The sequence below is a fragment of the Marivivens donghaensis genome, assembly GCF_011806565.1.
GTDB classification, from domain to species: domain Bacteria; phylum Pseudomonadota; class Alphaproteobacteria; order Rhodobacterales; family Rhodobacteraceae; genus Marivivens; species Marivivens donghaensis_A.
Genome location: NZ_JAATOP010000016.1, coordinates 1 through 50,622, shown reverse-complemented (window position 1 = coordinate 50,622; position 50,622 = coordinate 1). Strand labels below are relative to the sequence as shown.

Below are 50,622 nucleotides of genomic sequence, written 5' to 3'. Positions count from 1 at the left end.
TCGTATCCCTTCTCCAAAAGGAACTCGGCCAGATAAGAGCCGTCCTGCCCGGTAACGCCCGTGATAAGTGCTTTTTTGGTCAATTTATTTGTTCCTTCGTAAGGTCGTTCGAAGTCTTATTTGCAATAAGTTTGTCAAATTCATTCTTCAGGCGGCCAAGGATGGCTTCACCATCCCAAGCGATGAGTGCGCGCTGTCTCGCATTTTCGCCAAGTTCGGATCGCAAAGGAGCGTCATCGAGGAGGTTTTCAATGGCTGATGCCGTTGAAGTTGCATCACCAGGCGGTACCACTATTCCGCAACCCTCGACTTCTTCGCCAAGTGCGGTGCCTGGGAAAGTGGTTGCCACCGTCGGCCTGCCGGAAGCCAGCATATTCGTAAGCTTGGATGGCAATACGAGGTCGGCTGCATCTGCAATCTGCGGCAACAAATGTACGTCTGCCATCCCCAGAAGGTCGCTCAAGCGCTCCAAGGGTTGGAGAGGGAAGAACCTGATGGTATCGAGGCCAGCCGACATTTCCTGAAGTTTGGCTTTCATTGGCCCCTCGCCGCAGACCGCAATGGTAACGTCACTGCGGTGGGCTAAAAGCCTTGCCACTTCAGGAATGATTTCAAGACCTTGCTTATTAGCCAAGTTGCCAGAGTAAAGGATGACGTAATCAGTTTCGATGCCAAGTTCGGCCTTCAGCGGTGAGACGCCCTCAATAGGTTGAACTCTCGATAAATTCGCCCAGTTCCGCAGTTCATAGATCCGCCCGTGCGGCACGTTTTTCTCGTGCAACTTCTGGATCATCGGTTTGGAAATGGTGCTGATGCGATCAAATCGCTTAAGTGTCCAGCTTTCAAAAGCTTTTGCGATTTTTCCTAATCGACTGGTCTCTCTAATCAATCCGGTAGCGAAGGCAGCTTCGACCTCGAAATCTTGGATATGCAACCAACTCTGGGCACGACCAGCTTTCGCCGCAAGAAATCCGACCGGCCCCGAAAGAAGGGAAGGTGCTACAACGAAAACTACATCAGGCTGAAACCGAACCGCTTTCCAGAGAGCGACCGGCAGCGCGGTAAACGCAAAGCTGAGATGGTGGATGATACGTTTCTTGCCTGTTGGCTCTGCTGGTACGTACAGCGGGCAGTGTAGCACTGAAACACCTGATGCAGACGTCTCGGATCTGTAGCTGTACTTCGGCCAGCCATCTTTCACTTTCCATTCTGGGTAATAAGGCTGAGCGGTAATGACCTCCACCTTATGGCCGAACGACGCAAATTGTTCGGCTAGACCAGTGGAATAGACGGCAGTAGATATAATCTCCGGTGAGTAATTAATCCCAATGAGCTGGATCTTCATATTCTGGAGCCGTAAAATTGGAGGTACCATTGAACGAACTTGGCGACCCCGTCTTGAATTGAGGTCTTCGGTGCATATCCGGTTAACTCCTGCAAGAGGCCAGCATCTGCCCAAGTGGCAGGAACATCTCCAGCCTGCATCGGAATCAAGTTCTGATCGGCCTTTTTGCCGAGTGCCTTCTCTATCGCTTCGATAAACTCAGTGAGTTGGACTGCGTCATTGTTGCCTATATTAACTACTCTAAAAGGCGCAACGGGTGATAAACTGTCTATTTCTTCCAAGTGGTCGGATTTGTTTATTCCCGGCACAATGTCAATTAATAACCGAATAGCGTGGACAAGGTCTTCCACATATGTAAAGTCTCGCTTCATATCTCCATAATTGTAAACATCAATTGGCTTATCTTCTAAAATAGCTTTTGTAAATTTAAACAGGGCCATATCCGGCCTGCCCCACGGGCCGTAGACAGTGAAAAACCGGAACATAGTAATTGGAAGGCTGTAAAGGTGCGAATAGGAATGCGCCATGCTTTCAGTCGATTTTTTTGTTGCCGCGTAGAAAGACATTTGATGGTCTGCTTTGACCGTCTCTTTGTATGGCATTTCTTTATTCGCACCATATGCTGACGACGTTGAAGCTAATAGCATATGACTTGGCGGATGTGCTCGTGCGGCTTCCAATAATTCAAAAGTGCCAATGATATTGCTTTCAAGGTAAGCGCGAGGATTGTCGATTGAGTACCTTACACCAGCCTGTGCTGCCAAATGGATTACAGTATCAAAATTCTCCTCTTCGAAGAGGGACATAAGCAAACCTGGCTGCTCAACTTTACCGTGAATTGAACGATACTGCGGATTAACTCTCAGGCCTTCTTCACGGCGCAATTTGAGGTCGACATCATAGTAGTCTGACATACAATCTAGACCAACTACTTTCCAGCCGTCATCTAATAGTGTTTGACAGACAAATGAGCCAATAAATCCGGCAGCGCCGGTTACAAGTGCTGTGGGCATTCTCAATCAGCTCCAAATAAGTCGCGCGTAAAGACTTTATCAGCCACATCGCGGATGTCGTCCGTTAATCTGTTTGCCAATATGATATCGCAGTCGCATTTGAAGGACGCGAAATCTTTGATCACTTTAGAACCGTAAAACTCGTCTGCATCGAGTACCGGTTCATACACTACTACCTCAATTCCTTTGGCTTTTATTCTTTTCATAATGCCCTGAATGGATGACTGACGGAAGTTGTCAGACCCAGCCTTCATGACCAGTCGATATACGCCAACTTTTTTAGGCATCATCGAAATAATTTCGTCGGCAAGGTAGTCTTTGCGGGTCCGGTTTGCATCGACAATTGCCGCAATAAGATTTTGAGGCACTTCCGAGTAATTTGCGAGAAGTTGCTTCGTGTCTTTGGGTAAACAGTAACCGCCGTATCCAAACGAAGGATTGTTGTAATGTGAGCCAATTCGCGGATCGAGGCTCACGCCTTCTATTACCTGACGAGCATCCATTCCACGTGAAAGCGCATAGCTATCCAATTCGTTAAAATAGGCGACGCGCATGGCGAGATACGTGTTCGCGAATAACTTAATTGCTTCGGCCTCCGAAGGATCGGTAAACAAAACATCGATCTCTTCTTTGATTGCCCCTTGGACAAGAAGATCGGCAAACCGCTTCGCTCGGGCCGAGCGTTCTCCGACGATGATGCGGCTCGGATGCAGGTTGTCGTACAACGCCCGCCCTTCGCGGAGGAATTCGGGCGAAAAGATGATATCTTTCGATTTGTACTTGAGCCGCATGCTTTCAACAAAGCCTACAGGAATGGTAGACTTGATTATGATCGTCGCGCGCGGGTTGTAAGAAAGCACAAACCCGATGACATGCTCTACAGTGCTTGTGTCGAAATAGTTTGTGTCGGGGTCGTAATTTGTTGGCGTTGCAACGATAACGAATTCGACTTCGCGATACGCTTCTTCCGGATCGGTTGTGGCTGTTAAGTCAAGTTCTTTAGTTGAAAGAAACTCTTCAAGCTCTTTGTCAACAATCGGGCATTTGCGTTCGTTGACAAGATCGACGCGCTCTTTCGTCACGTCAATCGCTTTAACGGTGTTATGCTGCGCCAATAGGACAGCGTTTGAAAGGCCTACATAGCCTAGGCCAGCAACAGCAATCTTCATCCTTTAGCTCCTTGGCCCCGCGAGTAGATGTCCTCGTAGCGAATGATGTCATCTTCGCCGAGGTACGAGCCGGTCTGAACTTCGATGAGGACCATCGGCACTTTGCCGGGGTTCTTCATGCGGTGGACAGCACCCAGTGGGATGAAGACCGACTGGTTTTCCGTCACCAGTTGCACCTTGTCGTCAATCGTCACCTCAGCCGTGCCTTCGACAACAATCCAGTGCTCAGCGCGGTGGTGGTGCGATTGCAGCGAGAGTGCCGCACCGGGGTGGACGTGGATGCGCTTTACTTGGAATCGGTTCGCTATCACGAGGCTTTCGAACCAGCCCCACGGACGGTGATCCTTTGGGAAATGGGTCGCCTGATCGGCGTTTTTGGCTTTCAGTGCCTCGACCGCCTTTTTGACATCCTGAGCGCGCGACATATCTGCGACGAGGACCGCATCGTTCATTGCGACGGCCATGATGTTCTTCAGGCCAATGCCGACGACTTCGAGGCGGTCGCTGTCAGAGCGGAGGAGGGTGTCTTCGCAATCGATTGCCGTTGCTTCACCGCTCGTGATGACGCCGTGCGCGTTTTTCGGGGTCTCGCGCCAGACGGCGTCCCACCCACCAAGGTCCGACCAGCCGCCGTTGAACGGAACGACCGCGAGATTATCGGCCTTCTCCATGACTGCATAGTCGATGGAGATGTTCTCTGCGTTCGACCAGGCGTCGGCGCCAAGACGACAGAAACCGAGATCCGTTTGACCTGTTCTGATCGCGTCTTCAACTGGCTTCACCATATCGGCAGCGTATTTTTTGAACGCTTCGATGATGTCGGCTGCTTTGAAAAGGAAGATGCCGGCGTTCCAAAGGAACGAGCCTGCGGCGACCATCTCTTCGGCGCGCTGCTCGTTCGGCTTCTCGACAAACTGCTTGAGAGCAACAGCTTTGCCTTCCGAAGCTTCGGAGAGTTCGAGGTAGCCGTAGGCGGTTTCGGCGTGAGTGGGGGTGATGCCAAAGGTTACCAGCTTGCCATCTTCAACCGCTTCCAAACCTTTGAGTACCGCTGCCTGAAATGCGGCAGTGTCCGGCACAACGTGATCGGATGGCGCGACGAGCATCACCGCTTCGGGATCTTTCTTGGCCAGATAAAGTGCTGCTGCAAGCACCGCAGGGGCCGTGTTGCGGCCTTCGGGCTCGATCAGGATAGCGCCAGGATCAATGCCGACTTCCTGGAGTTGTTCGGTCACGATGAAGCGAAAATCGCTGTTTGTGATGACAACAGGCTTGGCGAACGCGTCGCTGGCCATCCGCAATGCAGACCCTTGGAAAAGCGTTTTGTCTCCGACCAAGGGGACGAACTGCTTAGGATAGGATTTGCGAGAAAGGGGCCAGAGGCGAGTCCCGGAGCCGCCGCACAGGATGACGGGTGTAATCATGGGATATCCAAACGTAACTAAAATATAACCTTCGGATAGTCTCAGAGCATGTCGAATACAAGACAATCAACTTTCGGTGTGCCTAGAAATTCCCCACTTGCGCTGTTTTGCGCGTTTACTGCGCATGATTGCCAACAAGAGTTGCTGCATGTGCATCATTGCAACGTGGGCGTGGGTTGTTGGTTATACGTCTGAAAGGCGGTTTTTGTTGCACATGTCTGATGAGAATCGCTGCGCATGACCGCCGGGACTTCGCTGCCTTTGCCGACCGCACCTTGATCGGCGCGCCTCCTACTTTTGTCGTAGGTCTTCCCTCCTAGCTTTCCTTTCTAACTGGTATAACCTCTCCGCAACGGAGGAGTTTTTTCATGCGTAAGAGTCTTGATCGGAAGTTGGGTGCCATTCGTTCGGGAAAGTATACCCCGACGGACTTTATCATTGCGGATGCCAAGGACGGCGACATGGCGTTTGGCTGTGCCACGCCGGGCAAGGGGCCGGACGGCAGGATGAAGCCGCTGCGCGCTTATCGCAACGATATGATGAAGGTGACGAAGTCCGGTCTGGTCGACATCATGCTAATGTCGCTGTCTTCGGCCGAAGTGATGCAGTCCGAGGGGCTGTTCCACAAGTCGGACGTCACGCCGGCGGTTCGTCTCAATGATACGACTGACATTTGGCACGTGCGCGGCGGCTCTTATCCCAAGCACCAGATGAAGAACTTCCGCTCCGCGCGGCTAGACCGTGTGAAGCCTGTCGCGCCGCTCGGCCTCTATTCGGTGACGTTCTACAATGATCTGGAGCGTGATCATCAGACGCTCGAAGAGTTCGTGAAGTTCCGCAACGAGGCGTCGGCGGAGGGCGTGAATTACTTCCTCGAAGTCTTCAACCCGCAGATCCCCGTCGAGACCACCGGCGATTTCGCGACCTATAACAACGATATGATCGTCCGTTGCCTTGCAGGTGTGTCGCGCCATGAGCGCCCCGCGTTCCTCAAGGCGGTCTACAACGGCCCTGCCGCGACCGAAGAGATCGCGGGCTACGATCCTGAAAACCTGATCTTCGGCATCCTCGGCGGCGGAGCGGGGACGACCCGCGATTGCCTCGAACTGATCCGTCAGGCCGAGAAATACGGCGCCCGCGTCGCGCTCTTCGGGCGCAAGATCTACTACTCCGAGGACTCCGTGCTGATGGTCAAAGCGATGCGCCGCGTGCTCGAGGAGGGCCTGACAAGCGAAGAGGGCGTGAAGGCGTTCCACGGCGACCTTCAAGCGGCAGGCATCACCCCGATGCGTTCGCTGGAGGATGACCTCGTGATTTCGGAAAGCATCCTCAAGCCGAACGTGTAACCCATGCGCAGAGGCTTTGTGACTGCCGGAACTTGGTGCGTCGACCGCAACATCACTGTCGATAGCTGGCCGAAAGAAGACATGGCCGCCGTCGTGCGGAACGTCGAACTTGCGGGCGGTGGCTGCGGCTGTAATTTCGCCGTCGATATCCGCAAGCTGGACCCCTCGATGCCCGTTTCGACCCAAGGTCTGATCGGGGCGGGGGAGATGGGCGATTTCCTGATCGGGATCGCGGATGAATACGGGATTGATCGGGCGGGGCTGCACCGGACGTCTGAAGCGCAAACGCAGATGACCGATGCCTATGTCTCGACCCAGACGGGGAGGCGGACGCATATCCTGTTCTTCGCCGCAGCCGATCTGCTGACGCCTGATGATTTCGATTTCAGTGACTGTAACGCGAAGGTCTTGCACCTCGGCTTGCCAGGTATCCACAAACTGATGGACGCGCCGTGGGGCGATGATGCCAACGGCTGGACGACCGTGCTGCGCAAGGCCAAGGCGGCGGGGCTCAAAACCAACTTCGAATTCGTCGCCAGCCCCGAGGAGAAAATCCGCGAGGTCGGTCTGCCGTGTTTGCAGTACCTCGATACGCTCGTGGTCAACGATTTCGAAATCGGAGCGCTTGCAAGCCGCTCTACCGTCGAAGATGGCGTGACCGATGTGGCCGCAGTGTTCGACGCAGCCCGCGATGTGCTGACCAAGGGCGCTATGGACCTCGTCGCCGTCCACTTCACCAGCGGAGCCGTTCTCGTCACCCGTGATGGCATCGAGGTTTTCCAGCCATCGGTCAAAGTCAGCGACGAAAACCGCAAAGGTGCGAACGGAGCAGGCGACGCCTTTGCCGCCGGTTTCCAATACGGTATCCACGAAGGTTGGTCTGGGCAGGACGCGCTAAAGCTCGGCCACGCCACAGCCGCAGCATGTCTGCGCTCGGTCGGGACATACACAACGGTCGGGACCGTGGAAGAGTGCCTCGATCTTGCGCAGCAATGGGGCTGGCGGGACGCTTAGGAATGCTCCGCTGACGCTCCATAATATGGCTTCAGAGCCTCGGCGACGCGGTAGGACACGACATCGCCGCAGGTCATCGGCAGATCGCCGGACGCAAGCGCGCTCGCGCAATCGGGCAGATACTGGCTCACGAGTGGGAGCGGCCAGTTGCCCGAGTTGAGGTTTGCTTCGAGGCGCGCGACGGCGGCTTTTGCCTCGGGTGCTGTCCAGTAATAGCGGATGCGGTCGGACCAGCTGAAATGGCGGAGCCAGTGTTTTGTCGCCTCGTCGCCGTGGTAGTGGCCGTCCCAGTTTTTCGGGTTGGTGACCATGAGGTCTTCCATGACGTCGCGCAGGTTCGACGGTTCCTCGAAGCAAGCTCGGCCTCGATCGCTTCGAGAGCATAGAGCGCCTCGCGCAGGGCAAACGTTACTGCGGGGCCGACCTTGAGGATGGCAAAGTGCCGCTCGACCAGTTGCTGATAGGCAAGGGGGCGCTGGTAGTCGGTGGAGTGCGCCTCGTACACCAGACCGCCAAGGTTCGCAGCCATATCAACAAGTTCCTGCGCGGCGGCAGTGTCGAAATGCACAACGGTATCATTGCCGAAATCGAGGCCAGGCTGCACGACGATGCCGACAACGCGGCTGAACGCATCGGTCAGCCCGAGTTTCGCAAACTCGCTACGGTGCGCTTCGATCGTGCCGAGCACGCGGCCGGCGTCGGTTGGGTCGATCTCGTGCCCTTCACCCATGCCGCCCGGCGGTGGAACCTCGGAGCCGACAATATAGAATGGCTTGTCGTCACCCGCAGCGGCCTCGGCCGCTTTGGCAAGGCGCGCGGCGCGCTGGGCCATAACGGGTTCCTCAAGGATTTCAGGATCGTCACCACAGCGCATCGAACAATCGAGGTGGATTTTCTTGAAACCCGCACGCACGTAGGCGTCAACCATTGCCTCTGCCTTGGTCATCGCAGTCTCGGCGTCGATGTTCCGCCAAGGCTGCGGGCCAAGGTGATCACCGCCGAGCAGCAGTTGTTCTTCGGGCAGGCCTGCCTCGTTGGCCGCATCGCGCACCAGCGCAACGAAGTCGGTGGGCTGCATTCCCGTATATCCACCCTCATGATTGACCTGATTACAGGTCGCTTCAATGAGCGCGATCTGGGCGGCGTCTGTCGCGGCTTTGCAGGCAGCCAGAATGGCTTGCGGATGCGCAGTGCAAACGCTCGTGAGCGCGAGCTGTTCGCCATTCAGATTGCGGGCAAGAAGTTCGCGGGCCGCGATATCGGCGGGAGCGTTGGAGAAATAGGTCATGTGTTTACAAAGCGTTCTATGAAATGTGTGAACTACGCGACGATCAAATGGGTGCCGCATAGGGTGAGGGCGGACTCATCTTTTAACGGTTGATCCGTGACCAGAGTGTCAATTTCCTCCAGCCCGCACAACCTATGCAGCGCGCGACCGTTCAGTTTGCTTTGGCCCATCATTAGGATGCTTTTGCTGGCGGCCTTCAACAGCCCCTGCTTCGCAGCGACGACCCGTTCGTCGGGGTGGAAGACATCCGGCAATGTCGCAGCGGCGGAGGACAGGATGCAAAGGTCGAGTGACAGTGTTTTGTAGGCGTCCTCGGCTGCCGGTCCGAAGAGGCCGGCGAAGCGTCTGATCAGCGTGCCGCCAACGACGACGAGGTTGATCTGCGGGATCTGTGCGACGGCCTCGATGATCGGAAGCGAACCAGTGACTACGGTCACTCCGCTGCACTGCGCGAGGTGCGGGACGACCGTCGCGACCGTGGAACCGTAGCCGAGGCCGACTGTCATGCCGTCTTTCACCAGCGCCGCTGCGGCCTCTGCCATGCGGGCTTTTTCCGGCAGGGCTTGCAGCGCGCGGAAGCGGTAGTCGCTTTCGAACGAGGGATCGCCCGAGACCGTGATGCCGCCGCGCACCCTTGCTGCCCAGCCTTCGGCCACGAGCGCGTCGAGGTCGCGGTGAACCGTCATGCGGCTCACCTTGTGACGGCGCTCAATGTCTGCCGACTGGACAGTGCCGTGCGCCAGCAGTTGTTCGAGGATGTCACGGCGGCGGTCATCGGAGCTCATGCGAACTCCGGCTGGCCGTTGTCTGCGAACACGATGCGGTGGTGGCGGCGGTAGCGTTCGACCAGCGCCGCTTCCTCCTTGGCGATGCGCGCTTCGTCCCAGCCGCAGATGGCGGCGAGGGTTTGCACCAGTTCGGTCAATACGCCACGCGGTTGAGGGCCTTCGAGGAACAGGGCGCTACGCCCGAACAGGACGTCCTCGGCTGTGGCCGCAACCTCGTGGTTGACGATGAATGCCAGCTCTTCTCGCGACACTTGGGGCAGGGTGGCGAGGAAAGTTTCCGGCCCCTCAAACGTGGCAGCGATGTCCTTTGCGCGCGAGCCGTAGCACGCCACCAGACGCGCGGCGCGGGCGTGGGTCGTGCCCATCGCGGCGACTTCGCTAATCAGTTCTTCGGTCGGGGCGGCCTTGCGCGACAGGCCGCGCCCGCCGCCGATGGGTAGGTAGTCGGTGTGGGTCTTGCGCGATTTGCCGAGTTTGCCGAGCACCGCGTCAGTCGCCTCTGCCGCGAAGGCGCGGAAAGTCGTCCATTTGCCGCCGACAAGCGCGATGACGGGGAACGGGCGGTCGGCAGTCGGTGCGACTTCGGGCATGGAGTGGTCTCGGCTGACCTTGCCCGGATCGATCGCGTCGCTGGCGGGCAGGGGGCGCACACCGGCGTAGCTGAAGAAGATGTCGTCGCGCGTGGCCTTCACCTCGGGGAAAACTTTGCGCAGCGCGCTGAGAAGGTAATCGGTTTCCTCGTCATCGCAAACCACGGAGTCAGGGTCGGTCACTGGAATATCCGTGGAGCCGAGCAGGACGTGCCCCATGAAGTTCGAGATCAGGCAGAGGCGACCCTCGGCAACCTCGAAGTAGACCATGCGGCCATGCAGGCGCTCGGCCAGTACAGGCAGATCGAGCAGCAAGTGACTGCCTTTGTTGCCGCCGATCATCTTTTTCGCGCCGCCCGCAGCGTCGTTCACGCCGTCGATCCACGCACCTGCGGCATTCACCATAATATCGCAGCTGATGCGGAAAACCTCGCCACTGAGGGCATCGCGCAGCACCGCTTTACCATCCTCTACACCGTCGAACGACAGGTGGTTCAGGGCCACACTACCGTCGCAGGCGTCCATGCCGTCCAGCGCCAGTTCGACCGTCAGGCGCTCGGGCGAAGTGATCCATGCGTCATAATAAGACGCGGCGGCTACGATTTTCGGGTCGAGGTCGGGGATTTCGTGCAGGGCATCCCCGCGCGAGATCATCCGGTGGCGCGGCATCACGCGATCATTCGCACCGTAGATATCGTAGACCGTCAGGCCCGCCTTGATCACAGCCGCGCCGCGCTGGGTGGTCTTCGCGGGCATTTTGAAGAAGCGCTTGATCGCGGGAATGATGCCAGCGGTCCACGAATGGATCGGCAGGACCATTTCCAGCGGATGAACGTAATGCGCCGCATTCGAGAGCAGGCGGTTCCTTTCGTGGGCGCTTTCCTTCACGAGGCGGAATTCGCCGTTCTCCAGATACTTGATGCCGCCGTGGATCATGCGGGACGGGGCGCGGCTGGCGCCCGAACAGAAATCGCCGCGCTCGACCAGTAGGCTCGGAACGCCTTGCAGGGCGAGGTCGCGGAAGGTGCCCATGCCGTTGATGCCGCCGCCGACGATCAGAACTGGCATGTGGGTCATGGTGCGGAGCTTCGCGAGCAAATCATCGCGTGTGCGGGTCATTTCAAATCCTTTCGTGGAGCGCCGCGATGGTCCGCGCGGCCTCCTGATATCGGTCCCATTGCGCAGAGAGGTGCTGGGCATCTGGTTCGTAAGTGAGGGTTGTGCTGGCCGTGCGCACTGCCGCGTCCGCCCAGTCGGAATAGATGCCGATCGCAAGCCCCGCGCAGATCGCAGCGCCTAGGGCTCCGGTCTCCAGCGTCTCGGGGACTTCGATCTTGCGGTTCATCGCGTCCGCGAAAATCTGCGCGAAATAAGGGTTGCGGCTGCTTCCGCCCGTCAGGCGCAGGTGTTCCGTGGTGCGCTCGGGGTCGAGGATGTCGACGTGGTGGCGGTGGTTGAAGGCGATCCCTTCACCAACCGCGCGGAGCAGATGCCCGCGATTGTGCCAGCCGCGCATCCCGATAAACGCTCCCGGCACGTCGTTGCGATGGGGCGAGCCGTAGAGGTAGGGCAGGTAGATCACCTCGGACGGATCATTGGCGACAGCATCGAGCTCCGCTTGCAACAGGCCGAACGGATCGTCGGTCGCCAGCGCGTCCTTGGCGGTCTGGCTCAGGAACCAGTCGAGCGTCGCGCTGGAAGCGGGCGATATCGACATGTTGTACCACTGACCGGGGTAGAGCCCGTTACGGCAGAGCCAATCGGGGTGCGTTTCGGGCTGGTCGCGGAACTGTTCGTTGATCGAATAGGTGCCCGCGATGACCGCGAGAGTGCCCGAGCCGGTAACGCCAGCGCCGACCGCGCAGGCGATGACGTCATGAAGGCCAGTGGCGACCGGAATGCCTTCGTCGAGGCCGGTGAGTGCTGCGGCTTCAGCAGTCACATGACCTGCGATCTCGTCGGGCAGCAGCACTTCGGGGAGGGCGTTTCGCATTTCGGTCAGGTCGTAGAGCGCCAGCGCCTCGTCCGAATATTTCTGCGTCTTCACATCGACAAAGCTTACGCTGCTTTCGGTGAAGTCCGTCGCGGCCTTGCCTGTCAGTGCGAAGCGCATCCAATCCTTGCATGACAAGATCGACCCGATGGCCGCATAGCGTTCCGGCTCGTTGCGTTTCCAGTAGGCCAGCAGGGCAGAGGGCGCGGCGGGGAAGGGCCGCTGTCCCGTCAGCGCGAGTGCCTTTTCAGAGGTGCCGTCGGCGTCCCAGCCCTCGACAATCTTCTGCGCACGGCTGTCGAGCGAGGTCGCCGCATAGCCGAGCGGCTGGCCCGCCTTGTCGATCAGATAGACACCGTCGCCGTGGCCCGACACCGACACGGCGGATGGCATGATGCGCTGTCCTTCGGCTTCGGCCGCTGCGGCGAGCGCTTCGCGGATGGCTTGGGCGACGGCGTGCCAATGGGCCTGCATGTCGCGCTCGACGAAATGCGGGCGGTCCTTGATCTGCGGGACGCCGCACTTGCCCGTGGCCACGACCGACCCGTCCTCTCGAAAGATGACGGCTTTGGTGACTGTCAGCCCGCTGTCGAGCCCCATCAGATACGTGGTCATGGCCTGTCCTCCTCAGCCTTTCAGGGTGAAAGATGGAGCATTTGGCTAAATGTAACAAGAAAAATGTTACAAATTTATGTTGCAAAAATTACATGTTGGATACCGTCAGGCGCTCTGTTTCGGCCAACGCGCTGTTTCGTTGGATACAATTCAGTTCCAAATAAAAAGGCCGCCAGCGATTTCTCGCGGCAGCCCGTGCACTTCCGGTCGTTAACCGCTCAGCGGAACGCCGGACCGTGCACCCAAGTGGTCAGCGAGTATCGAATCCCCTCGGTGACTTTGGTCACGCGGTGGGGGATGAAGCTGGGGAATAGGGTCGCGCCGCCACGCTCGGTCGCGGCTGTTTCAACTTGGCCTGTACCGTTGAGCTCGAGCAGGCCGCCCTGATAGTCGGCCGCATCACTAAGCTGCGCGACGAGCGTCAGTTTGCGCTTTTCCGCGAAGGTGCCAGCGCCGATGTCCGAATGCCAGTCGAAGTGGCTGTCGTTGTTCGCCTCGTAAATTGCGACCTGCGACCGCTCCGCAAACTCGGTCAGGTCAAAGCCGAAGTGCTCGCGGTTGGCGCTGGCAACGGTCGCCATGACGCGGTCGAAAACCCAAGCGGCATCTCCTGTTTCGTCCAGCCACGAAATACGCGCGGTACGGATGCTTTCGTTCTGGCGACCACGTACGAGGCCGGCTTCGCGCGGGCCTTCGGCCATCGCGAGGCGGATGATCTCGTCGCATTCGCTGGTAGAAAACATGGCGCTGATGTTGAGCGGGGTAAGCATGGCGTTACTCGGCAAAAGAGGAATCGTAGACGCGCTTGCTACTCACTCTCGCGTTGCAAATCTTCGTGGATTGCGACCAATTGTGTGGTCGCAATCGGAGCGCCTGTTTTCGACATGTCCGGACGCAATCAGGCGTTCGATGTGCTTTCAAGCGCGAGTTTGAGGCCGAGTGCAGCAAACGATGCGGCAAAGGCGCGGCGCAGCCAGTTCATCGCGCGCTCGCTTTGCAAAAGGCGCTGGCGGCCTGTCGCGGCGAGCACTGCATATCCCATGAAAACAACGAAGGTCATAGCGGTGAAGCCGAAGCCAAGTTCGACTAGCAACCCGAACGAGCTGCCTGCCGGAACGAACTGCGGAATGAACGCAACGAAGAACAGCGGGATCTTGGGGTTCAGGATATTCAGCAGAATGCCGCGCCAGACGAGGCGGGCGGCGGGTTCGGGCTTTGATGGCTTAACCGACAAGCCGCCGCGATCGTTGATGACGGCCCACGCCATCCAGAGCAGGTAGGCAACGCCCGCGAACTTGATCGTCTGGAACAGTACCGCGCTGGTGTGAAGGATCGCCGCAAGGCCCGCGAGGGCAATGGCCAAGTGGAAAACCGTGGCCAGCGTACAGCCGACCGACGCCCAGAACCCTGCGCGCAAACCGCCGCCGAGGGTGGACGACAGGGTGTAGATCACGCCAATGCCAGGTGCGAGGCACATGATGAAAGCGGTCACGAGGTATTCGATGGTCATAAAAAATGCTCCCGCAAACTGGTTACGGGAGCACGCTAGGCGACGGTGGGCTTTTGGTAAACGCATAAGTCGAGGGGAGGGCTTCGCGCGTTACCAGCAAGTGTAGCCGCCGTCGGCCTGTACGATGGAGCCGGTCATGAGGCTCGCCGCTTCGGACGCGAGGAAGAGAACGACCGATGCGACCTCCTCGGGCTTGCCCATGCGGGCCATCGGAGTGCCGCCGATCCAGTGGCGGTACATTTCTTCGTCCTCGTAGACGTATTTGTTCATCTCGGTTTCGATGTAGGTCGGCGCGACAGCGTTGACGCGGACACCGCGCGACGCCCACTCGGCTGCGAGCGAGCGGGTGAGGTGGTGAACTGCGGCCTTGGACGAATTGTAGTTCGCCTGTTCCTGCGGGCGGTTCACGATGTCGGCGGACATGGAGCCGATGTTGACGATCGAGCCGCTACCGCGACTTCTGGCGACTATCGCCATTGGCTGACCGTCGGCACGCAGCGACTTTCCCACACAATGAACCCGCGCTTGCAAGCGCCGCTGGTGAATTCGCCGGCCTCCGTCACAGTGCTGGCACCCGCCTGCATGACAGCCGATGCCTGGGCCACCGCGCTAATGGTGCTGGGCCGCGATGCAGGCACGGCGGTGGCAAAGCGCTACGGCATTCAGGCGATGTTCCTCGAACGCGAGGTCACGGCCTAGCGGTAGATGCGCAGGTTCCGCCCGCCCCAGTCGGTGTAAAGCTCGGCCATGATCGTGCCGAACTGCGCTTCTGACTGGGCGGTCGTGATCGCCGTTTCTCGGCCACCGAAGAGGTAGACCTCCTGACCGACCCGCACATCCAGCCCCGTGACATCCACCGTGATCGTGTTCATCGAGATTTTGCCGACGATGGGCGCGCGCTGCCCGCCGATCAGCACTTCGCCGCGCCCTTGGGATACGCGGGTGATCCCGTTGGCGTAACCGATAGAAATCGAGGCAATGCTGCGCGGCGCATCAAGGACATGCGCACGGTCGTAGCCGACGGTCTGTCCGGCCTCGTAGTGCTGTAGGCTGACCACGCGCGATTTCAGGTCCATCGTCGGCGCAAAGCCCGCGTCCTGCCGCAGAATGCCGTAGAAAATTGCCCCGCAGCGGAACATGTCACCAACAACAGGCACATCGCTGATCAGGGTCAAAGAACTGCCTGCGTGAACCGTGACGCGGGTACGGTCGAGGTCGCTGTGACTAAACACCCATCGCACCTGTTCCTGAAACAGCCTATCGCTTGCGCGGAGGTCTTCGGGTGCGTTGGACGGGAAATGGGTCGTGATGCCGACAATCTGCGCGCCCAGCAGGCGGATGATCTCGAAACACTCGGCGCGGCCCTCGGGCGATCCGATTTCTAGACCGTCCCGCGACATGCCTGACGCGTTCAGCGCGAGGTGAGCGGGGGTGTCCGGCTGCTCTGCCGCGAGATACGCGGCGATTTCGACGGACGAGACCTGTTCTTCGACGCGGTGCTGCTGCGCTTCGGCAATCTCGGACACTGTCGCGGCCCTGATCCTGATCAGCGTGCCGTCAAATCCCGCCTCGCGGACGGCGCGGGCTTCCTCGTTCGAGGTGATGCCGATGCAGTCGATGCCATGCGCCATGACCAGCGGCACCACCTGCGAAATGCCATGCCCGTACGCATCCGCCTTCATCACCGCGCACATCCGCTTGCCCTCCGGCAGCAGACTAAGCGCAAGGCTGATGTTGGTCAAAATGCGGTCGCGGTGGATGTCGCACCAAGAACTGGGGCAGGGCGGCAGGGTCATTTTTCCGGCGAGCCGAGTATTTTCTGTACGATCCCGCAGAACTGGTCGATCACGATCGGCAGCAGGGTGTCGGGGAAATCGTAGTCGGGATTGTGGAGTTGCGGGCAGTCCTCGCCTGAGCCGACGTAGAGCATCGCGGCCTTCGCGCCGTCATCGCCGAAACGCCCGAAGTCCTCGGACCAGCGCATCGGAAGGGCCATATCGCTCAGAGCATGACCTTGTTCGCGGGCGACTTCGGCGGCGATGGCGGTGGCCTCTTCATCGTTGGTAACAGCGCGGAAAATGTCGTGCCAATGGACCTCGGTCCGCAGGCCGCCGCAATGCTGATCCACCAGCGTTAGCGCGTCGGCAATCAGCGTTTCCATCCGTTCGTTGGCCATGCAGCGCAGCGTGACACGCAGCTCGCCGTCGGCGGGGGAGATCCCGAATGTCGGCTCTCCGAGGTTGGCGTGGGTCAGGGTGGCAAGGGCGAAAGCGTCGTCACCAATCACGCCGTGGCTCAGCGTGGGCAGTGCAGTCATCAGCGCAGCCATTGCGGCGGCGGGGGAAAGGCCGTCTTCGGGCGCGGCAGCGTGGGAGCTCTTGCCCTCCAGCAAGATCTGCATCCCGCGGGACGCGCAATTTCCGGCCCCTGCACGCACACCGATTTCGCCCATGGGGCGGGCGGGGACGTTGTGGTAGGCGAAGGCATAGTCGGGCTTGATCTCGAGCCAGCGCGGATCGTCGATCACGGCTTGCGCGCCCGCGCCGGTTTCCTCGGCGGGTTGAAACAGCAGAACGACGCGGCCCGTTGTGGGGCGCTGGCCAAGACGCATCACCACGCCCAGCATCGACACCATATGACCGTCGTGGCCGCAGAGGTGGCCTTTGCCTTCGACCTCGGACTTGTAGGGCAGCGCGGAAATTTCGCGGATTGGCAGACCGTCGAGTTCGCAGCGCAGCAGAACGGTCGGGCCATCCGCCGTGCCTGTGAACTCCGCCGCGACGCCGTGGCCACCAAGGCCCGTCCAGATGCGGTCAGCGCAAAGGCTTTGCAGCTCGGCCACGATGCGCGCGGCGGTTTGTTCTTCCTCGCCCGAAATCTCGGGGCGGCGGTGCAGCTCGTGGCGCAGGGCGACGAGATAAGACAGGCGGTCGTTGGAAAGGGACATGAGGGACTTCCGATTGATTGTCGCCAACAAACCCGTTTGTGGGCTAGAAGACAAACAATGAAGCGCATCCAAGACATCGACCTCAAACTGCTCCGCACGTTCAAAGCGATTGTGGAGGCGGGCGGAGTGTCGGCGGCTCAGGTGGCGCTGAATACCTCCCAGTCGACGCTCTCGACGCAGCTTGTCGAACTGGAGGCGCGGCTGGGGTTCACTCTGTGTCGTCGCGGGCGGGGCGGGTTCGCGCTGACGCCCGAGGGAGAGAAACTGCTGGATGCGCTTGACGATCTGATTGCGGCGACCGAGCGGTTCCAGAACGCTGTTGCCGATATTTCGGGCGAGATGCGAGGTATTCTGCGGATCGGCGTGATGGACGCGATGCTCAGTAACACCGCTTGGCCGCTGCATGAAGTGATCGAGAAATTCTCCAATGCTGCGCGCGAAACCGTCGTCGATCTGACGCTTGTCGCGCCTGCCACGATGGAGGCCGCGCTTGTCGAAGGCCGCCGCGACGTGGTGATCGGGCCGTTCAGCCAGAAGAACGCCAGCCTTGGGTATATCCCGCTCTATCAGGAGCGCCATTCGCTCTACGCCAGCCAGCATCACCCGCTGGCGCAGTTGGCCGAGGTTACGTTCGACGACCTGCGCAAACACGGCCTCGTCGCAACGCCGAGCGAGCTTCAGCGGTTGCCCTACATTCGCAAGCAGTCTGGGCGTGGCGGTCGGCAGTTGGCCGTCGCGGCAACGGTCGACCAGATGGAGAGCCACGCGATTCTGATCAAATCAGGGCGCTATGTCGGTTTCATGCCGGAGCATGTGGTGCAGACCTCGGATGGTTTTGTGAAACTGCGGACAGGGACCGAGCTGCAATATTACTCGCCCATTTACCTTGCTCACCGCAAAGATGCCGAGCTGAACCTGATGCTGCGATCCTTCCTTAATCGGGTGAGAGAGCAAAAGCTGGTCGCGGGGCCGCTGACGCAGGCGGGAGCGGTGACTGAACTCACCGAGTAGGTTGCATCGAAAAGCCCGATGTAACTGACCTAAACCTCCAATGTTTCGGCGGGAAAATCTGCGGCAGGCTTGTTGAATGCTTTCCTCCCACGCCCAGATTATCCCTATGACCGATACACAGTTCGCCCCCGCTCCGTCCTCGCTGGCCTATGTGCCGTTCCTGTCCGTCGAGAACATGATGAAGATGGTCCACGCTATCGGTGTGGAGACCTTTCTGACCGAACTCGCAGGCTACATCGAAGACGATTTCAAACGCTGGCCCGAATTCGACAAGACGCCCCGCGTTGCTTCGCATTCGCGCGAAGGCGTGATCGAGCTGATGCCGACCGCCGATAGCGACAACTACGGCTTCAAGTACGTGAACGGGCATCCTAAGAACACGAACGAGGGTTACCAGACCGTCACTGCGTTTGGCGTGTTGTCGTCCGTGGCGAATGGTTATCCGATCCTGCTGACCGAGATGACCGTGCTGACGGCGCTGCGCACGGCGGCAACCTCGGCACTGGTGGCGAAGTACCTCGCGCCCGAAGGGTCGCAGACGATGGCGATGATCGGCAACGGTGCGCAGTGTGAATTTCAAGCGATGGCGTTCCGCGCGCTGCTGGGTATCGAAACGTTGCGTCTCTATGACATCGACGCCAGCGCGACCGAAAAGGCAGTGCGCAACCTCACCGCGCAGGGCTTCAAAGTGACCGCCTGCAAGAGCGCCGAAGAGGCCGTCGAGGGTGCGGAGATCATCACGACCTGCACAGCCGACAAGCAATACGCTACGATCCTGACCGATAACATGGTCGGGCCGGGTGTGCACATCAACGCCATCGGCGGCGACTGCCCCGGTAAGACGGAGTTGCACAAGGACATCCTGCTGCGCTCCTCGATCTTTGTCGAATACCCCGAGCAGACCCGTATCGAAGGCGAAATCCAGCAGCTGGACGAAGACTACCCCGTGACCGAGCTTTGGCAGGTGATGCTGGGGCAGGCACAGGGGCGCACCGATGCGCAGCAGATCACGCTGTTCGATAGCGTCGGTTTCGCGATCGAGGATTTCTCGGCACTGCGCTACGTTCACGCCAAGGCAACAGACGGCGGCTTTGCCGAAAAACTGGACCTGCTCGCCGATCCTGATGATCCGCGTGACCTGTTCGGGATGCTCCAGCGGGCGAACGCTTAACCGAACGACACCAGCATTTCGCAGATGGCCTTGGGGTCGTAGCGGTCGGGTTTGGTGCCCGCCGCGTCGAGGGTAATGCACTGGATACCGAAACGGCTGCGGAGGGTTTCGCAGTCGTTTTCATTTGCGTCCGGCTCGCAGAGGACGTGCGTGATGAACGCGCTGGGCTTGGCCTTTGGTGCATCGGCCATCAAGGGGGCGAGGATCGCCTCGAACTGTTCGACCAGCGAATATCCCTGCGCTTCGGGGTCGTGGCCCATGCTGGGAATGTAGATCTTCGGCACATGGCGGGCAGCGACGGCTTGCCCTACGCCAGCGGGCAGGAGGTTCGCGATGACGCTGCTGTAGAGGCTCCCGGGCGGGTAGCAGATGACATCTGCCTCTTCGATCAGGTTGCTGTTGCGCTTGGGCAGCGGGAAGTCGGCCGGCGCCAGCTCGCGGTCTCCCTCGCACACGAACAGACGGCTGATTTTCTGCGTGAGAGGCGGAGCCTCTTTGCCGCTGATGTTGCGCTGGCTGAACACTTTCGTCCCATCCGCCAGTTCAACGCCAAGGTCCAGATTTCGGTCGACAATTGCGCGGACGGTGCCCTGCACGTCAACCATCTTGGACATCAGAAACAGGACGGGCTCCAGCTCGCGGTTGTTACTGAGGTAGCCGCCCGCGATGATCAGGTTGCCGATGCTGGCGTTGCGGTAGTCGAAATCGTCGCTGACGTGGGCCGAGAAAGCGGCCAGCGAATTGCGGATCAGGCTGCGCATCGGTTGCGAAACCGCCTTCACCAGCGGATGCGAGCCGTCGACCATCTGCGCGACCTCTGCGGCCAGCGCGTCGTTTTCACCATGCTTCGGCAGGCGTTTGGAAAACAGCGCATAGACGTCAGGCTGACCGAGCACCGTTTCGTCCGCCAGCGCCATCAAGCGGCTGCGCAGGTCTCCGATCGCGGGCATGTCGAACGCTTCGCGCAGCACCTGTGAACTGCCGCCGCTATCGAAGGGCGTGATCAGGTGGACCGAGTTGAAGGTGTACTTCTTCAGCGTGCGCGAAATGTCGTTGAGTGCACTGCCGCCGCTGAAAAACAGGATGCGCGGGCCAAGGTGCGGAACGCTGAGCGCACGAGAGACACGCAAGGTGTCGGGCAGCGCCAACTGTTTTTCGACGGTAACCTTGACCATACGGGCCCTTCATTGCGCTTGCGCGGTTCGTTCTGCTTACTTTGGCAAACGTAGCGCGGCCCGTGAAGGTTCAAATTTCTTCGGGTGATTGGTGCCGACAGGGCCGGCACCAATCGTTTACTTGCGGATCATAGTGAGAGGCATGTCCGAAAAGATCTCTGCTCCGTCTTCGCGCAGTATGACGATCTCTTCGAGGCGGATGCCGAATTCTCCCGCTAGATAGACGCCGGGTTCAATGGAGAACACGTTGCCCTTAGCCAGTTCGACGTCCGAGGTTGCGGTGATGTAGGGCGGCTCGTGGATGTCGATGCCGAGGCCGTGGCCAGTGCGGTGCAGGAACTTGTCGCCGTAGCCAGCTTCGGTGATCACATCGCGCGCAGCCTTGTCGACGTCACGCGACAGCGCGCCAGGTTTGGCGGCGGCGAGGGCGGCCTGAACAGCGCGGTCAACGACGTCGAAGACCTTGGCGTATTCCTCGCTCGGCTCGCCGAAGAAACCGCAGCGGGTCATGTCGGACGGATAACCGCCCAGACGGCAGCCGGTGTCGATAAGAACGGCGGTGTCTTTTTCCAGTTTCTTGTCGCTGGAATAGTGGTGCGGGAATGCGCCGTTTTCGCCAAAGCAGATCGAGCAGAACTCCAGCGTCGCGCCGTTGGCTTTGTAGTGGTCGTTGATGATCGCTTGGATTTCGCGCTCGGTGATGCCTTCGCGCAGGCTGTCGAAAGCATTGGTGACGGCTTCATCGTTCAGCTTGTGCGCGGCTTTGATCAGCGCGAATTCGGCCTCGTCCTTCATCGCGCGGAGTGCACCGACGGTGTCATCGGTGAAGCGACGGACAGGTTGGTCGAGGGCGTCGATCACGCGCAGTGCAAAGTCGGCGCGCATGGTCTCGTCAAGTACAACGGAAACGCCCGAACGGGTCGCGCCGGTTTTCTCCAGAAGCTCGCTCAGTGCGGCTTCGGGGCCAGCGTCGTCGGTCCATTTATGCAGCGGAAGGTCGGTATCCTTCGACGCCGCGTTGGCGTTGAGCTTGGGCATCAGGAAACCCGCGTAGTCCTGACTGACGACCAGCAGCACGGGGCGTTCGTCGCCATGCGGGTGAACGCCCGACAGCCAAGCCATATGGCTCGACGGGCCGAGGACGACCAGATCGGTGTTGGTGGCGGCCATGCAGTCGCGCAGGGCGGAAAGGCGGGCGGCGGTTTGCGGGAACGCGGTCATGATGGCTCCGGAATGGGGTGGGGGCCGCCGCGAAGCGGCCCCGTGTCTGTTATTGCTTGTCTACGAGGCGGTAGTAAACGAAGTCCGACGTCGCACCGTTCACATAGCCTTCGACGTTATCGGCCATGGCGACCTGATACGCGGCCTGGAACATGATGACGATGGGCGAGTTTTCCTGAACCTTCTTCTGGAGGTCCTGATACATCTCGAGACGGGTCTCGGCATCAGCCTCGGCCAGAGCGGCCATCGTCTCTTCGTTCATGTCTTCCGGCACGGCCCAAGCGTTGCGCCATGTGGTCGTCGCTGCATATGAGTCGTCCGAGTTGTCGGAGTTGTATGCAAACGCCTTTGCATTCGAATGCGGGTCCATGAAGTCGGGGCCCCAATACAGCAGCATGGCTTGGTGGGTACGCTCGCGGTACTTCGTGATGACCTGAGCCCCGGTGCCGGGCAGGATCTCGAAGTTGATGCCCGCATCGGCAAAGCTGGCCTGAAGCGACTGCGCCATATCGGTGAACGGCGCCGCGTTGATCACGTCGAGCGAAACGGTGATCGGGGTTTCGATACCGGCTTCATCGAGGATTTCCTTGGCCTTTTCAGGATCGTAGCTGAACGGTGTCTCGTCGTACGAACCGGGGAAGCCTTTGGGCCAGAACGCTTGGTGCACTTCCATCTGACCGTTGATGATGGTGTCGGTCATGCCGGTGTAGTCGACCAGATAGCGCGCGGCTTCCCAGACAGCCGGATCGGTCAGGCTCTCGGTTTTCTGGTTGAACGACAGGAAGTGGACGGCGGCCTGCGGGAAGGTTTCGACCTTGATTTCTTCGCTATCGAGCGATGCGATCTGGTCGGGCGTCAGGTTGCGGGCAAGGTCGATGTCGCCCTGTTCGAGCAGAAGCTGCTGGGTCGCGGCTTCGGCAACGTGGCGGATGATGACGGAGTCGATTTCCGGCGCGCCGTTGAAGTAGCTCTCGTTGGCGCTCATGCGGACCATCTGGGCGGGCGAATAGCTGTCGAGCTTGAACGGGCCGGAGCCTGCTGCGTTCTCGTTCAGCCACGCGTTGCCCATGTCGCCGTCAACTTCGTGCTCCATGACGAGTTTGCTGTCGACGATGGACGCGGGGCGCGATGCGAGGACGTTCAGAACGAAGTTCGACGAGAAATCGCCTTCGTATTTGACGGTCACGGTATTGCCGTCGGCGGTCACCATGTCGTCCACGTTCTCTGCGGTCCAACCAAGCTGGGCGAGGATGAAGGCGGGCGTCAGGTTCAGTTTGATGACGCGGCCGAACGAATAAACCACGTCCTCTGCGGTGACTTCGTTGCCCGACGCAAAGGTCGCGCCGTCGCGCAGGGTGAAGGTGATGGTCTTCGCTTCATCATCGGCAGTCCAGTCGGATGCAAGGCCGGCGGCGAGGGTTGTGGTGTCCTCGGCATCGTACTGAACCAGACGGTCGTAGAGGTTGGTGACCAGCTCGCCCGAGGTGAATTCGTACGCCTGAGCGGGGTCGATGGCGACGATGTCGTCGATGTTCTGGGCAACGACCAAAACGTCGTCAGGGGTTTCGGCAAACGCTGCCGGTGCCGCGATGGGCAGGATCAGCGTGGATGCCAGTAGAATGGAACGGAATTGCTTCACGTCAGTCTCCTTGTTGGAACGGTTTAACGAATGCGGGCGGTTTTGCGCCTCTTGGTTTTGTAATCTCAGGTCAGCTCGATGCCCTTGGGGTGCAGCACGCTGAGCGTGCCGGTCCACAGGACGCGGGCAGGGGAGTCGGTGGGGTTCTTCCAGCGGTGCGGGGTGCTGCCGTTGAAGTGCAGGCTGTCGCCGCACTCCATCGCGATGACCTCACCGTCGAGCGTCTGCTCGATCCGGCCTTCGAGGATGAACAGCACCTCTTCGCCCTCATGGCTGACGGTTTCGGAGGTGTAATGCGGCGGAATGTTGAGGATGTAGCTCGACATCGCAGCACCCGGATATTCGGCGGCGATGGTCTCATACGTGACGGGCGATCCGGCAACCGAGAACCGATCACGGCGGTTGGCGCGGCTTAAACCATCAGACGGTTTGGACGAAGTGATGAAATATTCGAGGCCGGTGTCCAGCGCGGTCGCGATCTGCGCCAAGGTCCCCAGGGAGGGAGTCGCATTATCGCGCTCGACCTGACTGAGATAGCCCACGGAAACGCCCGCTTTTTCACCAAGCGCCTGCAAAGTAAGGCCAAGCTGCTTGCGTCGCGACCGGATCGCGAAGCCGAGTTGCGGTTCGTTTTTGCGCGGCTTTGACATCGGACCTCATACTCGAATTGGCCGTTTTCGGGTGAAACGAGTCACCTTGCGAACAGCGGGAACAACCCAAGGGTTACAAAAAAAAATTGATCTGGCAAAATTTTTTTACTGATACAAAAAATTTTTTGTGCATCATGAGGGCGAGCGCTGATTTGTCAGCACCCCGAAAACCGAAGGATGATCCGTGCCAGCAGACGCCCCAGTTTCCAAAAGGCTTCAACGAAGCGCAGGCTCCATCGGCGGATTCGTCGTTGTGACTTTGCTGACCTTCATCGGCCTCTTGGCGATCACGTTCTTCATCGGACGTGTGGTCCCGATCGACCCCGTGCTGTCAGTCGTGGGCGACCGCGCCACGCAGGAACAGTACGATGCGGCCAAGATCGCGCTGGGGCTCGACCGTCCGCTGGTCATGCAGTTCTTCAGCTATGTAGGCGACGTGTTCCAAGGCGATCTGGGGCGGTCGATCTCGACCAACCGCGATGTTGCTGCCGATCTGACGCGGGTGTTTCCCGCCACGCTGGAGATGGCGACGCTCGGCATCATCATCGGCGTCGGCCTTGGCGTGCCGCTCGGCGTTTATGCGGCTGCGCGTCAGGGATCGTGGGTCGACCAGATCATCCGCGTCTTTGCGCTGCTTGGGTATTCGGTGCCTGCCTTCTGGCTTGGCCTCGTCGGACTGGCGGTGTTCTATGCCGGTCTTGGCTGGGTTTCCGGACCGGGGCGGGTGGACATTTTCTACGAGGGCCTCGTTCCCGCTCGCACAGGTTTGATGCTGGTCGATGCAGCACTTGCCGGCGATTGGGACGTGTTCTGGAACGCCCTCGACCATCTTGGTCTGCCCGCCGCGATCCTTGGGTTCTTTTCGCTCGCATACATCGCGCGGATGACCCGTAGCTTCATGCTCGATCAATTGGGGCAGGAGTATGTGACCACCGCGCGCGTCAAAGGCGTGCCGGAATGGCGTGTCATTTGGGGGCACGCCTTCCGCCCGATCCGCGTGCCGCTAATCACCGTGATCGGCCTGTCCTACGCGGCGCTGCTTGAAGGCTCGGTGATGATCGAGACCGTTTTCAGCTGGCCCGGCATCGGCAACTACCTGACGGTCGCGCTTTTGAATGCAGACATGAACGCGGTCCTCGGCGCGACGCTGGTGATCGGCGCTGTGTTTATCCTCATCAACAAGCTGTCGGACGTGCTCTACCGCGTTCTCGACCCGCGTAGCCGGTAAGGGGAGGCGATTATGACGACCAGACAATGGCTCCTCGCCGACTCGCCAAGTTCCAAACTGCAAGCCAACCTCGGCCGCGGTTACCGGATGATGCACGCGCTGCTGCGCAATCCGCTGGCGGTCGTGGGCATGGTGATCCTGCTGGTGCTGATCTTTGCGGCTGCGTTCGCGCCGTGGATCGCGCCCTATAGTCCCATCGGCCAGAACCTTGGTGAGCGTCTGCTGCCGCCGTCGTTCGAACACTGGATGGGAACCGACGAACTGGGCCGCGATATCTTTTCCCGCGTGGTTTACGGCGCGCGGATCACGCTGATGATCGTGGCGCTGGTCGCTGTGATCTCCGCTCCGATGGGCCTGCTGATCGGAGCTATCGCGGGCTACTTCGGCGGCTGGACCGACCGCATCCTGATGGGCGTGACGGACGTGTTCCTGTCGATGCCAAAGCTGATCCTCGCGCTGGCTTTCGTTGCCGCACTCGGGCCGGGGATCGAAAACGCCATCATCGCCATCGCGATCACCGCGTGGCCTGCTTACGCCCGTATCGCGCGGGCAGAGACGATGACCTTCCGCAATTCCGAGTTCATTTCCGCCATGCGCCTCCTTGGTGCGTCCCATGCGCGGATCATCACGGGGCATGTGCTGCCGCTGTGTACCTCTTCAATGATCGTCCGAGTGACGCTCGATATGGCGGGGATCATCCTGACCGCTGCGGGCCTCGGTTTCCTTGGCCTCGGTGCGCAGCCGCCGCTGCCCGAATGGGGCGCGATGATTTCGCGAGGGCGCACGTTTATTCTCGACCAATGGTGGGTCGCGACGATGCCGGGCTTTGCGATTATCCTTGTATCGCTGGGCTTCTGCTTCCTTGGTGACGGTCTGCGCGATGTGCTGGACCCCAAACAGGGAGGCAAATCATGACCCTTCTGAGCGTTGAAAACCTCCGCGTAAGTTTCCCCACGCCCTCCGGCCCTGTCGAGGTCGTCAAAGGGCTGTCGTTCGACCTCGGCCGTGAACGGCTGGGGATCGTCGGCGAAAGCGGCTCCGGAAAATCCATGACGGGGCGCGCTATTCTGCGCCTGATCCGTTCGCCCGGACATCAGATCGCCGACAAGATGGAGTTCGACGGCATCGACCTGCAAAACCGCAGCGAACGGCAGATGCGGCAGCTTCGCGGTGCGCGGATTTCGATGGTGATGCAGGACCCCAAGTTTTCGCTGAACCCCGTGATGACCATCGGCGCACAGATCGCCGAGGCGCTGCGGGTCCACGAAAAGCTTCCCCGCCGTGCTGTGCGTGCCCGCGTGCTGGAAATGCTGGAGGCCGTGCGGATTAACGATCCCGAACGCGTCATGAAGCTTTACCCGCACGAGGTTTCGGGCGGCATGGGCCAGCGCGTGATGATCGCGATGATGCTGATCCCGCAGCCCGATCTGCTGATCGCGGACGAGCCGACATCTGCGCTTGATGTATCGGTGCAGGCGCAGGTGCTCGACCTGATTGATGAGCTGGTGCGGGAAAAGGGCATGGGGCTGATCCTGATCTCTCACGACCTCAACCTTGTGGCGCGGTATTGCGACCGGATCATGGTGATGAACGCGGGCCGTGTGGTCGAAACCTGCGCAGCCGATGATCTGCACAAGGCGCAACATCCATATACCCAAGGCTTGCTCGCCGCCGTGCCGCGCATGGAAGAAACCCGCGACGAACTGCCGGTTCTGGATCGCAGCCAATGGAGCGGCACATGACGGCCATATCACTCCGCAATGTCGATATTTCCTACGGCGACACGAAGATCGTGCACGGCGCGACATTCGACGTGGCCGAGGGCGAGAGTTTCGCGCTGGTGGGCGAAAGCGGGTCCGGCAAGTCCACGATCCTCAAGGCAATCGCGGGCCTTGCCCCCGAGTGGACGGGCGACATCGACGTGCTCGGCCAGTCGCGCGGGCATGGCGTGGACTACCGTTTTGCCAGCCGCTGCCAGATGGTGTTCCAAGATCCCTACGGCTCGCTCCATCCGCGCAAAACCGTGGACAGTGTGCTGACCGAGCCGCTGAAAATCCACGGCATCGGCAACCGCGATACCCGCGTGAAGGACATTCTAAACGCCGTCGGCCTCGACCAACGGTTCCGTTTCCGCTTCCCGCACCAGCTGTCGGGCGGGCAGCGTCAGCGCGTCGCGATTGCCCGCGCGTTGATCCTCGAGCCGCGCGTCATGCTGCTGGACGAGCCGACTTCGGCGCTCGACGTGTCGGTGCAGGCGGAGATCCTGAACCTGCTCAAACGGCTGAGGGCAGAGCAAGGGCTGACCTACCTGATGGTCACGCACAACCTGCCCGTCGTCGGGTTCATGTGCGAACGCATGGCGATCATGAACAAAGGCCGGATCGTGGAAATCGCGCCGTCGACGGCGCTGCACGATGGAAGCTTCGGCGATCCCTACAGCCAATCACTTTACGCCGCGTCTGGCGGCAATCCCGATTTGAAGGAAATAGTATGACGCCGACCGAGACTTTCACGCAGGCGCTGTCACAGGCAAAGACCGAAGCCGCCGTTTACGAGGCGCTTTGCACGCTGGGCAAGGAACTGGTCGGGGCCAAGCTGTTCACCGTGATGACTGCCGATATGGACGCCATGCTCGCGCGCCGCGTTTTTACCGATGACGCGGAGAACTACCCGACCTCGGGAACGAAGCCTGTCGAGCTGAACAGCTGGTTCGATGTCGTGCACGGTCGCCACGAAAGTTTCGTCGCCAATACGCTCGACGATATCTCTCAGGTCTTCGGTGATTGGGAACTGATCGGTCAGCTTGGCTGCGGATCGGTCGTCAATCTGCCGGTCGTCATCGGCGGCAAGATGGTCGCGACCGTGAATATGCTCCACGAGGCCGGCTACTACACTCCAGATCGTGTCGCAGTGATTGAGGGTCAACTGACCCTCCCTGCGACTGCGGCGGTCTCGATCGCTTCCAACTTTTGACATCCCACTCTTCCCGGGATCTCTCCCTGGCCCCGCTTCGGCGGGGCTTTTTTTATGCAAAAAGCCGCGGCACCAAGGGCCGCGGCTATCCGTCTCGGGAATGCAATACGAGAGCGTCAAGGCCGAGGGAGGAGGTTAGCGTTCCGAGAAACGGCGCATCCTGCATAGGCGCAAAACTATGCAGCAGCGAAGCTCGTCATTCTCGTTCGGCTATCGGCCTTATGCGTTCGGTATACTGACGCGCACGTCAGCGAGCTAGGCCCGCCACTTCAACACTGTCATGCCGCCAGCGCGGGGTTTGCTGCCAGACGGCGAGCGGACAGCCAGCTTAGCAACGCAAGGGTTCCCGCAGTGGCGAGGCAGAGGGGCAAACCGCCCGCCTGATAGCTCAGGCCCGACAGCAAAGTGCCAAGCAAACGGCCCGCCGCGTTGGCCATGTAGTAGAAACCGACGTCCAGCGTGACCCGTTCGGCACCCGCGAAAGCGAGGATCAGGTAGGAGTGGACGGACGAGTTGATCGCGAAGATGAATCCGAACAGCAGGAGGCCGATGACCAGTGTCGGCGTCAGGATTTCGGGCGGTAAGATCATCGCGGCGATGGCCAGCACGAACGGCAGCGGGGTCAAGTAACCGACCCAGTGCATCGCCTTCTGCGTGATCTCGCGCTGCGGGCGGCCTTTGGCCTTGAGTATCTGCGGCGCGAGGCCCTGAACGAACCCGTAGCCGATGATCCACGCCGCCATGAACCCGCCGACGAGGAAGAACGCGAGGCGGTTTCCGTCCGGTGTGCCGTCCGACAGGATGGTTTTGAAGTAGATCGGAACGCCGACCACGAACCACACATCGCGCGCTCCGAACAGGAACACGCGGGCGAGGGACAACTGGTTCACGCGGCTGTCCTTGGACATGACGGCAGAGAACTTCGTGCCCTTTTTGCCCTGCGGCAGACCCGGCGGCAGGAAGGCGATGATGGCGATCAGGATGATACCCAGCACGACTGCCATCGTGATGACCGACGCGGTGAAGCCCCAGATGCCGAGGATCGCAGCGCCGAGGAAGAAGCCCAGACCTTTGATCGCGTTCTTCGATCCGGTAAGCCATGCGACCCACTTGAACAGGCCGTCGTCGCCGGAAGGGGCGAGCAGCTTCACGGCGGACTTGGACGACATCTTGGACAGGTCTTTCGCAACCCCGCTCGCGCCTTGCACGACCATGACATAGACGACCGATAGTGCGATGCTCCACGACGGATCGAGGCCCGCCAACGCGATGAGAGCCGCGATCTGGATCGCAAGACCCGCATAAAGCGTCGAGGCCAGCCCGAACCGCGCGGCGATCCAGCCCGCAGCAAGGTTGGTCACGATGCCCGCGATTTCATACAGCACGAACAGGTATGCGAGCTGGATCGGTGTAAAGCCCAGCTCGTTGAACCGGAGCAGCACCAGCATCCGCAGCGCGCCGTCGGACAGCATGAACGCCCAGTAGGCAGCCGTGACGGCGGCGTAGGCCCGCAAACCGTTCTGCATCAGATGCTACCGCCGACCATGCGGGCGATATCTGCGAGGCGGCAGGCATAGCCCCACTCGTTATCGTACCACGCGTAGACCTTGAGCTGGGTGCCGTTGATGACCATCGTCGACGGCGCGTCGATGATCGACGAGCGCTTGTCGTTGACGTAGTCGCAGGACACGAGCGGACGGGTTTCATAACCGAGGATGCCGTTCAGCTCGCCCTCTGCGGCGGCTTTGAACATCGCGTTGACCTCTTCGGCGGTGGTTTCGCGCTCCAGTTCGAACACGCAGTCAGTGATCGAAGCATTGAGCAGCGGAACGCGCACGGCATGACCGTTCAGGCGGCCTTTGAGTTCGGGGTAGATCAGCGTAATGGCGGTGGCCGAACCCGTGGTGGTCGGGATCAGGTTCATCAGGGCAGACCGCGCACGGCGCATGTCCTTGGCAGGGCGGTCGACGATGGTCTGCGTGTTGGTCACGTCGTGGATCGTGGTGATCGAGCCGTGTTTGATGCCGAAGTTTTCGTGCACGACCTTCACCACGGGTGCGAGGCAATTGGTGGTGCAGCTGGCTGCGGTCACGAGGTTATGCTCTGCCGCGTCGTAGTCGCCGTGGTTGATGCCATAGACGATGTTCAGCGCGCCGCCGTCCTTGACCGGAGCGGAAACGACGACCTTTTTGATGCCTGCCGCGAAATAGGGGGCGATTTTCGCCTCGGTTTTGAAGACGCCGGTGCAATCAATCACCATGTCGATGCCCATTTCGGCGAGCGGCAGGTCTTCGATCTTTTTCTCGGCGGTGACGCGGACTTTTTGTCCGTTCATCGTCAGGCTGTCGTCATCGAATGACACCTCGGCATTCCAGCGACCATGGACACTGTCGAACTCCATCAGCAAGGCGTGCTGTTCGGGCGTGCCGACGGAATCATTGATCAGGACAAGCTCGCCGCCGCAGCCGTTGTCGATCAGATCGCGAAGCGCGAGTTTGCCGATGCGTCCAAGACCGTTGAGGGCGATGCGAGTCATATCCGTCTCCTTTGCTGGGTTACGCGCGGGATTAAACGGTTCATAACCCTGTTCAAATGAAACTTTTGTAACAGCCCTCAGGGTTTTGCGCGAAGAAGCCGCATCGCATTGATCGTGACGAGAACAGTCGCGCCCGTATCGGCAAGGATGGCGATCCAAAGACCGGTGATCCCTAGGATCGAGGTCACCAGAAAGACGGCCTTTAGTCCCAGCGCGATGCCGATATTCTGGCGGATATTGCCCATCGTCATGCGAGCAAGGCGGATCATGCGAGGTACATCGACAACGCGGCTCCGCAGGATGGCAGCGTCCGCCGTTTCGAGCGCGACATCAGTGCCCGAGCCCATCGCAACGCCGACGTCAGCCTGTTTGAGGGCAGGGGCATCGTTGATCCCATCGCCGATCATCATGACGGGGCCAGCCATGCCGCGAATGGCGGAGAGTTTGTCTTCGGGCATGAGTTTCGCTTTGAAGTCGACGTCAAGCTCGCCCGCGATGGCAGCGGCGGTGCGTTCGTTGTCGCCCGTCAGGATCGTCGCGCCGATCCCCATTTCGCGAAGCTCGGCGAGCGCGGATTTCGCATCGTCACGCGGCTCGTCGCGCAGGGCGATGTAGCCGATGGGACGATTATCACGGCTGACTACCACGACGGTCTGGCCTTCGGCCTCTAGCATCGCGACCTGATCGTCGTCGATATTCGCAGCCGAGGGGCTGAGCACGCTGATCGTTTGCCCGTCCAGAGTGGCCGTCACCCCTTTGCCCGCGATGGCCTTCGCGTTTTCGACCTTGAAAGGCGTGTCCGCGAACCTGTCCAGAATTGCGACTGCGAGCGGATGGCTCGAGCCATTTTCGACGGCAGCGGCGGTGCGCAGGACGTCGGCTTCGTCGCCTTGCAGAGCGATGATCTTGGTCACTTGCGGGGTGCCGCGCGTCAGCGTGCCGGTTTTGTCAAAGGCGATCTGTTTGATCGCGGCAGTGGTTTCTATCACCGCGCCGCCCTTCATCAGCAGACCTTGGCGAGCGCCAGTCGACAGGGCAGAGGCGATGGCCGCAGGGACCGAAATCACCAGTGCACAAGGGCAACCGATCAGCAGCAGCGCGAGGCCGCGATAGATCCAGGTCTCCCACGGCTGAGCCAGCAGGAGGGGCGGGATCAACACCGTCAGCAGCGCGATCCCCACGACGGTCGGCATGTACCAGCGGCTAAAGCGGTCGATAAAACGCTCGGTCGGGGCGCGGGCGCTTTCGGCTTCTTCCACCAGTTCGACGATGCGAGCGATGGTATTGTCGTGGGCTTCCTTCGTGACGCGGACGCGCAGGACGGCTTCGGTGTTGATGGCGCCAGCGTAGACTGGATCGCCTTCGGATTTGGTCAGAGGGACGCTTTCACCAGTGATCGGGCTTTCGTCGATGCCGGAGGTGCCTTCGGTAATCACGCCGTCGGCAGGAATGCGGTCTCCGGGGCGAACGACGACGATCTGGTCAATCTTGAGGTCGGAGGCGGGCACTTCGCGTGTCGCTCCGTTCTCCTCGAGCCAAGCGGATTTGGGGATCAGTTCCGACAGGCCGCGAATGCTCGCGCGGGCTTTGGTTGCGGCGACGCCTTCGAGGACCTCACCGACTGCGAAGAGGAATACAACCAGCGCAGCTTCCTGCGCTTCGCCAATAATCAGCGCGCCGATAGCGGCGATCGTCATCAGGCTTTCGATGGTGAACGGCTGGCCGGTTATAAGCAGGGCAAAGGCTTTGCGAGCGACGGGCAGCAGGCCGATGACCGTGGCTGCGACGAAGGCCCAAACACTGAGGGTCGGTGCAATCAGCGCTAGCACCCATGCGACGGCGAGGACAGCACCGGCAAGCAGCACATGGCGGCTCTTTGTCGTCTCGTACCAATGTTTGTCGGGGTCGATTTCATGGACGTGAGTGTGATCGCTATGATCGTCGATCTCGTAGCCGACTTTGCTCACCGCTTTCTTGATCGCCGCGCGGTCGGTTTTGGACCCATCGAGTTTCAGCGTGAGTTTTTCAGCGATGTGCGAGACCTCGACGTCCTCAACGCCGTCAATCCGCTCGACGGCTCCACGGACCTTGCCCGCGCAGGAGCCGCAGTCCATGCCCTTAACGGTAAATTCGCATACTTCACTTGTCATCGCACGCCTCACTCTTTGCTTGCGATGACAGAGATAGGACCTCCAGCGACTGTAGGTTCAAGTGAAATGTTGAAGAGATCCGAAATAAATCTACAGTGATTGGAGGTTTAGGAGGGTAACATGCTGACGATTGGCGCACTGGCAAAGCGGACGGGGACCAAGGTCAACACCATCCGATATTATGAAGAGATCGGCATGATGCCCGAGGCGGAGAGGACTGAGGGCGGTCAGCGGCGGTACAGCCACGACGACCTCGACAGGCTGGCGTTCATCCGTCATGCGCGGCAGTTGGGTTTCCCGCTCGACGATATTCGCGGGTTGCTTGATCTGTCCGAACATCCCGAAAAGCCCTGCGCCGAGGCTGATGTCATTGCGACCCGCCAGCTCAAATTGATAGAGCAGCGCATCGCGCGCCTTGAGGCGCTGCGGGCCGAACTGTCGCGGATGGTCGCGCAATGTCATGGTGGTCCGGCAGGGGAGTGCCGTGTGATCGAGGTGCTCCGCGATCACAGCGAATGCCTGACCGACCATGACATGCCGGATGTTTAAGCCGACTTGAACAGGTTCGCCGTTTGGTACCCGATGGTGATAGTGCCTTCGCATTCCTGCGCGACCCTCACCGGATCAGCGCCGCTATCGAGGATGCGGACCCACTTGCCTTCGGGCAGGGTAAAGTCTGTATCGTCGCCCGCGTTATAAATCGTCAGCAATGCCGGAGCCGCCGGATCGCCGCCTTTGGTGAGCTTCAGCGCGACGATTTCGGACTGGTTGTCGTTCCAGTCCTCGTCCGTCATCACGCGGCCCTCGGCGTGTCGCCATTCGGTGCCGACGCTCAGTGCGTCTGCATATTCCGGCGCGCGGCTGAACTTCACCGGAGCCAGCCAGTCGGCATATTCGCGGCGGATTTCGCTGAATGCGGCAAACGCCTGCGCAATCTCGTGGTCGGGGTTCGACCAGTCGATCCAGCTTAGCTCGCTATCCTGACAGTAGGCGTTGTTGTTGCCGTCCTGCGAATTGCCGAATTCATCGCCCGCGAGCACCATCGGCACACCGTGCGACATCATCAGCGAGCCGAGCATCGCCTTCACGCGGCGGACGCGGTGATCTTCGATCGCTTCGTTGGTCGTGTCGCCCTCGGCACCCATGTTGTCAGAGATGTTATGATCGTGGCCGTCCTGATTGCCCTCACCGTTCTCTTCGTTGTGCTTCTTATTGTAGGACACAGTGTCCCAGAGCGTGAAACCGTCATGCGCGGCGAGGAAGTTGATCGAACTGGTGGCAGGGCGTGATGAGTGGTCGAACTGCACCGGCGAGCCGAGAACACGTTGCGAGAGCTTCGGGCTTTGCGACGTGTCGCGGCGCCAGAAGGCACGCGTGTCATCGCGGAATTTGTCGTTCCATTCGCGGAACGGCCACGGGAAGCCGCCAACCTGATAGCCGCCTTCGCCAACGTCCCAAGGCTCTGCGATCAGTTTGACGCGCGACAGCACGGGGTCCTGACGCATCGCGCTAAAGAAAGCACCCTCGCGTTCGAAGCCATCGGGCTCGCGGCCCAGCGTCGAGGCCAGATCAAATCGGAAACCGTCGACGTGCATCGCTTCGACCCAGTAACGCAGCGAGTCCATGATCATGCGCAGCACCATGGGGTGCGCGACGTTCAGCGTGTTGCCTGTGCCGGTAACGTCATAGCCATAGCGTGGGTTTTCGGGGCTCAGCGCGTAATAGCTGGCGTTGTCGATGCCGCGGAAGCTGAAGGTCGGACCCATGTGGTTGCCCTCGGCGGTGTGGTTGTAAACCACGTCGAGGATTACTTCGATGCCTGCCTTGTGCAGCTTCTTGATGGTCTCTTTGACTTCGCTGACCTTCTCGCCGGACAGGTACATGCGGTTGGGAGCGAAGAAACCGATGGTGTTGTAACCCCAATAGTTCGACAGGCCCTTTTCGATCAGATGGCGGTCCTGAACCATTGCGTGGAGCGGCAGCAGCTCCAGCGTGGTGATACCCATTTTCAGCAGGTGTTCGATCACAGGATCGGTGCCAAGGCCAGCAAAGGTGCCGCGAAGGTTTTCGGGCACGCCTGGATGCTGTTGCGTCAGACCCTTTACGTGGGCCTCATAGATCACCGTGTCGGGCCAGTCGTGCTGGAGGATGCGGTCTGCGTCCCAGTCGAAATTCGGGTCGGCCACCACAGCGCGCGGCATATACGGCGCGCTGTCGCGAGTGTCTATTTCGAGGTCCGAGCCGCCAATGGGGTAGGAAAACAGCGCGTCGTCCCAGTTCAGATAGCCCCGCATCTCCATCGCATAGGGATCGAGCAGCAGTTTATGCGGGTTGAAGCGATGGCCTTCTTCGGGCTTCCACGGGCCGTGGACACGGTAGCCATAAGCCTGTCCGGGTTTCACGCCGGGCAGGTAGCCGAACCAGATGCCGCCTTCCATGCGTGGAAGTTCGAGCTGTTTGACCTCGTTGCCTTCGTCGTCAAACAGGCAAAGGTCGACCCGTTCGGCGTTGTCGGAGAACAGCGCAAAGTTGGTGCCTTCGCCGTCAAAACGCGCCCCGAGTACGTTGGGGCGCGAATTGGAAAGATCAAATGTTGTCGAAAAAGACGTGTCTCTGGGCATCTAGGTTTACCGGTTATTGCGAAACAATATGACTATGGGGGCGCTGGCTACTCATGGGGTGCATGAGCGTGCGCTGGTCGGCGCGGCGGGCCAGCATTTCGGATGTAACGAGCGTTGTGCCGCCGTCGGTGCAGCGGAACCAGCGGGCGTCCTCGTCATGGTCTTCACCGACGACAAGGCCCGATGGGATTTCAGTCCCAGCGCCAACGATGGTCTTGGACAGGCGACAATTGCTGCCGACCGACGCGCCGGGAAGGACGACGCTTTCTTCGATGGTCGACGAAGCGGACGTCATATCGGCAGGTTTGGAATAGGCTTGGTCCGGTGCTTTGGGCAGACGGATCGGCGAGCCGTTCTCGAAGTCGAGCAGGGCAAGGCGGTAGGCATCGAGAGTGCCCACATCGCGCCAGTAACCGGGGGTGCCGTCTTCGCTATCGGGCAAAGCGTAGACGTTCAGGGTATCCTGTGCCAGCGCCATCGGCATGATGTCGTGACCGAAGTCGTGGCTGGTGCCTTCGCGCTTGAAGGCTTCCATTATGGCATCGCGTAGCCATTCCCAGTCGAAGACGTAGATGCCCATCGAAGCGAGCGCCATATCGGAACGGCCCGGCATTGCGGCGGGATCTTTGGGCTTTTCGGCAAATTCGACGCAGCGGTTCGCGCCGTTGATGGCGAGCACGCCGAAACCGGTCGCTTCCATGCGCGGGACGGGAGTTGCGGCGAGCGTCGCCATGGCGCCCGATGCGCGGTGCGCCTCAAGCATGGCGGTGAAATCCATATCGTAAACGTGGTCTGCGGCGAGGATCAGGACTTCCTTCGGGTTGATGCGGTCAACCTCGGCAAGGTTCGCCATGACTGCGTCCGCAGTGCCGCGATAGCCTTGCTGGTTCGCGATCTTGGCGCCATCACGCAGGTGCAGCCCCTTCGCGAAACCACCAGCCCAAGCGGTCTCCATGTGGCGGGTGAGGGTGTTCGGCTTGTACTGGGTCGCCACGAACATTTCGTCGAAACCAGCGCGGTGAACGCCCGACATCACAAAATCCACGATGCGGCCTGCGTCGGCAAAATGGACGGCAGGCTTGCATTCATGAGCGGTCAGCTCGTGGAGCCGCGAACCCTGTCCTCCGGCGAGAAGGAAAGGCAGGCATCCTTTGGTCAGATTATCAGAGAGAGTGGCGGGGACGTCGAACATGGTTACCTCGGTTCGTGCGGCGCCGGCGCGTATTCTCGCGCCGGAACCCTGTAGAAGGGACTGAACTGTTCGCTTGGCCTAGCAATGAGTAAACGTTGCAGTGCAGCGTAGGTTCCAAGGTCCCTTCACCTTCGGCCTCAAGCTGCCGATATATCGGCGGCAAGTTGCCTGACGAGGTAGATTGTGAATGGCAAATCGGTGGTTTCGACCAAGTTTTCAGCACCTTGCGGAATATCGGCGTAGGCAGATTGTAGCGGATTGAATTCAAAGCAAACTTCAACGCCGTCTTTGGAACGCTTCAGCTGCAATCCGTTGTCAGTCGTGGTCAGATCGACCGAGGCGGCGCTGAAAAATTCGGCGTGTTCGTGACGCAGTTGTGTGAGCGCCGCAATCAGCTTCGCTTTGGTTCCGGCAAAGCCGCCGAGTTCCGCTGAATGCTGCATTGCGGCGAAATCGACGACCTCTCGGTTGTCGGGGTCGGTGAGGTGATAATTGCCCTTTTCGCTGCCCTGATAGATGTCCGGAATGCCCGGCATGAGCATCTTCAGCGTGACCTGAGCGAGCGATAGCATCTCTGCCTGCGCGATCAGGCGCTGGGCTTGCTCGGGCAGCGAGTCACGCCAGCGGCCGATGATGCCGCGTGCTGCGTCGAACACCGGCTTTTCGGCCTCATCGTTGGGATAAGGCCAGTTGGTGATCACCTTCGCCTCGCGCAGGGCCTTGCGTATATGCTCTTCAAGGCGGTCAGCGAGGTCTTCACGGCCGGTTTCCCAGATCGCGAGGGCAGATTGCACGACATACCACGCATCATTGGCCGAAACGCCATCGGGCATCTGGGCCATTTCGTGATCGACCAGCGCGAGGAATTCATCCGGCAGGTGGCTACACGCAACGAGCCGCATCCGCGCATCCTCTGCGCGTTTTGTGTCGTGGGTCGAGGTCAGCGTGATCGCTTCGGGCCAGTTCGTCTGGCGGTCTTTCAGCCATTCATCCAGCGTCTCGACGTCGATGGTGGTGTGATCCGGTTCCGACCCGACCTCGTTCGCGGCGAGGTAACGGTTATAGCGGAAAAACGCGGTGTCTTCCTGCGACTTAGCCAGCAGCGCGCCCGTCACCTGCTCGAAACGCTGACTGAACGCGGTTTCATCCGCGGTGGACGGGTTGGTGAGTATCTTGCCCATGTGACGCGCGATATCGTCGGTGCGGAGCCCGTCAGAGGCTTCTTCGATCACGGCCGTCCAAAGGCGTTTTTCACCGGTCACTGATCCCGTGCCCGCACGGTAGGTGCGATAGCGCGGGAAAGCGGAGAGCAGGGCAAGGACGGCTTCGCGCAGGGTTTCATACCCCGGCTCGCTCGGCAGGGAACTACAGGCGGCAGCGGCCAGTTCGATCAACTGGCCAAGCTCGGCAGCGAGGTCCTGCGTGATGACCTCCATCTTGCAGCCTGCCAGCATCGCGTCGAAATCTTCCGTGATGCCGGTCGCCTCGCGCCATGCGAAATCGAGCTTCGCCAGACCTTCCGGCGGTGTCAGGAGGCGCACGATCTGGCGCGCCGCCTCGTAGCCGGTGGTGCCCTGAACGGGCCAGTCGATCGGCAGGGGCTCGTCGCCGGTGAGGATCTTCTCGATCCAGATCGGGCAGGTCTCGCCAGCCGCAGCGCGCAGGTCATTCAAGTAGCCGATCGGGTCAGCAAGGCCGTCGATGTGGTCGACGCGCAGGCCGTGAACGATGCCATCTTTCACCAGTCGTAGCGGCAGCTCGTGCATCGCGTGGAATACCTCGGGGTCTTCGACGCGCATCCCGATCAGCGAGGTCACGTTGAAGAAACGGCGATGTGTGACCATGTCGCGCTCGCGCTCCCATAGGCGGAGTTGCCACATTTGCTGATCATGCACGGCGCGGATTTCGTCGGGGGACAGGTCGAGATTATCAGGCGCAGTGCCCTCGGCAATTGGTACGCACATCGGGTCGAGTCCGCCGACGTCGACGGCCATGACGACCTCATCGCCGTCCTTCTTCAACGACACCTTGCCCTCATCCACCATCGTGTCGAACGGAGCGGGCAGGAAAGGGATCACCAGCCGCTGATCGCGGGCGATGTCGAAGTGCATGTAGTATCCGGACTGTTCGCCGCGCTTTAACACGTCCCAAAGCCACTTGTTTTCCAGCGTGAAAGCCGTGTGGTTCGGCACGATGTCGAGGATGATCGACAGACCCTTTTCCTGAGCGGCTTTCGACAGTTCCACCAGACCCTCTTCGCCGCCGATGGTCGGGTCGATTTCGGCCGGATCGGTGACGTCATAGCCGTGGGTCGAGCCGCCGTGCGCGGTGAACACGGGCGACAGATAGAGGTGCGAAATTCCCAGATCCGCGAAGTAGTCGAGCGACTGCCGGATCGTATCGAATGTCACTCCGTTGCGAAGCTGGATGCGATAGGTCGCCGAAAGCGGGCGGAGGGGGGCGTTCATGAAATCACCTTTACTGCAATGGCATAGGGGTCGGTCGTCAGGTCGCCGACCGCGAAATCGGGGAAGTGGAGCATGTGGTTGGGGAAGGGGCCAGCCTTGCCGCGAAGCTCGGGGTTATGGGGTCTCAGGCGCAGGGCTATGCAGATCTGCCCGCCCTTGAACGGCCACGCGACGTAGATGCCTTCCTCGCCGATCTGCTCGGCATCGGTTAGGCCCTTTTCGCCCGACTTGACGATCGGCACGATCCGCTCTTTGCGGAAGGTCAGCAGGTCTTTGGTCAGCTGTTCCCAATCGGCGCGGTGAGGCGTGTCCTCGGGCCGAAAGGGGTAAGAAGCGGCGGCGGTCTCGGGATCGGTCGGGTCGCTCATCTTGCTGGCGTCATGGCCGATGCTGGCCAGCTCACGCGCGCGCCCTTCGCGGCACCCTTTGGCGAGGTCACCCTCAAAATCGACGAAGAAATTGAACGGCGCGGCAGAGCCGACTTCCTCGCCCATGAACAGCATTGGCGTGAAGGGCGAGCAGAGCAGCAGCGTGTGCAGAACGCGCGCGGCGGTATCGTTGCTCAGCGCAATCAGGCGTTCACCGCCCGCGCGGTTGCCTATCTGGTCGTGGGTCTGGTTCGAATTGACGAAGGCGCTCCATGGCAGGTGACCGGCGGAGGCGCCCATCGGTTTGCCAGCGGGGCGTTTCTGGCCCTCGTTCACCTGTCCGCGTTCGAGGGCGAGTTTCAGATCGCCGATAGGATCGTGGGCAAATGGCTCGTAGTAGGCGAAGTCCTCGCCCGTCAGCGTGCAATGGACCGTGTGATGGTAGTCGTCGTTCCATTCGGCATCGTAGCCTGCATCGCGCAGGTGGGGCAGATTGCGCTCGTCCTCGGTTATCATGTGGATCGGGCGGCCCCAATCCTTGGCGCGGATCGCGTCGATCAGCGAGATGAGGAACGGGCGGTGGCCTTCCTCGCTGATTTGGTGAACCGCGTCGAGGCGCAGACCGTCAAAGCCGTAATCCTCAAGCCAGCGCATCGCGATATCGCCGAAGTAGTGGCGCACTTCATCGCGGGAAAAGTCGATGCCCGCACCCCAAGGAGTATCGGTCTGGTGGAAAAACTCTGGGCAATATTCGCCGATGTAATTCCCCGACGGGCCGAAGTGGTTCATTACGAGGTCTAAAATTACCGAAATGCCCAACTCGTGCGCCTTGGCGACGAGGGCAACGAGGTCTTCGGGCGAGCCGTAGGCGTTGTGCGGCGCGCCGATCAGCACACCATCATAGCCCCAGCCGCGATTGCCTTCGAATTGCGAGAGCGGCATCAGCTCAATCGCGGTGAATCCTAGCGCGGCGAGGTGTTCGAGTTCTGCCGTCGCGGCTTTGAATGTGCCTTCCTCGGTGAAGGTGCCGACGTGAAGCTCGTAAATGATGAGGTCTTCCATCGACATACCGTCCCAAGCGGGCGGCGGCGTTACCTCGGTGAGGACAGATGGGCTGTGCACATCGCCGGATTGGAAACGGGCAGCGGGGTCGGGGCGGTCATTGCCGTTGATGCGGAATGTGTAGGTATCGCCGACCTCGGCAGGGATCTCGGCCCAGTACCAACCGTTCGACGACGTGGTAGGGTGGGCGATGCCGTTCAGAACCAGTTCGACGGACTGCGCAGCAGGAGCCCAGATGGCATACCGCCAACGGCCGTCGCCGACCTTGGTCGCTCCCCACTGAAATTGAAGATCACTCGGCTCGAACGGGCGATCAATGCGCGTCATAAAATTTTCCCCAAAGAGATTGTCCATAAAGACAACCGCCCTGCGGGGAGGGGGTTCCCGATTTTGTGAGAATACGGTGCCTAAGTCTTAGCCGCGGTCAAAGCGTGCCGCATAATCGCGCAGAACGTCGATGATCTTGCGACTTTGCTGTGCTGTGCCGTCCAGGCCATCCGCGAGCGCATCTTTCAACGCCTCGACCTGACCTCGCCTGATCAGACGGGCAGAGCTTTCGGCGACGCTGGCGATATTGCCGAGCGAGTGGCGCAGTTCCGAAATCCTGCTTTCCAAATCGTGATCGTTTGGCAGCATCTCGATGGCCGATACTACGACGTAGGCGGCCCCGTCCTGCGGGTAGCACTCGACCTCGTAATCCATGCCGCCGATGTGAACGCGCAGGTTTGCCGCGTTGCCGTTCTGGGCGTTCGTCACAGCCGCGGACACATCCGCTAGAGCGGTGAGCGCGGTCGCCAAATCAGAGGGGATGTCGATGGGCGAGGACAGCGGTTTGAGCGACGCCAAAGAGAAGTTTTCAGACGGCACAACGGTACCGGCCAACACAGGCTGGCGGCGGCCCAGTACATAGGGCGTGACCTTGCCGTCCGGCTCGATCAAATGCTGATGACGTGTCCCGTTCATATCGTATCCCGAAGTAGAGGATCGGTATACGCAAGGATATTTTTCAGCGCTTGTCCACATGTCAGCGCAGAAAAATAGGAAATTCGTTAATTATTTATCGTGAGCCGCTTTGAAAGCCGCCATCAGGGAGTCGCTGCTGAACGGTTTCTGCACGATTTTGCAGGGCGGGTAGCTTGCCTGGATTTCCTCGGTTTCGCCGTAACCCGTTGCAACGACGAAAGGAGTTCCGCGTTCGTACAGCAATTCGGCGACCGGAACGGACTGTTCGTTGCCGAGGTTCACGTCGAGGAGGGCGAAGTCGATCTGGTGACGCTCAATCTCTTCGAACGCCTGCTGAACCGACGAAGCGATGACAACTTTGCTTGCACCGGCGCTTTCCAGAATGGCCGCAGCATCCATCGCGATGATCAGAGCGTCTTCGAGAACCAGAGCGGTGCCGCCGAGGTCGAAGCCGGACTTTTCGGTGTCTGCAAGGTCTGTCGTGCTCACTTCGTTTTCGACCTCAATGATGCTGTTGATATAGGACGGCGGAACGCGGAAATGGGCGACGACGCCGGTGACGCGGTAGTGGATTTCGGCATCGCCGCGCAGTTCGTGCGGGATGGATCGTTCGATGATAGTCGAACCGAAACCGCGACGTGTCGGAGGGGCGACAGGTGGGCCATTCTTTTCTTTCCAGTCGATCAGAAGGCCGCCGCTGCGGTCGATCGAGAGGTCGATCTCGATACGTCCGCTCTGGTCGACCAGCGCGCCGTATTTCAGCGAGTTGGTGGCCATTTCGTGCAGGACGAGCGCCATGGTAGTATAGGCCGTCGGCGCCAGCATCACGTCCGGGCCTTCGATCTTCACGCGGGTATTCTTGTCCATCGCGTAGGCCTCGAATTCCATCCGCATCAGGGCCTTGAGCGACACGGGCTCCCACTTTTCCTTGGTCAGCTGGTCGTGTGCACGGGCCAGCGACTGGATGCGGCCATCAAGGCTGGAGGTGAATTCGGCAAGCGTGTTTGCGCCGCTCTTCGAGGTCGAAACGAGACCGCGGATCAGGTTCAGGATGTTCCGGACACGGTGGTTGAGTTCCGAAATCAGCAGCTGCTGATGTTCCTGCGCGCGGCGACGTTCTTCGTTGGCGGCGTCGGTGATCTTGAGGAAAATCTCCAGCAGTACGGTGCGCAGAAGTTCTGCGGCATGGAGCGAGCCAAGGTCCCACGGCGAGCTGTGACCGAAGACGTTTTCTTTCCAGATATCAAAGCTCTTGCGCGGCGTGAGGCGAACACCGTTCGGGCCGGTTTCCACCGGCTTGTTCGGATCGCCCGCCCACTGAACTGTCTGTTCGATGGGGCGGCGACACAGGATGATGTAGTCGCGCGGACGCTTGGAGATCGGGATCGCCAGAATACCGGCGCAGCGTTTCACGAACTCTTCGGCGTCGGGGTGTATCTTGCTCAGATGATCGGTCCCGTAGACCGCCGTGCCGATGCGGGTGTCGAGCATACGGGCCAGACCGTAGAATTCGTCCTCGGTCGGGGTCGCGCCTGCGCTGAAGAACTTACCGTCGGTATAAAGGATGATGCCGTCGTGCGGGATGACGCGCTCGATGTCTTCGGACACGTTCATCAGGCTGTCTGCGAGCGAACGACCGTCGGCCATATGCGCAATGAGCATAGTCTGTAGGCGCCCGGAGTCGATTTCAACCTGCGCGCGGGCGTGCTCTTCCTGACGGCTGAGTTCGTAGGAGAACAGATGGGCGAACATCTCGATCGCGGTGCGGCGTTCATAGTCGATGTAGCGCGGAGTGTGGTTGTGGCAGGCAAAGAGGCCCCATAGCTCGCCGTTTTTCATGATCGACACCGACATTGACGCCTGAACGCCCATGTTCTTGAGGTACTCGATATGGATCGGCGAGACCGAGCGGGTCACAGCCAGCGACAGATCGATCGGCTCGCCCGAATGTGTCTGCGGCGGGACGATGAGCGAACCTTCATCGTTCACGTCCGCGATCAGGCGCAGCAGCGACCGCTTGTACAGCGCGCGGGCCTGCACCGGAATGTCCGACGCGGGGAAGTTCAGGCCGAGGTAGCGGCGGTCACCGTCGGCGCGGTCTTCGGCCAAAACGCGGCCCGACGCATCGGGTTGGAACTGGTACACCATCACGCTGTCAAAGCCCGACAGACGGCGCATACAGCGCGCCGCCTCGCGGGCGAGGTCGGTCAGGTCCAGCTTGTGCTGGAGGCGGTTGATCAGCGGATAGACCTCGGACGTCACGTCGAGATCGCGCGGGCCGCTCTTCGGTTCGAATTCGATCACCATGTGCTTGCCGCTCTGGTGGATCGAAATGTCGTAGAGCTTGTGAGCGCCACGGACGATCACGCCGAACATCCGCACAACACCGCTCGGGTTTGCGAGGATGCTGAGGTTCTGGCGGATGCGGTCGAACGTGTCCGAAACGATAAGTTCGGTCAGCGGCTTCCCAAGCAGGTCATTCGGCTCGATGTCGAAGATGTCGGCAACGTTCGACGAGGTGTGCTGAATGATCCAGTCCGACGACACAGCAACGAGCGCACCATAGGATTGAACGCGTCCCAATTGATGGATCGGTTCGCGGTCGCAGTTGGTGAGGTCGACTTGGAAGTCGGCGTTATTGTTCATGCTTGGGCCTTAAGTAGTTCGGTCGCCTGTCCCGCAGCTGCCTGAAAGATGGCAAATCCGGCGCCGACATCGTCGATGAGTTTGTCTGCCAGTCTCGAATTGCGGTCAACCATTTCGAGGCGAGCGCAACATGCGGCCCAGCCCCCTTGATCGGCCATTTCGAAATAGGCGGGCAGGGGGGTGATACCTGCCTCGGTAAGCTGGCGCGCTAGGACTTTGGTGCCAAGGCGCGAGCCGTAGAATATGTAGTCGACGGCAAGCGGGTGCAGCTTGCGCGGTGCAACGGGGAGGGGACGGTTTAGCGGACGATCCTTGCAATCCTGCATCAGGGCGTCGATCGCTTGCTCCATCGCTTCGCACGCCTCTCCGGCGCGCTGATCGCGAAGAGAACAGAAGCCGAGAAGCTGAGCGGTCAGGAACCAGTCGAGGTTCTCTGCGGGGGCATCACGGAATGGCTGGAATGTCGCTTCGGCCTGATCGTGGTGGGCACGCGAAGCGGAACGCAGGGTAAAGCGGAAGGACTGTTCCTTGGGCGCGGCGTTGGCCGGCGATGAAGCTTCGTTCGCGCCACTAGCAAGGATTTGCCGCGCGGAATCGTGCAGCGGGGAGTTTATTGTCGTCTTCAATTGTCCCTCGGCCAGTTAAAGGCTTATTCAACCGTTAACGTGCTTACGGGTATAAAGTTCCCGTGGATCACAAAAAAAATGCGCCGAACCGACGGAATTGTGGTTCGCGCATTCGAAAAGAGCAGAAATGGATTTTAAATCAGGCAGCTAGGACCGAAACGATCGAGTCCTCTATTTGATACGGCACGGTCGGCTTCGGGCAGAAAATCATGCCTGGATAACGGCTGGAAAGTTCGTCTTCGGTGGCGTGAGCCGAGTGGAAGATGATCGGCACGTTGGCCTTCTGCAGCACATCGGCGAGCGCGAAAACTTCGCCGCCGCGTACATTGACGTCGAGGATTGCCAGCGTCGGCAGGCTCTCGGCCATAGCATTGAGGCCGCCGTCTACGCTCGGTGCAGGGCCCATCACGTCTAGGCCCATGTCTTCGACTATAAATTTCAGATCGAGAGCGATGATCGCCTCGTCTTCTACGATAAGAACCCGACCTGCATCGGACTCTAGTAAACCTGTTATTCTCGCATCCATGACTGCTCCTCGCTTTTATTCGTTCGGACGGTCTATGCGGATTCAAGGACTCTCGGGCGGAGTTTGTTCCACGAATTATTCGTCGGTGATGCTCACGTATGCAGAAAGGTAACAAGACCTACCCGAATGCAACACTTTGATATGTGCAAATTTGCAATGAAGTCGGCCTCTACTGTTGAAATTTCAGTAGAAAACGACGCGGGATGTGGTGTGCGAGAATGCGGATTTTGCAGTGCAGCGATCACGAGATTTGATCTCTTCCGTGATGTCGGGTGACGCTTTGTTGAAGACGTTTGATCGTCTGCGAGAGGACTGAAAGTGTTCTCAGAAGAAGCAGGCGAAATATACGGCAAGACACTGTTATGGCGAGATTTTTCCAGAGCGTGAACTGTAGCGCCACTGAGGACGATTGCTGTTGCAGGCGACAAATACAGACGCGCTTTTTCAGCGGCGGTTCGTCCTGAGAAAAGGCTCCCATAAGCGACTAGGGCGGTGGGCTAAAAGGGCCAAGCACGGGGATAGCCGAAATTCGCACAGCCGACTCTTCTTAACCCGCTAACAGAGTCACCTGACGCAACCTAAGGTGACAAAATGTGCAAAAATTTTTTTGTAGTAAATAATTTTTAACCGCGATTCGTAGCGCTTTGGGCGCCGCGTCAGCGCAAAATCGGCTCCAGAGCGTCATAGGTCGGGGCATCGGGATCCCGCCATGCAACGGCTGCAAGGCTGTCGGGTTTAAGCCGGATTTTCGACAGCTCCGCCCGCGTCACCCAGCGACGATGGGACACCACGCCTTCGGGGTCGGTCCACTCGCCATGAAGGTCGCCGGACACGATTTCGCAGCGGAAATAGATGTCGACCTGATGGAAATCGCCTTCCGGATCATGGAATTCGTTCACGAGGCAAGGCTCGCCGACCTTTACGGTGATCCCCGTCTCCTCGAACACCTCGCGAGAAAGATTGGCAGGCAGGCTCTGGTGCGGCTCTGCCCCGCCGCCGGGGGCGCACCACAGGTGCGTGCGTCCACGCCAAGCGTTGACGATGAGAAGCTTGTCTTCGTTCATGATGATGGCGCGCGTGGCCAGCCGGATCGGTCGTTTCATAGGTGAACTGTGTACAATGACGTCCGGTCAGACAAGATACCCACTGCCGCACATCCCATTGCGCACTATAACCCAAGTCATGAAAAACATTCTCGCTTCACTGCTGCTTTTGACAGGCACCATCGCCCAAGCCGATCACGAGGACGAATGCGTCGTTCTGCTGCACGGGTTGGCGCGGACGGGGCTCTCGCTCATCGTCATGGAAACCGTGCTGGAGGCCGAGGGCTATCAGGTGGTGAACTCGGGCTATCCGTCGACCGAAGACCCGATTGAAACCCTCGTGGCCGAGAATGTCGGTCAAGACGTGGCGCAATGTGGGGAAAAGACGACACATTTCGTCACGCACTCGATGGGCGGCATTCTGGCGCGTGCTTGGCTGTCGAATAACCGGCCCGATAAGATGGGCCGCGTGGTGATGCTCTCACCGCCCAACCAAGGCTCGGAACTCGTTGACGAATTCGGGGATTGGGCGCCATTCGAGTGGATCAACGGCCCTGCGGGAGAGCAGCTTGGCACGGATGACGGGAGTGTTCCGTTGGAACTCGGGCTGCCGGATTACGAACTGGGGATCATCGCGGGGAACCAGTCGCTGAACCCGATCTACTCGGCGATTATCGATGGTGAGGACGACGGCAAAGTTTCGGTCGCCTCGACCCGTCTGGAGGGCATGACCGACCACATCGTGCTGCCGGTCACGCACACTTACATGATGAACAACATCGCCGTCATTTCAGAGGTCATGGCGTTTCTGGCGGACGGCCATTTCGACCACGACCTCGAAGTGCTCGGCGAAGATCTGGTGCAGAGCGAGCCGGCGAATTAATTCGCCGGACCCGTGATGCGGTTGATATGGCCCATCTTGCGGCCCGGCTTGGCTTCGGCCTTGCCGTAGAGGTGGATCGCAACGCCTTCTTTGGCATAGTCGGGAATGCGGTCCACGTCGTCGCCGATCAGGTTCTCCATCACGACGTTGGAATGGCGGGTGCCATCGCCGAGCGGCCAGCCAATAACAGCGCGGATGTGCTGTTCGAACTGGTCGACAACGCAGCCGTTCTGGGTCCAGTGACCGGAGTTGTGAACGCGCGGAGCGATCTCGTTCACGATCAGACCTTCGCGGGTGACGAAAAGCTCGACGCCCATGACGCCGACATAATCCAGCTTATTGAGGATCTTGGCGGCCAGCAGCACCGCGTCGGTGCGCTGAGCGGGCGTGAGGCGGGCAGGGACCGTCGTTGTGTCGAGGATACCGTCCTTGTGGACGTTCTCGCCCGGATCGAAGCAGGACACCGCGCCATCAAGGCCGCGCGCACCGATCACCGATACTTCGTGGCTGAATTCAACGAAGCCTTCGAGGATCGACGGAGCGCCTGCCATATCGGCCAGCGCCTGCGCGGCGTCTTCAGGAGCCTTCAGGCGGGCCTGACCTTTGCCGTCGTAACCGAAGCGGCGGGGCTTCAGGATCGCGGGCAGGCCGATTTCGTCGATGGCTTCGGCCAGATCGACCTCGTCGTCGACAGCAGCGAACGGCGCGGTCTTGAGGCCGAGGTCATTTAGAAACGCCTTTTCCACAAGACGGTCCTGCGACACGGCAAGCGCCTTGCGGTTCGGGCGGATCGGACGCACGGACTCGAGCATGTCGAGCGCCGAGGTGGGGACGTTCTCGAATTCGTAGGTGATGACATCCACCGAAGCGGCGAAATCCGCGAGCGCTTCGACGTCCTCGTACGGCGCAGCGGTCACGCGGTCGGCAACGTGGCCCGCAGGCGGGTTAGTCGAGGGCTCGAAAATGTGGGTTTTGAAGCCGAGACGCGAGGCCGCGACCGAGAGCATCCGGCCCAGCTGACCGCCGCCCAGAATGCCGATTGTCGCGCCGGGTTGGAGGATATCAGTCATCGGAAGGCTCGTCGGGAATGGAGGCGGAAAGAGCATCGCGCCATGCGTCCAGCTTTTCAGCGAGGGCAGGGTCTTGCAGCGCAAGGATGCCAGCGGCCATCAGGCCCGCGTTGGCAGCACCTGCGGCACCGATTGCCATAGTGGCGACGGGGAAACCCTTTGGCATCTGGACGATGGAGTAAAGCGAGTCGACACCCGACAGCGCCTTGGTCTGAACCGGAACGCCGACAACGGGAACGCGGGTTTTCGACGCCATCATTCCCGGAAGGTGGGCCGCGCCGCCTGCGCCTGCGATGATGACCTGAAGGCCACGCTCGGCAGCGGTTTTGCCGTAGCTCCAAAGGCGATCGGGGGTCCGGTGGGCCGAAACGATCTTGGCCTCGTAGGTGATGCCCAGTTCGTCGAGAATATCGGCGGCAAGTTTCATCGTCGGCCAGTCGGACTGGCTACCCATGATGATGCCGACTTGGGGTGTAGTCATCGCGTAAAATCCCCGCTGCTGTCAGGAAGCGGCACTATACAAAGCGTAGGGGAAGGTGCAATCGTCAGGCGATGATATCAGGGAGAATTCGGTCTTCGATCTGGCTGATCTTGTCCTTGAGGACAAGTTTCTGCTTTTTCAGGCGTCGGATCGTAAGCATATCAGCCGAGCCTTGGTCTTCAAGTGCGCGGATCGCTTCGTCCAGATCGCGGTGTTCGGTTTTTAGGACACTGAGTTTGACCCGAAGGACCTCGACCTGTTCCATCCTTGCGGATTTGTTCATACTTCACCCGAGCAATGGTCTTGCATCATACTGACAACCTACGCCTTTTTTGGCGTTCCGCCTAGCCCTTGCGAAGTCGGCGGCATCATCCCATATTCGAAAGCAAGAGGTCGCCGCTTTTCGGGGCCTTTTGACGGTCGCTTGAGCAAGGACATGTCGAATGACAAAACTGACTTTGGGAACCCATCCCTTTCTTCTGGGGTTCGAGCAGCTTGAACGGCTGGTCGAGCGCACTGCCAAAACGGGCAATGACGGGTATCCTCCGTACAATATCGAACAGACATCGGAACGGTCCTACCGGATCACCCTCGCCGTTGCGGGCTTCCGCGAGGAAGACCTTGCCATCACGGTAGAGGACAGCAGCCTCGTGATACGTGGCCGCCAGACCGATGACAGTGATCAACGCATTTTCCTGCATCGCGGCATCGCTGCCCGTCAGTTCCAACGCACCTTCGTGTTGGCCGACGGAGTCGACGTAGGGGAAGCTGTCCTTGAAAACGGCCTGCTGCATGTCGACTTAAATAGGAAGGTCCCCGACAGTGTGGTGCAAACCATCAAGATCAAAAGGAGTGCGGAGGCATGAACCAGAATTTCGAGCTCGATAAGAACGACGATCGCATCGTGTATGTGAAAGAAGTTGCCGTTGCCGACCTCCCCGACGAGGTGCAGGAAAAAGCCGGTGATCTTGAGACGCTCTTCTCGGTGCACAAGTCCAACGGCGAACAACTCGCGCTGGTGGCTGGCCGCGAACTGGCTTTCTCGCTGGCTCGTGAACACGACATGGACCCTGTGACCGTTCACTGAGCGGAACGCACATCGCAAAAGACAACGAAGCGCCCCGAGGGGCGCTTTTTTATTTTGCCAAGCGACGGAAACGGGCGCCTTCTACGTATCAAGGAGAAGCATTTCCGGAGCCCGTTATGTCCACCCCATTGAAATACACCCGCACCCAGGTCGCATTGCACTGGTCGGTTTTCGTTCTGCTGATCGTCAGCTTCTTCAGCCACGAAGGCATGAAGCGCGCGTTTGGCACTTTCCTGCGCAACGGTACGGCCGAAATGTCGACCGGCGCCTACGTCCACATCATCGTCGGCATTATTATTCTGGCACTCGTCGTCTGGCGCATCGTGCTGCGGATCACCAACACCGCCCCGCCCGAACCAAAGGGTGGGCTGCTGGGCCTCGCTGCCAAGGCGGTTCAGTTCATTCTTTATGCCGTGCTGGTCATCCTGCCCGTGTCGGGCCTGATCGCGTGGTTCGGCGGTGTGCATGACGCGGGCGATGTCCACGAAGTCATGTTCACTATCGGCTGGCTGCTTGTCGCGCTGCACATCATCGCGGCGCTGGTCCACCAGTTCTATTGGAAGGACAACCTGCTGGCCCGCATGAAGTAATCGCCTCCTAAATGCAAAAACGCCCCGTTCTTTCGAGCGGGGCGTTTTCGTTTGTGTCGGTTATCTCTGGCTTACTTGCCGGAGATGAGGCCCATGCTTTCGAGCTTGAGCAGTACCTGGTGTGCGCAGTTGTCGACGTCGACGTTCTCGGTTTCGACGACGATCTCGGCGTTGACCGGAGTTTCGTACGGATCCGAGAT

47 protein-coding genes and 1 pseudogene are annotated in these 50,622 nt (G+C 59.8%); 15 read left to right on the top strand and 33 right to left on the bottom strand.

Annotated elements, in window-relative coordinates:
• From HCZ30_RS16090 to HCZ30_RS16070, 5 genes are all read right to left on the bottom strand, one after another.
• Positions 1-83: GDP-mannose 4,6-dehydratase (locus HCZ30_RS16090; RefSeq protein WP_167639336.1), on the bottom strand; the 83-nt coding region annotated here is incomplete at its 3' end.
• Positions 80-1,345: a WcaI family glycosyltransferase gene (locus HCZ30_RS16085; protein WP_167639333.1), complete on the bottom strand. Its 1,266-nt coding sequence runs from the start codon at positions 1,343-1,345 to the stop codon at positions 80-82. The genes HCZ30_RS16090 and HCZ30_RS16085, both read right to left, overlap by 4 nt.
• Complete coding sequence (locus HCZ30_RS16080; RefSeq protein WP_167639332.1) at positions 1,342-2,358, bottom strand: GDP-mannose 4,6-dehydratase; 1,017 nt, start codon at positions 2,356-2,358, stop codon at positions 1,342-1,344. The genes HCZ30_RS16085 and HCZ30_RS16080 overlap by 4 nt, the downstream gene beginning before the upstream one ends.
• 2 nt (positions 2,359-2,360) lie before the next feature.
• Positions 2,361-3,527, bottom strand: a complete 1,167-nt coding sequence (locus tag HCZ30_RS16075; RefSeq protein WP_167639331.1) for a nucleotide sugar dehydrogenase — start codon at positions 3,525-3,527, stop codon at positions 2,361-2,363.
• Positions 3,524-4,951 (bottom strand): mannose-1-phosphate guanylyltransferase/mannose-6-phosphate isomerase, encoded by a 1,428-nt coding sequence (locus HCZ30_RS16070; protein WP_167639330.1) that lies wholly within the window; start codon positions 4,949-4,951, stop codon positions 3,524-3,526. Before HCZ30_RS16070 ends, HCZ30_RS16075 begins: the two co-directional genes overlap by 4 nt.
• A 368-nt stretch (positions 4,952-5,319) precedes the next feature.
• Here HCZ30_RS16070 and HCZ30_RS16065 point away from each other — a divergent pair, with 368 nt between their 5' ends.
• Positions 5,320-6,297 (top strand): hypothetical protein, encoded by a 978-nt coding sequence (locus tag HCZ30_RS16065; RefSeq protein ID WP_167639329.1) that lies wholly within the window; start codon positions 5,320-5,322, stop codon positions 6,295-6,297.
• Positions 6,298-6,315: 18 nt separating this feature from the next.
• Positions 6,316-7,311 (top strand): carbohydrate kinase family protein, encoded by a 996-nt coding sequence (locus tag HCZ30_RS16060; RefSeq protein ID WP_217703070.1) that lies wholly within the window; start codon positions 6,316-6,318, stop codon positions 7,309-7,311.
• Here HCZ30_RS16060 and HCZ30_RS16055 read toward each other — a convergent pair.
• The 7 genes and pseudogenes from HCZ30_RS16055 to HCZ30_RS16025 all read right to left on the bottom strand — a co-directional run bounded on the left by HCZ30_RS16055 (position 7,308) and on the right by HCZ30_RS16025 (position 14,572).
• Positions 7,308-8,599 (bottom strand): annotated as a pseudogene (locus HCZ30_RS16055) (class II D-tagatose-bisphosphate aldolase non-catalytic subunit). The gene HCZ30_RS16060 and the pseudogene HCZ30_RS16055 sit on opposite strands and share 4 nt — an antisense overlap.
• 32 nt (positions 8,600-8,631) lie before the next feature.
• Positions 8,632-9,384: a DeoR/GlpR family DNA-binding transcription regulator gene (locus HCZ30_RS16050; RefSeq protein WP_167639327.1), complete on the bottom strand. Its 753-nt coding sequence runs from the start codon at positions 9,382-9,384 to the stop codon at positions 8,632-8,634.
• On the bottom strand, positions 9,381-11,096 hold the full coding sequence (locus HCZ30_RS16045) for a glycerol-3-phosphate dehydrogenase/oxidase (protein WP_167639326.1): 1,716 nt from the start codon (positions 11,094-11,096) through the stop codon (positions 9,381-9,383). The genes HCZ30_RS16050 and HCZ30_RS16045 overlap by 4 nt, the downstream gene beginning before the upstream one ends.
• A gap of 1 nt (position 11,097) precedes the next feature.
• Entirely contained in the window at positions 11,098-12,585 is a 1,488-nt protein-coding gene (locus HCZ30_RS16040; RefSeq protein ID WP_167639325.1) for an FGGY-family carbohydrate kinase, read from the bottom strand.
• 218 nt (positions 12,586-12,803) lie between these two features.
• Positions 12,804-13,355, bottom strand: a complete 552-nt coding sequence (locus HCZ30_RS16035; protein WP_167639324.1) for a 2OG-Fe(II) oxygenase — start codon at positions 13,353-13,355, stop codon at positions 12,804-12,806.
• 128 nt (positions 13,356-13,483) lie between these two features.
• Positions 13,484-14,095 carry a LysE family translocator gene (locus HCZ30_RS16030; protein WP_167639323.1) on the bottom strand — a complete coding sequence of 204 codons (612 nt, stop codon included), beginning with the start codon at positions 14,093-14,095 and terminating at the stop codon, positions 13,484-13,486.
• Positions 14,096-14,185: 90 nt separating this feature from the next.
• Complete coding sequence (locus HCZ30_RS16025) at positions 14,186-14,572, bottom strand: SDR family oxidoreductase (protein ID WP_348640407.1); 387 nt, start codon at positions 14,570-14,572, stop codon at positions 14,186-14,188.
• Here HCZ30_RS16025 and HCZ30_RS16020 point away from each other — a divergent pair.
• Complete coding sequence (locus HCZ30_RS16020; RefSeq protein ID WP_167639335.1) at positions 14,471-14,794, top strand: FAD:protein FMN transferase; 324 nt, start codon at positions 14,471-14,473, stop codon at positions 14,792-14,794. The genes HCZ30_RS16025 and HCZ30_RS16020 overlap by 102 nt on opposite strands.
• Here the strand turns inward: HCZ30_RS16020 and alr are convergent.
• Both alr and HCZ30_RS16010 read right to left on the bottom strand, forming a co-directional pair.
• Entirely contained in the window at positions 14,791-15,891 is a 1,101-nt protein-coding gene (gene alr, locus HCZ30_RS16015) for an alanine racemase (protein ID WP_167639322.1), read from the bottom strand. The genes HCZ30_RS16020 and alr overlap by 4 nt on opposite strands.
• Positions 15,888-17,042, bottom strand: a complete 1,155-nt coding sequence (locus tag HCZ30_RS16010; protein WP_175581067.1) for an amidohydrolase — start codon at positions 17,040-17,042, stop codon at positions 15,888-15,890. The genes alr and HCZ30_RS16010 overlap by 4 nt, the downstream gene beginning before the upstream one ends.
• A 57-nt stretch (positions 17,043-17,099) precedes the next feature.
• On the opposite strand from HCZ30_RS16010, the gene HCZ30_RS16005 reads away from it, so the two are divergent.
• Together HCZ30_RS16005 and HCZ30_RS16000 are read left to right on the top strand one after the other, a co-directional pair.
• Entirely contained in the window at positions 17,100-18,053 is a 954-nt protein-coding gene (locus HCZ30_RS16005) for a LysR family transcriptional regulator (RefSeq protein ID WP_167639321.1), read from the top strand.
• A gap of 106 nt (positions 18,054-18,159) precedes the next feature.
• A complete protein-coding gene (locus tag HCZ30_RS16000; protein ID WP_167639320.1) occupies positions 18,160-19,224 on the top strand; it encodes an ornithine cyclodeaminase in 1,065 nt (354 codons plus the stop codon).
• On the opposite strand, the gene HCZ30_RS15995 is transcribed toward HCZ30_RS16000, so the two are convergent.
• The 4 genes from HCZ30_RS15995 to HCZ30_RS15980 all read right to left on the bottom strand — a co-directional run bounded on the left by HCZ30_RS15995 (position 19,221) and on the right by HCZ30_RS15980 (position 23,909).
• Positions 19,221-20,399 (bottom strand): GAK system CofD-like protein, encoded by a 1,179-nt coding sequence (locus tag HCZ30_RS15995; protein WP_167639319.1) that lies wholly within the window; start codon positions 20,397-20,399, stop codon positions 19,221-19,223. The two genes, HCZ30_RS16000 and HCZ30_RS15995, sit on opposite strands and share 4 nt — an antisense overlap.
• A 117-nt stretch (positions 20,400-20,516) precedes the next feature.
• Complete coding sequence (locus tag HCZ30_RS15990) at positions 20,517-21,620, bottom strand: M24 family metallopeptidase (RefSeq protein WP_167639318.1); 1,104 nt, start codon at positions 21,618-21,620, stop codon at positions 20,517-20,519.
• Positions 21,621-21,669: 49 nt separating this feature from the next.
• Positions 21,670-23,259: an ABC transporter substrate-binding protein gene (locus tag HCZ30_RS15985; RefSeq protein WP_167639317.1), complete on the bottom strand. Its 1,590-nt coding sequence runs from the start codon at positions 23,257-23,259 to the stop codon at positions 21,670-21,672.
• Between the two features lie 65 nt (positions 23,260-23,324).
• A complete protein-coding gene (locus HCZ30_RS15980) occupies positions 23,325-23,909 on the bottom strand; it encodes a helix-turn-helix domain-containing protein (RefSeq protein WP_167639316.1) in 585 nt (194 codons plus the stop codon).
• A 235-nt stretch (positions 23,910-24,144) separates the two neighbouring features.
• On the opposite strand from HCZ30_RS15980, the gene HCZ30_RS15975 reads away from it, so the two are divergent.
• From HCZ30_RS15975 to HCZ30_RS15955, 5 genes are read left to right on the top strand one after another with little or no spacing between them, the layout of a single operon-like run.
• Positions 24,145-25,137, top strand: a complete 993-nt coding sequence (locus HCZ30_RS15975) for an ABC transporter permease (protein WP_348640408.1) — start codon at positions 24,145-24,147, stop codon at positions 25,135-25,137.
• A 12-nt stretch (positions 25,138-25,149) separates the two neighbouring features.
• The gene (locus HCZ30_RS15970; protein WP_167639314.1) at positions 25,150-26,052 is read left to right on the top strand and encodes an ABC transporter permease; all 903 of its coding nucleotides are present in this window, start codon (positions 25,150-25,152) and stop codon (positions 26,050-26,052) included.
• A complete protein-coding gene (locus HCZ30_RS15965; protein ID WP_167639313.1) occupies positions 26,049-26,879 on the top strand; it encodes an ABC transporter ATP-binding protein in 831 nt (276 codons plus the stop codon). Before HCZ30_RS15970 ends, HCZ30_RS15965 begins: the two co-directional genes overlap by 4 nt.
• Positions 26,876-27,631, top strand: a complete 756-nt coding sequence (locus tag HCZ30_RS15960; RefSeq protein ID WP_167639312.1) for an ABC transporter ATP-binding protein — start codon at positions 26,876-26,878, stop codon at positions 27,629-27,631. The genes HCZ30_RS15965 and HCZ30_RS15960 overlap by 4 nt, the downstream gene beginning before the upstream one ends.
• Entirely contained in the window at positions 27,628-28,110 is a 483-nt protein-coding gene (locus HCZ30_RS15955; protein ID WP_167639311.1) for a GAF domain-containing protein, read from the top strand. Before HCZ30_RS15960 ends, HCZ30_RS15955 begins: the two co-directional genes overlap by 4 nt.
• 278 nt (positions 28,111-28,388) lie before the next feature.
• Here HCZ30_RS15955 and arsJ read toward each other — a convergent pair whose 3' ends face one another.
• From arsJ to HCZ30_RS15940, 3 genes are all read right to left on the bottom strand, one after another.
• Positions 28,389-29,636 (bottom strand): organoarsenical effux MFS transporter ArsJ, encoded by a 1,248-nt coding sequence (gene arsJ / locus HCZ30_RS15950; RefSeq protein WP_167639310.1) that lies wholly within the window; start codon positions 29,634-29,636, stop codon positions 28,389-28,391.
• Entirely contained in the window at positions 29,636-30,646 is a 1,011-nt protein-coding gene (locus tag HCZ30_RS15945; RefSeq protein WP_167639309.1) for an ArsJ-associated glyceraldehyde-3-phosphate dehydrogenase, read from the bottom strand. The genes arsJ and HCZ30_RS15945 overlap by 1 nt, the downstream gene beginning before the upstream one ends.
• A gap of 77 nt (positions 30,647-30,723) precedes the next feature.
• The gene (locus tag HCZ30_RS15940; protein WP_167639308.1) at positions 30,724-32,796 is read right to left on the bottom strand and encodes a heavy metal translocating P-type ATPase; all 2,073 of its coding nucleotides are present in this window, start codon (positions 32,794-32,796) and stop codon (positions 30,724-30,726) included.
• A gap of 120 nt (positions 32,797-32,916) precedes the next feature.
• Here HCZ30_RS15940 and HCZ30_RS15935 point away from each other — a divergent pair, with 120 nt between their 5' ends.
• Positions 32,917-33,345, top strand: a complete 429-nt coding sequence (locus tag HCZ30_RS15935; protein WP_167639307.1) for a MerR family transcriptional regulator — start codon at positions 32,917-32,919, stop codon at positions 33,343-33,345.
• Here HCZ30_RS15935 and glgX read toward each other — a convergent pair.
• The 9 genes from glgX to HCZ30_RS15890 all read right to left on the bottom strand — a co-directional run bounded on the left by glgX (position 33,342) and on the right by HCZ30_RS15890 (position 46,371).
• Positions 33,342-35,417, bottom strand: a complete 2,076-nt coding sequence (glgX, locus tag HCZ30_RS15930) for a glycogen debranching protein GlgX (RefSeq protein WP_167639306.1) — start codon at positions 35,415-35,417, stop codon at positions 33,342-33,344. The genes HCZ30_RS15935 and glgX overlap by 4 nt on opposite strands.
• 13 nt (positions 35,418-35,430) lie before the next feature.
• Positions 35,431-36,609: a sugar phosphate nucleotidyltransferase gene (locus HCZ30_RS15925; protein WP_167639305.1), complete on the bottom strand. Its 1,179-nt coding sequence runs from the start codon at positions 36,607-36,609 to the stop codon at positions 35,431-35,433.
• A gap of 137 nt (positions 36,610-36,746) precedes the next feature.
• Positions 36,747-39,077, bottom strand: a complete 2,331-nt coding sequence (gene treY / locus HCZ30_RS15920) for a malto-oligosyltrehalose synthase (RefSeq protein WP_167639304.1) — start codon at positions 39,075-39,077, stop codon at positions 36,747-36,749.
• Positions 39,074-40,834 (bottom strand): malto-oligosyltrehalose trehalohydrolase, encoded by a 1,761-nt coding sequence (gene treZ / locus HCZ30_RS15915; RefSeq protein WP_167639303.1) that lies wholly within the window; start codon positions 40,832-40,834, stop codon positions 39,074-39,076. Before treZ ends, treY begins: the two co-directional genes overlap by 4 nt.
• An 87-nt stretch (positions 40,835-40,921) precedes the next feature.
• A complete protein-coding gene (locus tag HCZ30_RS15910) occupies positions 40,922-41,470 on the bottom strand; it encodes a hypothetical protein (RefSeq protein WP_167639302.1) in 549 nt (182 codons plus the stop codon).
• 90 nt (positions 41,471-41,560) lie between these two features.
• Positions 41,561-44,116 (bottom strand): HWE histidine kinase domain-containing protein, encoded by a 2,556-nt coding sequence (locus HCZ30_RS15905; protein ID WP_167639301.1) that lies wholly within the window; start codon positions 44,114-44,116, stop codon positions 41,561-41,563.
• Complete coding sequence (locus HCZ30_RS15900; protein ID WP_167639300.1) at positions 44,113-44,742, bottom strand: biliverdin-producing heme oxygenase; 630 nt, start codon at positions 44,740-44,742, stop codon at positions 44,113-44,115. Before HCZ30_RS15900 ends, HCZ30_RS15905 begins: the two co-directional genes overlap by 4 nt.
• A 139-nt stretch (positions 44,743-44,881) precedes the next feature.
• Positions 44,882-45,268, bottom strand: a complete 387-nt coding sequence (locus tag HCZ30_RS15895) for a response regulator (protein ID WP_167639299.1) — start codon at positions 45,266-45,268, stop codon at positions 44,882-44,884.
• 656 nt (positions 45,269-45,924) lie between these two features.
• Complete coding sequence (locus tag HCZ30_RS15890) at positions 45,925-46,371, bottom strand: NUDIX domain-containing protein (RefSeq protein ID WP_167639298.1); 447 nt, start codon at positions 46,369-46,371, stop codon at positions 45,925-45,927.
• A 79-nt stretch (positions 46,372-46,450) separates the two neighbouring features.
• On the opposite strand from HCZ30_RS15890, the gene HCZ30_RS15885 reads away from it, so the two are divergent.
• Complete coding sequence (locus HCZ30_RS15885) at positions 46,451-47,194, top strand: esterase/lipase family protein (protein WP_167639297.1); 744 nt, start codon at positions 46,451-46,453, stop codon at positions 47,192-47,194.
• On the opposite strand, the gene HCZ30_RS15880 is transcribed toward HCZ30_RS15885, so the two are convergent.
• The 3 genes from HCZ30_RS15880 to HCZ30_RS15870 form a co-directional block, all read right to left on the bottom strand.
• Positions 47,191-48,264 (bottom strand): 5-(carboxyamino)imidazole ribonucleotide synthase, encoded by a 1,074-nt coding sequence (locus HCZ30_RS15880; RefSeq protein ID WP_167639296.1) that lies wholly within the window; start codon positions 48,262-48,264, stop codon positions 47,191-47,193. The genes HCZ30_RS15885 and HCZ30_RS15880 overlap by 4 nt on opposite strands.
• Positions 48,257-48,745 carry a 5-(carboxyamino)imidazole ribonucleotide mutase gene (gene purE / locus HCZ30_RS15875; protein WP_167639295.1) on the bottom strand — a complete coding sequence of 163 codons (489 nt, stop codon included), beginning with the start codon at positions 48,743-48,745 and terminating at the stop codon, positions 48,257-48,259. Before purE ends, HCZ30_RS15880 begins: the two co-directional genes overlap by 8 nt.
• Positions 48,746-48,809: 64 nt before the next feature.
• Positions 48,810-49,028: a YdcH family protein gene (locus tag HCZ30_RS15870; RefSeq protein WP_167639294.1), complete on the bottom strand. Its 219-nt coding sequence runs from the start codon at positions 49,026-49,028 to the stop codon at positions 48,810-48,812.
• Positions 49,029-49,188: 160 nt separating this feature from the next.
• Between HCZ30_RS15870 and HCZ30_RS15865 the strand changes: the two genes are divergently transcribed.
• The 3 genes from HCZ30_RS15865 (at position 49,189) to HCZ30_RS15855 (ending at position 50,422) form a co-directional block, all read left to right on the top strand.
• Positions 49,189-49,611, top strand: coding sequence for an Hsp20 family protein (locus HCZ30_RS15865; RefSeq protein ID WP_167639293.1), 423 nt, complete (start codon positions 49,189-49,191; stop codon positions 49,609-49,611).
• The gene (locus HCZ30_RS15860; RefSeq protein WP_167639292.1) at positions 49,608-49,832 is read left to right on the top strand and encodes a DUF1150 family protein; all 225 of its coding nucleotides are present in this window, start codon (positions 49,608-49,610) and stop codon (positions 49,830-49,832) included. The genes HCZ30_RS15865 and HCZ30_RS15860 overlap by 4 nt, the downstream gene beginning before the upstream one ends.
• A 116-nt stretch (positions 49,833-49,948) precedes the next feature.
• Positions 49,949-50,422, top strand: coding sequence for a cytochrome b (locus HCZ30_RS15855; RefSeq protein ID WP_167639291.1), 474 nt, complete (start codon positions 49,949-49,951; stop codon positions 50,420-50,422).
• The last annotated feature ends 200 nt before the right edge of the window (positions 50,423-50,622 follow it).

What these genes read in the sequence shown, in the direction of transcription:
- glgX (WP_167639306.1), bottom strand. Translation starts at nt 35,417, where the DNA reads ATGCCCAGAGACACGTCTTTTTCGACAACATTTGATCTTTCCAATTCG.
- HCZ30_RS16040 (WP_167639325.1), bottom strand. Translation starts at nt 12,585, where the DNA reads ATGACCACGTATCTGATGGGGCTCGACAGCGGGCTGACAGTCACCAAA.
- HCZ30_RS15890 (WP_167639298.1), bottom strand. Translation starts at nt 46,371, where the DNA reads ATGAAACGACCGATCCGGCTGGCCACGCGCGCCATCATCATGAACGAA.
- HCZ30_RS15870 (WP_167639294.1), bottom strand. Translation starts at nt 49,028, where the DNA reads ATGAACAAATCCGCAAGGATGGAACAGGTCGAGGTCCTTCGGGTCAAA.
- HCZ30_RS15965 (WP_167639313.1), top strand. Translation starts at nt 26,049, where the DNA reads ATGACCCTTCTGAGCGTTGAAAACCTCCGCGTAAGTTTCCCCACGCCC.
- HCZ30_RS15940 (WP_167639308.1), bottom strand. Translation starts at nt 32,796, where the DNA reads ATGACAAGTGAAGTATGCGAATTTACCGTTAAGGGCATGGACTGCGGC.
- HCZ30_RS15880 (WP_167639296.1), bottom strand. Translation starts at nt 48,264, where the DNA reads ATGACTGATATCCTCCAACCCGGCGCGACAATCGGCATTCTGGGCGGC.
- HCZ30_RS15995 (WP_167639319.1), bottom strand. Translation starts at nt 20,399, where the DNA reads ATGGTCAAGGTTACCGTCGAAAAACAGTTGGCGCTGCCCGACACCTTG.
- HCZ30_RS15885 (WP_167639297.1), top strand. Translation starts at nt 46,451, where the DNA reads ATGAAAAACATTCTCGCTTCACTGCTGCTTTTGACAGGCACCATCGCC.
- HCZ30_RS15970 (WP_167639314.1), top strand. Translation starts at nt 25,150, where the DNA reads ATGACGACCAGACAATGGCTCCTCGCCGACTCGCCAAGTTCCAAACTG.
- HCZ30_RS16070 (WP_167639330.1), bottom strand. Translation starts at nt 4,951, where the DNA reads ATGATTACACCCGTCATCCTGTGCGGCGGCTCCGGGACTCGCCTCTGG.
- HCZ30_RS16010 (WP_175581067.1), bottom strand. Translation starts at nt 17,042, where the DNA reads ATGTCCCTTTCCAACGACCGCCTGTCTTATCTCGTCGCCCTGCGCCAC.
- HCZ30_RS15855 (WP_167639291.1), top strand. Translation starts at nt 49,949, where the DNA reads ATGTCCACCCCATTGAAATACACCCGCACCCAGGTCGCATTGCACTGG.
- HCZ30_RS16000 (WP_167639320.1), top strand. Translation starts at nt 18,160, where the DNA reads ATGACCGATACACAGTTCGCCCCCGCTCCGTCCTCGCTGGCCTATGTG.
- HCZ30_RS15910 (WP_167639302.1), bottom strand. Translation starts at nt 41,470, where the DNA reads ATGAACGGGACACGTCATCAGCATTTGATCGAGCCGGACGGCAAGGTC.
- HCZ30_RS15945 (WP_167639309.1), bottom strand. Translation starts at nt 30,646, where the DNA reads ATGACTCGCATCGCCCTCAACGGTCTTGGACGCATCGGCAAACTCGCG.
- HCZ30_RS15905 (WP_167639301.1), bottom strand. Translation starts at nt 44,116, where the DNA reads ATGAACAATAACGCCGACTTCCAAGTCGACCTCACCAACTGCGACCGC.
- HCZ30_RS16085 (WP_167639333.1), bottom strand. Translation starts at nt 1,345, where the DNA reads ATGAAGATCCAGCTCATTGGGATTAATTACTCACCGGAGATTATATCT.
- HCZ30_RS15960 (WP_167639312.1), top strand. Translation starts at nt 26,876, where the DNA reads ATGACGGCCATATCACTCCGCAATGTCGATATTTCCTACGGCGACACG.
- HCZ30_RS16080 (WP_167639332.1), bottom strand. Translation starts at nt 2,358, where the DNA reads ATGCCCACAGCACTTGTAACCGGCGCTGCCGGATTTATTGGCTCATTT.
- HCZ30_RS15955 (WP_167639311.1), top strand. Translation starts at nt 27,628, where the DNA reads ATGACGCCGACCGAGACTTTCACGCAGGCGCTGTCACAGGCAAAGACC.
- HCZ30_RS16045 (WP_167639326.1), bottom strand. Translation starts at nt 11,096, where the DNA reads ATGACCCGCACACGCGATGATTTGCTCGCGAAGCTCCGCACCATGACC.
- HCZ30_RS16050 (WP_167639327.1), bottom strand. Translation starts at nt 9,384, where the DNA reads ATGAGCTCCGATGACCGCCGCCGTGACATCCTCGAACAACTGCTGGCG.
- HCZ30_RS16035 (WP_167639324.1), bottom strand. Translation starts at nt 13,355, where the DNA reads ATGCTTACCCCGCTCAACATCAGCGCCATGTTTTCTACCAGCGAATGC.
- HCZ30_RS16065 (WP_167639329.1), top strand. Translation starts at nt 5,320, where the DNA reads ATGCGTAAGAGTCTTGATCGGAAGTTGGGTGCCATTCGTTCGGGAAAG.
- HCZ30_RS16030 (WP_167639323.1), bottom strand. Translation starts at nt 14,095, where the DNA reads ATGACCATCGAATACCTCGTGACCGCTTTCATCATGTGCCTCGCACCT.
- arsJ (WP_167639310.1), bottom strand. Translation starts at nt 29,636, where the DNA reads ATGCAGAACGGTTTGCGGGCCTACGCCGCCGTCACGGCTGCCTACTGG.
- HCZ30_RS15980 (WP_167639316.1), bottom strand. Translation starts at nt 23,909, where the DNA reads ATGTCAAAGCCGCGCAAAAACGAACCGCAACTCGGCTTCGCGATCCGG.
- HCZ30_RS15865 (WP_167639293.1), top strand. Translation starts at nt 49,189, where the DNA reads ATGACAAAACTGACTTTGGGAACCCATCCCTTTCTTCTGGGGTTCGAG.
- HCZ30_RS15860 (WP_167639292.1), top strand. Translation starts at nt 49,608, where the DNA reads ATGAACCAGAATTTCGAGCTCGATAAGAACGACGATCGCATCGTGTAT.
- purE (WP_167639295.1), bottom strand. Translation starts at nt 48,745, where the DNA reads ATGACTACACCCCAAGTCGGCATCATCATGGGTAGCCAGTCCGACTGG.
- HCZ30_RS16025 (WP_348640407.1), bottom strand. Translation starts at nt 14,572, where the DNA reads ATGGCGATAGTCGCCAGAAGTCGCGGTAGCGGCTCGATCGTCAACATC.
- alr (WP_167639322.1), bottom strand. Translation starts at nt 15,891, where the DNA reads ATGACCCTGCCGCCCTGCCCCAGTTCTTGGTGCGACATCCACCGCGAC.
- HCZ30_RS15925 (WP_167639305.1), bottom strand. Translation starts at nt 36,609, where the DNA reads ATGTTCGACGTCCCCGCCACTCTCTCTGATAATCTGACCAAAGGATGC.
- HCZ30_RS15935 (WP_167639307.1), top strand. Translation starts at nt 32,917, where the DNA reads ATGCTGACGATTGGCGCACTGGCAAAGCGGACGGGGACCAAGGTCAAC.
- HCZ30_RS15895 (WP_167639299.1), bottom strand. Translation starts at nt 45,268, where the DNA reads ATGGATGCGAGAATAACAGGTTTACTAGAGTCCGATGCAGGTCGGGTT.
- treY (WP_167639304.1), bottom strand. Translation starts at nt 39,077, where the DNA reads ATGAACGCCCCCCTCCGCCCGCTTTCGGCGACCTATCGCATCCAGCTT.
- HCZ30_RS16005 (WP_167639321.1), top strand. Translation starts at nt 17,100, where the DNA reads ATGAAGCGCATCCAAGACATCGACCTCAAACTGCTCCGCACGTTCAAA.
- treZ (WP_167639303.1), bottom strand. Translation starts at nt 40,834, where the DNA reads ATGACGCGCATTGATCGCCCGTTCGAGCCGAGTGATCTTCAATTTCAG.
- HCZ30_RS16075 (WP_167639331.1), bottom strand. Translation starts at nt 3,527, where the DNA reads ATGAAGATTGCTGTTGCTGGCCTAGGCTATGTAGGCCTTTCAAACGCT.
- HCZ30_RS15990 (WP_167639318.1), bottom strand. Translation starts at nt 21,620, where the DNA reads ATGACCGCGTTCCCGCAAACCGCCGCCCGCCTTTCCGCCCTGCGCGAC.